General features: G+C 60.1%; 57 protein-coding genes (1 of these 57 only partly in view). 38 read left to right on the forward strand and 19 right to left on the reverse strand.

Translation table 11 applies throughout. The annotated features are described in order from the left end of the window. Together BLO97_RS26895 and BLO97_RS26900 are read left to right on the forward strand one after the other, a co-directional pair. Positions 1-273: group II intron maturase-specific domain-containing protein (locus BLO97_RS26895; protein ID WP_305882549.1), on the forward strand; the 273-nt coding region annotated here is incomplete at its 5' end. Positions 274-580: 307 nt separating this feature from the next. Next, the gene (locus BLO97_RS26900) at positions 581-1,213 is read left to right on the forward strand and encodes a LysE family translocator (protein ID WP_092224707.1); all 633 of its coding nucleotides are present in this window, start codon (positions 581-583) and stop codon (positions 1,211-1,213) included. Positions 1,214-1,280: 67 nt separating this feature from the next. On the opposite strand, the gene BLO97_RS26905 is transcribed toward BLO97_RS26900, so the two are convergent. The 4 genes from BLO97_RS26905 to BLO97_RS26920 form a co-directional block, all read right to left on the reverse strand. Then, positions 1,281-2,537, reverse strand: a complete 1,257-nt coding sequence (locus BLO97_RS26905; RefSeq protein WP_092349033.1) for an aminotransferase-like domain-containing protein — start codon at positions 2,535-2,537, stop codon at positions 1,281-1,283. Between the two features lie 62 nt (positions 2,538-2,599). Next, positions 2,600-3,745 (reverse strand): PLP-dependent transferase, encoded by a 1,146-nt coding sequence (locus BLO97_RS26910; protein ID WP_063324872.1) that lies wholly within the window; start codon positions 3,743-3,745, stop codon positions 2,600-2,602. Then, positions 3,742-5,226: an AmmeMemoRadiSam system radical SAM enzyme gene (gene amrS, locus BLO97_RS26915; protein WP_063324873.1), complete on the reverse strand. Its 1,485-nt coding sequence runs from the start codon at positions 5,224-5,226 to the stop codon at positions 3,742-3,744. The genes BLO97_RS26910 and amrS overlap by 4 nt, the downstream gene beginning before the upstream one ends. 103 nt (positions 5,227-5,329) lie before the next feature. Beyond that, positions 5,330-6,043 carry a YczE/YyaS/YitT family protein gene (locus tag BLO97_RS26920; protein ID WP_092150191.1) on the reverse strand — a complete coding sequence of 238 codons (714 nt, stop codon included), beginning with the start codon at positions 6,041-6,043 and terminating at the stop codon, positions 5,330-5,332. A 189-nt stretch (positions 6,044-6,232) separates the two neighbouring features. On the opposite strand from BLO97_RS26920, the gene BLO97_RS26925 reads away from it, so the two are divergent. Next, positions 6,233-6,664 carry an Lrp/AsnC family transcriptional regulator gene (locus BLO97_RS26925; RefSeq protein WP_063324875.1) on the forward strand — a complete coding sequence of 144 codons (432 nt, stop codon included), beginning with the start codon at positions 6,233-6,235 and terminating at the stop codon, positions 6,662-6,664. 73 nt (positions 6,665-6,737) lie between these two features. Here the strand turns inward: BLO97_RS26925 and BLO97_RS26930 are convergent, their stop codons facing one another. The 6 genes from BLO97_RS26930 to BLO97_RS26955 form a co-directional block, all read right to left on the reverse strand. Further along, on the reverse strand, positions 6,738-7,988 hold the full coding sequence (locus BLO97_RS26930; RefSeq protein ID WP_371914906.1) for an MFS transporter: 1,251 nt from the start codon (positions 7,986-7,988) through the stop codon (positions 6,738-6,740). Further along, positions 7,952-8,554: a DUF1349 domain-containing protein gene (locus BLO97_RS26935; RefSeq protein WP_063324877.1), complete on the reverse strand. Its 603-nt coding sequence runs from the start codon at positions 8,552-8,554 to the stop codon at positions 7,952-7,954. The genes BLO97_RS26930 and BLO97_RS26935 overlap by 37 nt, the downstream gene beginning before the upstream one ends. A 7-nt stretch (positions 8,555-8,561) precedes the next feature. After that, positions 8,562-9,212: an HAD family hydrolase gene (locus BLO97_RS26940; protein WP_092349036.1), complete on the reverse strand. Its 651-nt coding sequence runs from the start codon at positions 9,210-9,212 to the stop codon at positions 8,562-8,564. Beyond that, positions 9,212-9,886 carry a dihydrofolate reductase family protein gene (locus BLO97_RS26945; RefSeq protein ID WP_063324879.1) on the reverse strand — a complete coding sequence of 225 codons (675 nt, stop codon included), beginning with the start codon at positions 9,884-9,886 and terminating at the stop codon, positions 9,212-9,214. Before BLO97_RS26945 ends, BLO97_RS26940 begins: the two co-directional genes overlap by 1 nt. A 29-nt stretch (positions 9,887-9,915) precedes the next feature. Beyond that, positions 9,916-10,944 carry an alcohol dehydrogenase catalytic domain-containing protein gene (locus tag BLO97_RS26950; RefSeq protein ID WP_092150178.1) on the reverse strand — a complete coding sequence of 343 codons (1,029 nt, stop codon included), beginning with the start codon at positions 10,942-10,944 and terminating at the stop codon, positions 9,916-9,918. A gap of 323 nt (positions 10,945-11,267) precedes the next feature. Continuing rightward, on the reverse strand, positions 11,268-12,137 hold the full coding sequence (locus BLO97_RS26955) for a response regulator transcription factor (protein WP_092150175.1): 870 nt from the start codon (positions 12,135-12,137) through the stop codon (positions 11,268-11,270). 311 nt (positions 12,138-12,448) lie between these two features. On the opposite strand from BLO97_RS26955, the gene BLO97_RS26960 reads away from it, so the two are divergent. The 12 genes from BLO97_RS26960 (at position 12,449) to BLO97_RS27015 (ending at position 22,713) form a co-directional block, all read left to right on the forward strand. Further along, positions 12,449-12,646, forward strand: a complete 198-nt coding sequence (locus BLO97_RS26960) for a Flp family type IVb pilin (protein ID WP_024616550.1) — start codon at positions 12,449-12,451, stop codon at positions 12,644-12,646. 151 nt (positions 12,647-12,797) lie between these two features. Next, positions 12,798-12,992 (forward strand): Flp family type IVb pilin, encoded by a 195-nt coding sequence (locus BLO97_RS26965; RefSeq protein WP_063324882.1) that lies wholly within the window; start codon positions 12,798-12,800, stop codon positions 12,990-12,992. A gap of 26 nt (positions 12,993-13,018) precedes the next feature. Continuing rightward, the gene (locus BLO97_RS26970; protein ID WP_092349040.1) at positions 13,019-13,549 is read left to right on the forward strand and encodes an A24 family peptidase; all 531 of its coding nucleotides are present in this window, start codon (positions 13,019-13,021) and stop codon (positions 13,547-13,549) included. Positions 13,550-13,551: 2 nt separating this feature from the next. Beyond that, complete coding sequence (locus BLO97_RS26975; RefSeq protein WP_092150169.1) at positions 13,552-14,880, forward strand: P-loop NTPase family protein; 1,329 nt, start codon at positions 13,552-13,554, stop codon at positions 14,878-14,880. A gap of 15 nt (positions 14,881-14,895) precedes the next feature. Next, positions 14,896-15,708 carry a Flp pilus assembly protein CpaB gene (gene cpaB / locus BLO97_RS26980; protein ID WP_092150166.1) on the forward strand — a complete coding sequence of 271 codons (813 nt, stop codon included), beginning with the start codon at positions 14,896-14,898 and terminating at the stop codon, positions 15,706-15,708. Between the two features lie 70 nt (positions 15,709-15,778). Continuing rightward, positions 15,779-17,095 (forward strand): TadE/TadG family type IV pilus assembly protein, encoded by a 1,317-nt coding sequence (locus BLO97_RS26985; protein WP_063324886.1) that lies wholly within the window; start codon positions 15,779-15,781, stop codon positions 17,093-17,095. 8 nt (positions 17,096-17,103) lie between these two features. After that, positions 17,104-17,583 (forward strand): TadE/TadG family type IV pilus assembly protein, encoded by a 480-nt coding sequence (locus BLO97_RS26990; RefSeq protein WP_063324887.1) that lies wholly within the window; start codon positions 17,104-17,106, stop codon positions 17,581-17,583. Further along, complete coding sequence (locus BLO97_RS26995; protein WP_092349043.1) at positions 17,583-18,077, forward strand: TadE/TadG family type IV pilus assembly protein; 495 nt, start codon at positions 17,583-17,585, stop codon at positions 18,075-18,077. The genes BLO97_RS26990 and BLO97_RS26995 overlap by 1 nt, the downstream gene beginning before the upstream one ends. Next, positions 18,071-19,291 carry an AAA family ATPase gene (locus tag BLO97_RS27000; RefSeq protein WP_092224726.1) on the forward strand — a complete coding sequence of 407 codons (1,221 nt, stop codon included), beginning with the start codon at positions 18,071-18,073 and terminating at the stop codon, positions 19,289-19,291. Before BLO97_RS26995 ends, BLO97_RS27000 begins: the two co-directional genes overlap by 7 nt. A 3-nt stretch (positions 19,292-19,294) precedes the next feature. Next, the gene (locus tag BLO97_RS27005; RefSeq protein WP_092150160.1) at positions 19,295-20,737 is read left to right on the forward strand and encodes a TadA family conjugal transfer-associated ATPase; all 1,443 of its coding nucleotides are present in this window, start codon (positions 19,295-19,297) and stop codon (positions 20,735-20,737) included. Next, on the forward strand, positions 20,734-21,720 hold the full coding sequence (locus tag BLO97_RS27010; RefSeq protein WP_063324891.1) for a type II secretion system F family protein: 987 nt from the start codon (positions 20,734-20,736) through the stop codon (positions 21,718-21,720). The genes BLO97_RS27005 and BLO97_RS27010 overlap by 4 nt, the downstream gene beginning before the upstream one ends. Before the next feature lie 27 nt (positions 21,721-21,747). Further along, entirely contained in the window at positions 21,748-22,713 is a 966-nt protein-coding gene (locus tag BLO97_RS27015; protein WP_063324892.1) for a type II secretion system F family protein, read from the forward strand. Between the two features lie 568 nt (positions 22,714-23,281). Here BLO97_RS27015 and BLO97_RS27025 read toward each other — a convergent pair. From BLO97_RS27025 to BLO97_RS27040, 4 genes are all read right to left on the reverse strand, one after another. After that, positions 23,282-23,551, reverse strand: a complete 270-nt coding sequence (locus tag BLO97_RS27025; protein ID WP_092349049.1) for a DUF3613 domain-containing protein — start codon at positions 23,549-23,551, stop codon at positions 23,282-23,284. Positions 23,552-23,573: 22 nt separating this feature from the next. Then, positions 23,574-24,287 carry a tetratricopeptide repeat protein gene (locus BLO97_RS27030; protein WP_092349104.1) on the reverse strand — a complete coding sequence of 238 codons (714 nt, stop codon included), beginning with the start codon at positions 24,285-24,287 and terminating at the stop codon, positions 23,574-23,576. A gap of 56 nt (positions 24,288-24,343) precedes the next feature. Then, complete coding sequence (locus BLO97_RS27035) at positions 24,344-25,567, reverse strand: type II and III secretion system protein family protein (protein WP_063324894.1); 1,224 nt, start codon at positions 25,565-25,567, stop codon at positions 24,344-24,346. Positions 25,568-26,045: 478 nt separating this feature from the next. After that, positions 26,046-26,672: an alanyl-tRNA editing protein gene (locus BLO97_RS27040; protein WP_092349052.1), complete on the reverse strand. Its 627-nt coding sequence runs from the start codon at positions 26,670-26,672 to the stop codon at positions 26,046-26,048. Positions 26,673-26,762: 90 nt separating this feature from the next. Between BLO97_RS27040 and BLO97_RS27045 the strand changes: the two genes are divergently transcribed. Next, positions 26,763-27,761, forward strand: coding sequence for a LysR family transcriptional regulator (locus BLO97_RS27045; protein WP_092349055.1), 999 nt, complete (start codon positions 26,763-26,765; stop codon positions 27,759-27,761). Between the two features lie 101 nt (positions 27,762-27,862). Here the strand turns inward: BLO97_RS27045 and BLO97_RS27050 are convergent, their stop codons facing one another. Next, positions 27,863-28,270: a PA2817 family protein gene (locus BLO97_RS27050; protein WP_003204309.1), complete on the reverse strand. Its 408-nt coding sequence runs from the start codon at positions 28,268-28,270 to the stop codon at positions 27,863-27,865. 232 nt (positions 28,271-28,502) lie between these two features. Further along, positions 28,503-30,950, reverse strand: a complete 2,448-nt coding sequence (locus BLO97_RS27055) for an acyl-CoA dehydrogenase (protein WP_092349058.1) — start codon at positions 30,948-30,950, stop codon at positions 28,503-28,505. Between the two features lie 402 nt (positions 30,951-31,352). Here BLO97_RS27055 and BLO97_RS27060 point away from each other — a divergent pair, with 402 nt between their 5' ends. The 4 genes from BLO97_RS27060 to BLO97_RS27075 all read left to right on the forward strand — a co-directional run bounded on the left by BLO97_RS27060 (position 31,353) and on the right by BLO97_RS27075 (position 34,532). Continuing rightward, positions 31,353-32,012, forward strand: coding sequence for a transglutaminase-like domain-containing protein (locus BLO97_RS27060; protein WP_092349061.1), 660 nt, complete (start codon positions 31,353-31,355; stop codon positions 32,010-32,012). 45 nt (positions 32,013-32,057) lie between these two features. Continuing rightward, positions 32,058-32,681 carry a glutathione S-transferase family protein gene (locus tag BLO97_RS27065; RefSeq protein ID WP_092150139.1) on the forward strand — a complete coding sequence of 208 codons (624 nt, stop codon included), beginning with the start codon at positions 32,058-32,060 and terminating at the stop codon, positions 32,679-32,681. A gap of 136 nt (positions 32,682-32,817) precedes the next feature. Beyond that, positions 32,818-33,750 carry an ABC transporter ATP-binding protein gene (locus BLO97_RS27070; RefSeq protein WP_092349064.1) on the forward strand — a complete coding sequence of 311 codons (933 nt, stop codon included), beginning with the start codon at positions 32,818-32,820 and terminating at the stop codon, positions 33,748-33,750. A 2-nt stretch (positions 33,751-33,752) separates the two neighbouring features. Continuing rightward, positions 33,753-34,532 carry an ABC transporter permease gene (locus tag BLO97_RS27075; RefSeq protein WP_072347169.1) on the forward strand — a complete coding sequence of 260 codons (780 nt, stop codon included), beginning with the start codon at positions 33,753-33,755 and terminating at the stop codon, positions 34,530-34,532. Positions 34,533-34,826: 294 nt separating this feature from the next. On the opposite strand, the gene BLO97_RS27080 is transcribed toward BLO97_RS27075, so the two are convergent. Further along, complete coding sequence (locus BLO97_RS27080) at positions 34,827-35,342, reverse strand: DUF2062 domain-containing protein (RefSeq protein WP_092150130.1); 516 nt, start codon at positions 35,340-35,342, stop codon at positions 34,827-34,829. Positions 35,343-35,486: 144 nt separating this feature from the next. On the opposite strand from BLO97_RS27080, the gene BLO97_RS27085 reads away from it, so the two are divergent. The 12 genes from BLO97_RS27085 to BLO97_RS27140 all read left to right on the forward strand — a co-directional run bounded on the left by BLO97_RS27085 (position 35,487) and on the right by BLO97_RS27140 (position 46,980). Then, positions 35,487-37,733, forward strand: a complete 2,247-nt coding sequence (locus tag BLO97_RS27085) for a DNA internalization-related competence protein ComEC/Rec2 (protein WP_092349067.1) — start codon at positions 35,487-35,489, stop codon at positions 37,731-37,733. 95 nt (positions 37,734-37,828) lie between these two features. Then, a complete protein-coding gene (locus tag BLO97_RS27090) occupies positions 37,829-38,464 on the forward strand; it encodes a MotA/TolQ/ExbB proton channel family protein (protein ID WP_170862036.1) in 636 nt (211 codons plus the stop codon). Beyond that, positions 38,461-38,889, forward strand: coding sequence for an ExbD/TolR family protein (locus BLO97_RS27095; RefSeq protein ID WP_092349073.1), 429 nt, complete (start codon positions 38,461-38,463; stop codon positions 38,887-38,889). The genes BLO97_RS27090 and BLO97_RS27095 overlap by 4 nt, the downstream gene beginning before the upstream one ends. Beyond that, complete coding sequence (gene lpxK / locus BLO97_RS27100; protein ID WP_092349076.1) at positions 38,889-39,899, forward strand: tetraacyldisaccharide 4'-kinase; 1,011 nt, start codon at positions 38,889-38,891, stop codon at positions 39,897-39,899. Before BLO97_RS27095 ends, lpxK begins: the two co-directional genes overlap by 1 nt. A gap of 23 nt (positions 39,900-39,922) precedes the next feature. Beyond that, positions 39,923-40,108, forward strand: coding sequence for a Trm112 family protein (locus tag BLO97_RS27105; protein WP_003179363.1), 186 nt, complete (start codon positions 39,923-39,925; stop codon positions 40,106-40,108). Next, positions 40,105-40,869 (forward strand): 3-deoxy-manno-octulosonate cytidylyltransferase, encoded by a 765-nt coding sequence (gene kdsB / locus BLO97_RS27110; protein ID WP_053189634.1) that lies wholly within the window; start codon positions 40,105-40,107, stop codon positions 40,867-40,869. The genes BLO97_RS27105 and kdsB overlap by 4 nt, the downstream gene beginning before the upstream one ends. Further along, the gene (locus BLO97_RS27115; protein WP_072347151.1) at positions 40,869-41,333 is read left to right on the forward strand and encodes a low molecular weight protein-tyrosine-phosphatase; all 465 of its coding nucleotides are present in this window, start codon (positions 40,869-40,871) and stop codon (positions 41,331-41,333) included. The genes kdsB and BLO97_RS27115 overlap by 1 nt, the downstream gene beginning before the upstream one ends. Continuing rightward, complete coding sequence (gene murB / locus BLO97_RS27120; protein WP_092150121.1) at positions 41,330-42,349, forward strand: UDP-N-acetylmuramate dehydrogenase; 1,020 nt, start codon at positions 41,330-41,332, stop codon at positions 42,347-42,349. The genes BLO97_RS27115 and murB overlap by 4 nt, the downstream gene beginning before the upstream one ends. A gap of 266 nt (positions 42,350-42,615) precedes the next feature. After that, the gene (locus BLO97_RS27125; protein WP_092349079.1) at positions 42,616-43,086 is read left to right on the forward strand and encodes a (2Fe-2S)-binding protein; all 471 of its coding nucleotides are present in this window, start codon (positions 42,616-42,618) and stop codon (positions 43,084-43,086) included. Beyond that, positions 43,083-45,398: a xanthine dehydrogenase family protein molybdopterin-binding subunit gene (locus BLO97_RS27130; protein WP_092349082.1), complete on the forward strand. Its 2,316-nt coding sequence runs from the start codon at positions 43,083-43,085 to the stop codon at positions 45,396-45,398. The genes BLO97_RS27125 and BLO97_RS27130 overlap by 4 nt, the downstream gene beginning before the upstream one ends. Beyond that, entirely contained in the window at positions 45,398-46,369 is a 972-nt protein-coding gene (locus BLO97_RS27135) for an XdhC family protein (protein WP_092349085.1), read from the forward strand. Before BLO97_RS27130 ends, BLO97_RS27135 begins: the two co-directional genes overlap by 1 nt. Before the next feature lie 20 nt (positions 46,370-46,389). Continuing rightward, positions 46,390-46,980, forward strand: coding sequence for a nucleotidyltransferase family protein (locus tag BLO97_RS27140; RefSeq protein WP_092150115.1), 591 nt, complete (start codon positions 46,390-46,392; stop codon positions 46,978-46,980). Between the two features lie 224 nt (positions 46,981-47,204). Here the strand turns inward: BLO97_RS27140 and rne are convergent, their stop codons facing one another. Further along, positions 47,205-50,402: a ribonuclease E gene (gene rne / locus BLO97_RS27145; RefSeq protein WP_092349088.1), complete on the reverse strand. Its 3,198-nt coding sequence runs from the start codon at positions 50,400-50,402 to the stop codon at positions 47,205-47,207. Between the two features lie 699 nt (positions 50,403-51,101). On the opposite strand from rne, the gene rluC reads away from it, so the two are divergent. From rluC to BLO97_RS27160, 3 genes are read left to right on the forward strand one after another with little or no spacing between them, the layout of a single operon-like run. Then, entirely contained in the window at positions 51,102-52,058 is a 957-nt protein-coding gene (gene rluC / locus BLO97_RS27150) for a 23S rRNA pseudouridine(955/2504/2580) synthase RluC (protein ID WP_063325247.1), read from the forward strand. Continuing rightward, on the forward strand, positions 52,048-52,710 hold the full coding sequence (locus tag BLO97_RS27155) for an HAD-IA family hydrolase (RefSeq protein ID WP_092150109.1): 663 nt from the start codon (positions 52,048-52,050) through the stop codon (positions 52,708-52,710). Before rluC ends, BLO97_RS27155 begins: the two co-directional genes overlap by 11 nt. Positions 52,711-52,730: 20 nt before the next feature. After that, positions 52,731-53,720, forward strand: coding sequence for a S49 family peptidase (locus tag BLO97_RS27160; RefSeq protein WP_063324913.1), 990 nt, complete (start codon positions 52,731-52,733; stop codon positions 53,718-53,720). Between the two features lie 138 nt (positions 53,721-53,858). Here the strand turns inward: BLO97_RS27160 and BLO97_RS27165 are convergent, their stop codons facing one another. Next, complete coding sequence (locus BLO97_RS27165; protein ID WP_092349092.1) at positions 53,859-54,437, reverse strand: Maf family protein; 579 nt, start codon at positions 54,435-54,437, stop codon at positions 53,859-53,861. Between the two features lie 105 nt (positions 54,438-54,542). Here BLO97_RS27165 and BLO97_RS27170 point away from each other — a divergent pair, with 105 nt between their 5' ends. The 3 genes in view from BLO97_RS27170 to plsX are tightly spaced (at most 13 nt apart) and all read left to right on the forward strand, a layout consistent with a single transcriptional unit that may run on beyond the window. After that, positions 54,543-55,070, forward strand: coding sequence for a YceD family protein (locus BLO97_RS27170; protein ID WP_003204262.1), 528 nt, complete (start codon positions 54,543-54,545; stop codon positions 55,068-55,070). A 13-nt stretch (positions 55,071-55,083) separates the two neighbouring features. Next, entirely contained in the window at positions 55,084-55,266 is a 183-nt protein-coding gene (gene rpmF / locus BLO97_RS27175) for a 50S ribosomal protein L32 (RefSeq protein WP_003179396.1), read from the forward strand. A 4-nt stretch (positions 55,267-55,270) separates the two neighbouring features. Beyond that, positions 55,271-55,701, forward strand: the start of a protein-coding gene (gene plsX / locus BLO97_RS27180; RefSeq protein ID WP_092150103.1) for a phosphate acyltransferase PlsX. Its footprint extends 580 nt past the window's final position; 431 of the gene's 1,011 nt are visible here — the first part of the coding sequence; it begins with the start codon at positions 55,271-55,273; the stop codon falls past the right edge of the window.

Raw genomic sequence — 55,701 nt, forward strand, 5'->3', positions numbered from 1 at the left:
CAGAGCAAGAAGCCACTTGAGGAGTTGGACGGATGGGTACGACGTAAGCTTCGGTGTGCCATCTGGCGCCAATGGAAGCAGCCCTCGACGAGGGCGCGCAACTTAATGCGCTTGGGGCTTGGCGAAGCTCGTGCCTGCAAGTCAACGTCGAATGGCCGCGGCCCATGGTGGAACTCGGGGGCGTCGCATATGAATCAGGCGCTGCCGAAGAAACTGTGGAACCAACTCGGACTGGTCTCGATACTGGACACGATCAACGGCTTATCTGCATAACCTGAACCGCCGTATACGGAACCGTACGTACGGTGGTGTGAGAGGACGGCGGATGCAAATCCGCCTCCTACTCGATCGCGTAAAAAAGGCCATCTCAATGCCCAAGGTTATGTTTCCGGCGCTCAAGGGGCTTTGACCAGCGATTCGTCTTGTCTGAGGGGGCTGACGACGATTTTCCTTAATATTGAAGGGGAGTGGAGAATACTTCCTGCAAAATTCAAGGGAAAACGCCTAGGAAGATTAATAGTTCATTCCTAAAGAAATGCACTTCTCCTAACCTTCCAGTACCCATTCTGGAGATGCATTTATGCTGATTTTCGTTAAATCGATGGTCATTGGGCTGTGCATTGCAGCCCCTGTAGGACCCATTGGGCTGTTGTGCATACAGCGAAGTCTGATGCTTGGGTGGAGAGCCGGTTTCGCGACGGGATTGGGCGCGGCCACAGCCGATTCGATCTATGGATTCATCGGTGCCCTGGGGGTCACCGCCATCATTGCGACGCTCATCAGCTTTAAACCTTGGTTGTGTATTTTCGGTGGGCTGTTCCTCGCCTACATTGGCTATCAGACAATACGATCGAAGGGCGGCGCGACAGCCATGGCGGGTGAGCGTGCCAACCTGTTCAAAGCCTACTCGACCACGCTGTTCCTGACGCTTTCCAACCCCATGACCATCTTGTCGTTTATCGCGATATTTGCTGCGTTGAGTGATGGCATGGCCAGTGACCAAGGCGGCCAGCACGCCTTGCTGCCGATGGTGACCGGTATCTTCCTGGGCTCGGCTGCCTGGTGGCTGGGGTTGAGTGGGTTCTCCTCCATTTTCAAGGCGCGGATTGCCGAATCGAAACTAAGGCTGATCAACTACTTTTCAGGGGCAACCATCGCCCTCCTGGGGGCCTACCAGGTCGCCACTGGCGTCATGCTGGCCACGGCAATCTGACCCAAGCTTTTATGCCTCGCTGAGCGGGGCATAAGCCTTGGTGTCTCCCTACGTGCACGCAGGACGTTTATTGCAGCCTGAACTCGACGTACGCCCTGAAACGGCCTATCGCCTGGGTGATTTGCGAGGTGGTTGCATTGCTGAATGACAGCCTGACCTGGGTGGTGGCCTCATTCATCAGTGAAAACAACGTGGTGGGAAATACAATCACCTTGAACAGCCTGGCGCATTCGCGCATTTCAAAATATCCAAAGACGAAAGGCAGTTGCACATTGATGAAGAAGCCGCCTGCCGGATGATTCCAACTGACCGCTCTTTGAGCGCCGGCTTTGAGTGGAAATTCGCGCTCAAGGCATTCAAGCATGTGATTCCTTTTATGTGTATAAGACAGCACCCTGGGTTGGCTCAGCTCTCTCAGCGAGTAGTGGTGCTCGATCAGCAAGCCTGCGACAACCGCTTGGCACAGGGCGGGGGTGTTCACCGTGATCAGGCTTTTGGCTTTGCACAATCGACCGCTGAAGGACATGACCCCAGTGCCCTCTGGGGCGACCACATAGCCCATGCGCAAGCCCGGGAAAATCGATTTGGCAAAGGAGCCCAGCAAGAACACCCGACGGCTGTCGATGGACTTCATCGACGCAATGGCATCGCCTTCGTACCTGAAGTAACGGTAGGCAGTGTCTTCGAGAATGAAAAAGTTCTTTTCATCGGCCAGAGAGAGCATGGCTCTCCTGTCGTCATGGGAAAGGCTGTCGGCAGTAGGATTGCTAAAGTCCGGAATCGCATAAAGCGCCTTGATCCTTTCACCTCTGGATTCCAGTGCTTCGATGAACCTGCGCAGGGCGATCGGATCAAGAAAGGCGGCCATGGGGACGGGGACTACTTTTATACCCAGCAGTTTTGCGATACCCGTGATCCCGGAAAACACCGGATCAGGTACCAATAAAACCCCTCCGCCTTCAAAAATGGACAGGAGCGTCAAGATGCAGGCTTCTTGAAAGCCCATGCACACCACAATGCTTTCAGGGTTGGCAACGTTGATCGCTTCATCCACCTGCAGATGGCTGGCGATTATTTCATTGATGATTCCAGCGGTTTTTCCATATTGGCAAAGCAGCGTCGCAAGTGACTGCTCGGTGCCGGCAACGTGATCTTTGTATTGGCTCAGGCCCCTGTCGATGAGCGAAGGGTCGCACTGCTCATCATCGGGTCGACCGGAGGCCAGTGAAATGGCCTCCGGGTTTTCTTGGGCAATCGAGTTTAGTAGGTGAATGACGTTCAGGATGGGGGCGTCGAATATCGTGCTTTCGAATGCGCTGGACACTTTCGCTTCTCCATAAAAAAGCAACGAGCCATTGAAGGCCCGTTGCTCATGATCAACACCCGCTACGCAGGATCGAGTGAGCTTTCTTGATCGACCATGCGCTCCATGGCTTCGAATGCCTGCAGCAGGTCTTCCTTGAGGTCATCCAGGTCCTCCAGGCCAAAGCACAATCGAACCAGGCCTTTCTCGATGCCCATGTCCGCTTTTTCCTGATCCGTCATCGAGGCATGGCTGCCACTGAAGGGCTGGGCAACCATCGACGTCACGCAGGCCATTCCCGTGCCCGTGCCAAACCATTTGAGCGTGCTGGTGAACGTTTTGTAGAAGGGAACCAGGTCGGGTCGAATATCGACAAACACGATGCCGCCGTAACCGGTCAGTTGTTTGCCATCGACGCGTGGGTAATAGACATGCTCGATAAAAGGCAGCTCGCGCAGATAGTTGAGCATGCTGGCTGTCGTCTGGCTGTGCTTTTCCATGCGCAGGTTGAACGTCTGCATGCTTCTGCGAAGCAACCATGCGCTATTGGGCGTTAATATCGTGCCTGAATAAAAGCGACCCTCAAGCAGGCGGTTGTAAATCATTTCACTGTTGACCAGAACCAGGCCGCCCATGACGTCGCTATGCCCGGAGAAGTATTTGGTGGCGCTGTACAGTGAAATGTCGGCGCCAAAGTTCAACGGCTTCTGAAATATCGGCGTGGCCCAAGTATTGTCAACTACCACCAGCGCTTGCGGGTTGTTTTGCTTGACGGCCCGGCTGACCGCATGAATATCAATGTCTTTCAGGAACGGGTTGGTCGGTGTTTCGAAAATGACCATGTCGACGTTCGCCGGCAAGGCATTCAACCCGTCTTGCGTGGTGAGATCCAGAATCGTCAGGTGTGCGCCGATGCGTGCTGCATACCGCTGGAACAATTTATAAGAGCAGCCATAGATGTATTTGTTGATGACCAGTGAAGCACCCGGCTTCAACAGTTCCAACACCATGTAGATGGCGCTCATCCCGGTGCTGTACGCCAGGGCATATTCGCTGCCCTCCAGGGACGCGACAACCTGTTCCAATTCACTCACGTTGGGATTGGCCTTCCTTGAGTAGAAGAAGGCCGAGTCAGCGCTGAAGGCGCTGCACTGATAAATAGGCGTGACCGAAGGTCGGGCGTCCCGGTCATCGACCTTGATATGAAGTATTTCAGTAGACACTTTCATGCTTGGCTGACCAGTTTGATGACCTGTTCATACATGTTCTGCTTGCCCTCGTAACCAATGGTCGGGGTAATGTCGTTTTGCGAAATACCAATTTCTTCAATCGATTCGGTGGGGAAGTGAGCCCTGTCGAATACTTCATGAAGGTTCGAGTTCACCCCGTTGGGGAGCCAGACCTCAGGACCGGTCTCGTCGATGCGTGCCTTGGCAATAATGAATCGATAGCTTTCATGGGGCCGCAGCGTCAGTGATTTCCAATCGCTGTTGTGCCCGTCCGTATAGTTGCGCCGCAGGTAGACGGTCTGTTCGAAATCTTCGGTATTCAGCACTTGAGCGTGCAGCGACACGATATCCCCATGCCACTCGAACTTGCGTTTCTCGTAAGCGCTCAGCGCCTCCTCGCGCAGCTCGACAGGAACGTTCGCCTGGTGTTCGCCCAGCAGTTTGAAATGCGCATCGTGCCCGCATTGAGAGCAGCAACCCTTGCTGTCCAGCCCGATGATTTCAGCGTTCAAACCATAGCGGGTGACGAGCAGGGCGTTACAGTTGTTGCAACTGGTGTTGGTGCCCTCAACGTCATTCACGTTGCCCAGATAGACATGCTCTACGCCCATGCTCCGAGCAACGTCCCGAGCCTTCAGCAACCGGTCCACGGGGGTACGGATGCTGTTGCTCATTTTGTAATCGGGATGGAACCTGACGAAGTGCAACGGCACATTCGGGCCCAGCTCATCCAATACCCACTGGCTGATTTTCCGGGCCGTTTCCTCGTCGTCGCTGATGTCGGTCACCATCAAGGTGCTGACCTCGACATATTTGCCGGCGTCGTAGACCTTCTTGATTCCCGCCAGGACTGGCTCTACCCAGCCGGTGGTGACCTTGCGGTAGTATTCCGGGGAAATGGATTTCAGCGAAATCGAGAAAATATCGATGACCGGCAGTAATTCATCAATGGCTTCTTCACTGATAAAGAACGCCGATTTATATAGGTTGATCAGGCCCGCTTCCTTGGCCAGCCTTGCCGTGTCGAGGATGAACTCATGCCAGACAACGGGATCGTTATACGTCCAGGAAATGACGCGTATGCCGTGCTTGAGTGCGGTTTCCACAACTTGTTCAGGGGTGTAGTAGTAAACGTCTTTGTCGGTGACGTACTTGGCCTGCGAGGTCTTCCAGTTGTGGCAATAACCGCAGTTGAGCATGCAGCCGATATTGCCCAGGGACAGGATCCGCTCTCCAGGGGCAAAGTGGAAAACGGCTTCGGTCTCAATCGTTTCTTCCGTGCTGTGAACACCTTTGCCGTAGTTCAATGTAACGAGTCTGCCGCCTCGGTTCCCGCGCACTTTGCAAAAACCTACCTTGCCCTCCTGTATGACACAGTTTCGCGGGGAAAGATGACACTTGACGACGCCCCCCGGGAGTATTTCTTCCAGTTTTGCCGGGCTGCTTTCCAAGGTCCAGTTTTTATTTTTTGTAGTGTCCATCTTTCTCACTCCTCATCACGGAAGTTGTTATCAATATCATCGGTTGAAAAAAATCGAGGCGAAACAATCCCGCTGCCATGGATGGCAACTATCTTTATGGGTGTTAGTAGGCGGATGAAGCGCGAATCAATCCATAGTTCTTGAGAGAAAAGCGCTTGGCATTCATGTTCATGAAGGGTTGAATAAGCGGGCCGATCACCAGCAGGAATGCGATCGTTCCCACGCCGAACGGGCCGCCTAAAAGCCATCCGCTCGAAAAGATGCCGATTTCAATGATCATTTTGGCTTTGGTGAATGACCAGCCCCACTTGGAAACCATGGTCAGGACCACGAGGTCCATGATTCTGATTCCAATACCGCTCATGATGATCAGCGCGGAGGAGTAGGCACATAACACCAGTCCCGTCGCCAATAACATGTACTCATTCATTCTCGCGATCAAATACTCTCCGAGCCCCAACCCTGACCAGAGATCAATCAACAGGCCGGTCAGCGTTGTTGTAATAAAGGGACTTATCGGCGGGTATTTTTTGTTCCAGAGCATCCACCATGTCAGGAAGAAGAGCGACACGATAGCCGAACAAATGCCCATGCCGAGCATAAGTATTTTATCGATGGAAATGATCAAGACGTCTAATGGGTCGGTACCCAGTTGACTGATGATGAAGCACTTGGCGCCCAGTGAAAAGAAACCGACACCCGTCAAGTACATCAGGAGCTGGTCCTTCTTGAAGTGGCGAAAACTTAGTACTTGCGTGCCAATGTACTGAGCGAATGAGTATGACTTTTTTCCACACTTTATCTTCTCATCTTCCATGCGAGCACCATCCCTGGAGAGAATATTTTTATTATGAGTGCGTCACGCTAAAGAGCAGGGCTATTGATTGCCCTCAGGCTTTCAGGCTGGAAATAGACTAGCGCTCTGCTTTATTTTGGTGCATGCTTTTTTTAATGAAAAACGCGGGCTTTTCATTAAAATTTATACTTTTAACCGGGGAAAACGCACATGGATCGTATAGACGTCAAAATCCTGGGTAAGGTACAGGACTGTGGTCGCATTTCCATCACAGAGCTTTCCAAGCACGCAGGTCTTTCTATTCCTGCCACCAATGACAGGTTGCGCAAACTTGAAGACTCAGGGGTCATCAAGGGCTATCACGCTCAGTTAGATCCAACCAAACTGGGGTACGGCATATCAGCTGTCGTCGGCATCACCACCCTCAAGCCGGCGAAATCCAAATTAATAGCAACGCTCACCGACATACCTGAAGTCGTTGAATGCCTGCACATCACGGGAAACGATTCCTATCTGATCCGGATCTACGCCAGATCCATGGCTGAAATCGAGGACATCATTGCGAAAATCAACGCATACGGAGAGACGCGTACCAGCATTGTCCTGTCCATTCCCATCGAGAGAAGAAAGCTCGCCCCGTGAGTCAGGGCGCCTGTCAGGCAGGGGCGGGGAGTGCTCGATCGACGAGGTCGCTCCCCGGCCATGGGCGTCCGGTCTAGCTCTGGCACGGGTGGGGATGCTTCTGTGGCCAGCGAGACATCCACACGAGTAATAGCATCATGGCGGCGGGGCAGAGGGTGACCGCCAGTAAACCGATGTGCAAATCCGAATGCGCTGAAATAATTCCCACAAGCCATGGAATCAGACTGCATCCGGCATTACCCGAGGCTGTCAGTACAGAGAACATGGTTGCTCCACCTTGAGGGTAGGCATCTGCGGTAATGGCGAGCATCGTGGGCCATAGGCAACTGCCTGAGAACCCTGCGGCGATGGCAGCGGTTAACGCCAATGCGGGGCTGGGGGTGAAGCTGATCACGAAAAACAGGACGACGGTCACGGCGCAGCAGCCTAGCATCAGTGAAACGGCGGGTATCCGTTCTTGCAGCAGAGCGGCAGCCATGCGCCCGAGGGCCATGCCCACTGAAAAACCGGCGAGCGCAAACCCCCCCACTTCTTTCGAGTAGCCCAATCCTTGTTCAGCGAAGGCGGGCAGCCATTGAGACAGTCCCGTTTCCGTAGCTCCTCCTAGAAAGATGGCGATCATGCAGGCGATGAAATAGGGTTGTCTGATAAGCGCGGGCATGGATTCGCGTTGCACGTGCTCCTGTATCAGCGGTGGCAGGGGCAATCGCAGGAACAATAGAAAGGTTGCAAGCGGGGCAACGATCAAGCCCAAGGCGACCATGCGCCAGGAAATGTCCCATCTCAGGGCGATGCTTGCGATCAGCACGGCACTTACCGCGCCAATGCAGAAATACGAATGCAGCCAGTTCATGGCGGCGCTTCGGCGCTCGGGTTGCAGGGCTGCGACAATAGGGCTGAGGATCATATCCAGCACACCCGCACCGAAACCCATGATGGCAACCGCGAAGAGCAGGAAGGTATAGGAAGGGGCAAAAGCCACAAGGGCCAGACCTGCTGAAGTGGTCATCAGCCCAAAGAGAATGATCCGCCTGGCGTCCCCTCGGTCTGCCAATGGCCCGGTGACCAGAATGGCCACTATAAAGCTGAGGAACATGACCGCCGGAATCCGTCCCAGTTGCTCCGTGGTCAGCCCTGACGAGGGGCCAAAGGCATCACTGAACGTCGTCAGGTACACCGGCAGGAAGTTGAGTGCCATGGCCAGGCACAGCATGGCTGCATAACAAGCGTAAAGCGCGTGTCGATGGGGATTGGGCGCAGACAGCATCAGGTATAAAACTCTTGAAATTAGAAACGTGGGGCGCCGTGCGCTTTCCAACAGCATTCAGTCCATTCAATCTCTGAAAAATGAGCTGCGAAAGATGAATCGCCCGGGCTACTGGCAAAGAACCCGAACCGGACGAGTTCTTCTGCATGGAGCAGGTGGAACATACGCATCATGCAGAACTGTGTCCCGTCAACCGAGTTTTCCAGAAGGAAGTCGCTGCCTCTTCGGCTCAGGCGGTAATACATGGTCTGGGTGACGCGATCGAAATCAGCCATGGACCAGTCTGAAAAACCATTGTTGGTCACGACAGAGAACAGCTGCTGGAAACCATTGTTCTGGTATTCGATGCCGCTTTTCATCCAGTGGTTTTTATCTTGGTAGATAAACAGGCCGCATTGGTCAAAGTAGGTACTTGAGGCAAAAGATACCTTGGCCTTCAATGTCCAGTATTGTTCCTCGCTGGCCACCACAATGGCCGGAGCATTGTCATACTCCAGGCCGTAATAGGTGCCTCGCCAGAAATCGGTGTCGGGTGTGGTGTGGATAATGATTTCCTGATCGTTGATGGACGATCGCTCGGGGACGTTAATCCAGGTCCAGTCTGAAATACTCAGTTTTTTCATGCTTTTATTACCCGAAAAACCAGTGGTTTATTTCCCAGTGCTGGTGGACACGTAAATCCGCCGCGCTCAGGTCCTGCTGCCCTGAATTGGGGTTGAGCAAACCCGCGCAAAACATGCTGGCGGCTTTTGCTGCCGCCACACCATGAGCGGAGTCTTCAATCACCACACAGGATGACGGTGGGAGACCCAGGCGTTTGGCGGCCATGAGAAAGATCTCGGGATCTGGCTTGCTGTGCGTAACGTCATCGCCACACACGATCTCACTGAAAAAAAGCTGCAGCCCAGCGTTACGTAAAATCAGCTCAACGAGTGCTCGCGGTGAAGAAGAGGCGACTGCACAAGGTATTCCCGCTCTCTGTAATGCGCCGAGAAGTTCTGTCACGCCTGGCATGGGAGGCAGGGGGGCGGAACTCAATACTTCCATCAACTGCCGGTGATGCTCCGCCATGAGGCAGTCCAGATCTTCTGCAAGCCCGTATTCGGTTTTGATGGCGCTCCACATATGACGCTGCGTGGTGCCTACAAAACGAGACAGTTCTGCCTCATCAAGCACCACGCCATGGCGTGCATAGGAATGTCTTTCCTGTTTCATATAGACCGGCTCACTGTCCACCAGCACACCGTCCATATCGAAAATGAACCCCTGGAAAGCCAGCATCAATGCGCACGCCGCTGTTGAGGGTCACGCTTGAAGTGCAGGAAGTTATAGTGTGAGCGTGCTTCAAACTCATGCAGCTTGAAGGCTTTGGTCATTTCAATGTCTTGGAATCCTTCGCCATCTATTAGCGTGGTAGTGTCTGAGCCGCCAATGATGATAGGCAATTGCATGAGCATGATTTCGTCGACTAGATCAAGATTGAATACCTGCCAGTTCAGGTGGCCACCCCCTTCAACCATGATGTGATTTATTCCGCGAGCTTCAAGCATCGGGAAGAGCTGTTTGAAGTCGACTCGTGCGGTTCCTGCAAAAAGAACCTCTTTACCATGCGCGCGGATGTGCTCGACCATCTTGTGGTCACGTGCTTCTTCTGTCGTTGCGATGATAGTGTGTTCGGGAGAACTAAAGATTTTCGCAGAAGCTGGGAAGTTGAGCGATGTCGTAGGAATGATACGCACAGGATTACGACCGGACTCATAGCGATTGGTCAATTGAGGATCGTCGGTGATAATCGTATTGCGACCGACCATGATGGCATCGACTTCACCGCGGAATTTATGAATGAAGCGCATGTCTTCATCGTCGAAATGCTGAAACAGCGGTTTGCTGGAGGCTTCATTGCCGAGCGTCAGTTTGCCATCGATGGAAATCTGGCTGAATACAGTAACTTTCATAAGGGGTCTACTTGAAGGGCTGGTTAGCTTTAGCGTGACAAGTGCTTGGGATTGGGGGTGAAGACGCTTTTTATCGTGGGTGCGCAAGGATCATTCAACAAACTGTCAAATGCTGTTGAATAAGCTTCAAGGGGATAACGGTGGGTGACTAGCTTTCCAAGTTCAGGAAGCCTGTGGGCAATGCGCAGCGCCCGGGGGAAGTGCTGGTTGTACTCGCCTGCGGCAATGATACTGATGGCATTGACCAGGAAGTGTTTTGCAGGGAGTGAATATTCATAATTCCCGTTGAATCCGAACAGGACAATCCTGCCACCTCGGGCAACCCGGCTGGCGGCTGTCTCGAGCTGATTACCCACGGTATCGATGACAACATCGTATTTTTCCTGGTTTTGCCCAAGGCACTCAAGTTCCTCAGGGCGCACGATGTTCAAACCCAGGGAGTGTCCGAATTCGATTCGAAAGGTATTCAAATCGGTAGCACATGTATGGACGCCCATCGCGCGCAAAAGTAGTTGTGCGACCAGGCTCATGGGGCCCGATCCTAGAAGCAGCACACGTTCCCCCGCTTTGATGGAGGCTTGTTCAATGTTGTTCAAAATACAGGCTACGGGTTCAACCAAGACGGCTGTTTCCCAACTCATGTCGTCTGGGATGCAGTGTACAAAGCGCTCGCGTGTTATGAATCGCTCCGCAAATGTACCGTGCTTGTTGACGCCGGCGATGTCCAGGCCCGCATTTGAACCGCCATTGCATAGATGGGTTCTAGCGGCGTTGCAATGTTCGCAGTTACCGCAGTATTCGTTGGGGTCTATCACCACACGCATCCCTTTACGCGTGCGTTTGACGCCTGCCCCTACATTGACAACGACGCCGACCGCTTCGTGACCACGGACGATGCCCACCTGTCCCTCTTCACGCCCGGACAATACCGCCAGGTCTGTTCCGCAAATACCGGAGAGTACAATGTCTATTTCTATACCATCGGCGGGTAGCGTTTCGGACACTTCGTGACTCACCAAGCTCAACGTTCGTGTGCTCGCTAAACTGATTGCTTTCATATACCCATCAGCGCTCTATTCGATTTTTTTGGATGAAGCATGCCAACTAGAGAACCCGCTCTGCTGTATCTGGAGCGGCCTACGGACGTGAAGCACGGTTCATCCATTTGGAAACGGCTGGCATTATGCAAGGCTGACAGAGTTGGTTTCAGTCGAAAAAGAATTACCGATAACGACACGATGATTCATGTTGTTTCAGCTTGGCCCGCCAGGCGCCGTAAAGACAGGCCACGCATGGTCGTTTCTAAGTTGGCAGGGGGGTGAATATTATTATTTGGACACAACTTGCGATGTGCAATTAATCAATAACGGTAAAAAACCTTTTACCCTTCAAGGCTATGCACCAGGTTTTCAATCGCTTCCAGGGCGGCCTCATCCGGTGGCTCCGGTGTCGGATGTGCGTTGCGCATCTGGTATGCAAGACGGTATTCACTGGGTGTGCAACTGGCATATTGCTTGAAGGCGCGAGCGAAGTACGACGGGTCCTTGAAGCCGGCCTCGTAGCCGATGCTGGTGATGGGCATCTGGCTGTTATCGAGCAGTTCCTTGGCGAAGCTCATGCGTTTGTTCAGTACGTAGTCAGTGAAACCGAGGCCATTGGCTTCCTTGAACACCCGGCTGAAACGAAACGTCGTCATGCCGCAACGCTTGGCCAGGTCGCGCTGATCGATGCTGTCGCGAAAATGCTGGTCGATGTACAGCATGATGTGGCTGAGGGCCTGGTGCTTCTGGTGCCCGGCGGTCAGGCGAATGCTGTCCGGCAGGGTCGGGGAGTGGTCGATCTGCGAGGTCTTTCCTCGGCCATTGGTATTGCGACGCAACTCGCACAGTTGCACCACGGCCGTGAGGTAGCGCTTTTTCTCGGCGGCGGACAAGGGCAGCACCATGTATTCCCAGACGCTGGAGCGCATGGCCCACACCGCCAACTCTTCGGAGTGCTGCACGGTGAACATGGTGATGGGCGTGCCAGGTACGGTTCGTTTGATCTCCAACAGGCGTCGCAGGCCCGGCGTGTCCGGGCGGTCGAAATGGATGCAGATCATGTCGACCTGTTCCGCGCTGGGCAGCATGGCGTTTTTTGCCAGCGTGCAGTCGCACGTGTCCTGGAATTGGGAGACGAGTTCCTTGGTGGACCGATCGTGAGTCAGATCGAACCATAACAGCTTTGGTTTTTCAGTCAGACTTGGCGTCATAGGACGACTACCCAGAGGTTCTTCCTGCCCTTTAGCTAGCAGTATTGTCACAGTGCTATCACTTCGCCGAATAAATTTTTATAAAAAACCGATCTTTTAGCGCCGTCCCGCCACGAGACGCTCGCGAGCGCCCGTCTGCGCTGCGGTACGGATGGATTTTCCGACCCAGCAGGCCCTTTCCCACCTGCCGCAAAAAAATCCTAGCGAAGTGCAAAATCCTCCTAACGGCTATGACCACCTGCTGACTAGGGTTGCATCAGGCAGTTCGCAATGTACTGCCCTTGAAAAACAACCCCGATGAGGTGTGCGAAATGACTCTTCAAACAATCAAGGCTTCGGTACTGAAGTTCGCCAAAGATGAAGATGGCCTGACCATTGTGGAATACGCCGTGGCCGGTGGGTTGATCACCGTCTTGGTGGCCGCTGCGTTTGTTCTTCTGGGCGGTGCCGTGAATACCAAGATCCGTGCGCTGTGCCAGGCGGTCAACGGCAACGTTGCCTGCGCATAAGCGATCACTTGCTTGGGGACACGGTAACTATCAAGGAAAACCGCTTGCGACTCTTTTGCAGTGAGTACAACGAATCAATCAAATGGACTTCGCGCTGTCCCCTCCAACCAAGTTCGTAGCATAACTTCTTAACGCGCGTGAGGTTCATGAAATGACTTTCCAGACAATAAGAACTTCGATCAGCAAGTTCGCCAAAGATGAAGACGGCCTGACCATTGTTGAATACGCGGTGGCGGGTGGCTTGATCACGGTGTTGGTGGCAGCGGCATTCGTCCTTCTGGGCGGCGCAGTGGACACCAAGATCCGTGCGTTGTGCCAAGCCGCCAATGGCAACGTCGCCTGCTAACGATAATCACACTAGGGAGACGCATCATGTCCATGGAATTGCTGGTGTCGACGGTGCTGCTGCTGGGACTGCTGGGTGTGGCGGTGGTGAGCGATCTGCTTCGCCACCGCATCCCCAACACGCTGGTCCTGTTGGGCCTTGCCCTGGGGTTGGCCGGCCAGGTTTATACCGGTGGGCTCGGCGGCCTGGGCGACAGCCTATTGGGCATGCTGATCTGTTTCGGGTTGTTCCTGCCCATGTACGCGGTGGGTGGCATGGCCGCCGGTGACGTCAAGCTGATGACCATGGTCGGCAGCTTCCTGCCTTTTCATTACGCACTGTGGGCGGCGCTGTTCAGCCTGATCGCCGGCGGTGTGTGCGGTTTCCTGATCGTCCTGGCCCGTGGCCAACTGCTCCAGACCTTGGGGCGCTATTGGTTGATGGTGCGAGCCCAGGCCTATCTGGCGCCGACTTCCGATGAAGTGGCCGGTAAACCCTTTCCTTATTCGATTGCGATCCTGATCGGTACTTTGAACAGCGTTTACTGGCAACTGGTTGCCGGCGGCTGGGGAGTCTAGTCATGCACGTCATCAACGATAGCGATGCCTACCCCAGCGAACGGGAAGCGGTCCAACGCCTGGCGCCACAACCTTGCACCATTCGCGACACCGGCCTGAGCGACAGTTTCCTGGGTGAGCTGGTGTGCAAGCATCTGCACGACGCCGGTGTGCTGGACATGTCGCGGCTGGTGGAGCGCCTGGCCCTGACCGGCGCGGTGCTGGAAGAAGTCCTGGCGTTCCTGCGCAAGGACGGTCGTGTCGAAGTGCTGGGCCAGCTGGGGCAAACGGGTGTACAGACGCTGCGCTATGGCCTGACCGAACGCGGTCGCAGTTCGGCGCGTGACGCCCTGGCCCGTAGCGGCTACATCGGCGCGGCCCCGTTCCCGGTCAGCACCTATCGCTCGCTGATCAAGATCCAGACCATTCACCATGGCCGCATCACCGCCAAGGACATGCACCAGGCCTTGGCCGGCCTGGTGTTGAGCCAAGGCATGCTCGACCAGTTGGGCGTCGCCCTGAATTCCGGGCGGGCGATCATGATCTACGGTCCGGCGGGCACGGGCAAAACCTATGTCAGCAGCCGATTGATCCGGCTGTTCGCCGAGGCGATCTGGGTGCCCCATGCCATCGTCATCAACGAGTCGGTCATCGAGATCTACGACCCGCAGGTGCACCAGCGCCTGGATGACCACGGCCAATCGAACAACCTGATGCTCAACGAAGGCATCGACCGCCGGCTGCTGTGCTGCAAACGCCCGATCGTCATTACCGGCGGCGAGCTGAACATGGAACAGCTGGACGTGCGCTACGACCCGTTCACCCGGCAATACCAGGCGGCTTTGCAGCTCAAGGCCAGCAACGGCCTGTTCATCATCGATGACATGGGCCGCCAGCGCATGGCCCCAGCCGAGTTGCTCAATCGCTGGATCGTGCCCATGGAGGAGAAGCGCGACTTCATCAACCTGGGCGGCGGCCGGCATTGCGAGCTGCCATTCGACCTGGTGCTGGTGTTTTCCACCAACCTCAATCCCCTCGAATTGGCCGACGAGGCCTTCCTGCGGCGCATTGGCTACAAGGTGCAGTTCGGCTACCTCAAGCCCGAGGAGTACGAACAGATCTGGCGCCAGGAATGCGAACGCCTGGGCATCCCGTATGACCCCCTGTTGGTGCGCTATGTCCTGCAGCGGCTTTACGCAGGCGAAGGCATGCCGCTGGTGCCTTGCCATCCCCGTGACCTGTTGAACATGGCGCTTGACCGCCAGCGCTACCTGGGCGGTTCCGGGCCCCTGTCACCGCAAGAGTTGGAATGGGCCTGGCACAACTATTTCGTTCAGCTCGACTTCCTTTGATCTGGAGATACCGACATGAGCTCTCGTACGCTTCCCCTGATAGGCGTTTCCCTGGTAATGGGCCTTGGTGCCGCATGGATGGCCGACTCCTGGCTGAGCGCACGACTCAATGCGACCCCCGATGACCACTTGCGAAGCGTGGTGGTCGCCACGGTGGAAATCCCCTTCGGGCAAATGGTCGAGGCCCAGCAGGTCACCACCGTGCGCATGCCCATGGACACGATCCCGGACGACGCCTTCGATTCCAGCGAGCAGGCCGTAGGCAAGATTGCCACCTTCGACATTCTGCGTGGCGACATCGTGCGGGGCGCGCGGTTGAGTGAGCACCTGGGTGGCAGCACCCTGGCTTCGCTGATCGCACCGGACAAACGCGCCATTTCGGTAAGGGTGGATGATGTGGTCGGCGTGGGTGGCTTCCTCCTGCCGGGCAACCGGGTCGATGTCTTGGCGACCAAGACCACCAGTGCCGGCAGCAACAGTGCGACGTCCCGGACCCTCCTGGAAAACCTGCGGGTACTGGCCGTGGACCAGACCGCAGGCACGGACAAGACCCAACCCGTAGTGGTGCGTGCTGTGACGTTGGAAATGTCGGCCACCGAAGCGGAATTGCTGGTCACTGCGCAGACCGAGGGCAAGTTGCAATTGGCCTTGCGCAACCCGTTGAACCTGGAGAAAAAGGCCGTGGCCGTTGCACCGCCAGCCCCGGCGCCAGTCATGGCGATGGCCGCTCCACTGCCAAAACCTGTGGTACAGCGCAGTGCCAAGCCGCAAGGCGGGGCGATCACGCTGATCCGCGGAACAGAAAGCAGTGTGATCAATGTCCGCTGAGTAACACCCTCCATGCCAGGCCCTTGTGGACCGTGGCGATGCCGATCCTCAAACGTTGTATGAGGGCTCGATGATGAATGCCAATATCCGGCGCCAGGGAGGGGCGGTGAGTGTACTGATGGTGATCGCGTTGGTAGCGATTTCCATGATGGCGGCGTTGGCCCTGGATGGCGGGCACATGCTGCTGAACAAGACGCGTCTGCAAAATGCGGTGGATGCCGCCGCCCTGGGCGGGGCCAAGACCCTGAGCCAGGTGAGTGGCAGCATCAACATGGCCAGCACCACTCGCGCGGCGGCCCTGGACACGCTCAACAGAAACGCCAACGCCGCCGGCAACACCGAACTGGCAACCGCCGTTGCTGGCAACCCGGGGGCGTTTGCCGTGGTGGAACTGTCCAGCAGCGTCTACGGCCCGTTCTCCTATCCAGGGCCTACCGATGCCAAATACGTACGGGTGTCGGTGGCCAGTTATCAATTGAACGGTTTTTTCTGGAGCTTCGTGCAAACGATGGGCAGCGCCGGCTTGGGCAACAAGCGCGTGGCGGCGATTGCCACCGCGGGGCCCAGCCCCACCTCTCCGTGTGATCTGGCGCCGTTGATGGTCTGTGGCGATCCCACTCAATACGACCCGGCCGCCGGCAACTTCTGGGGGTATCAGTTTGGCGATCTGGAAGTCTTGAAAACGGCGGCGGGGAACACATCACCCATCGGCCCGGGCAACTTCCAATTGCTGGATTTCGGCTCAGGCGGCAGCGCAGTCCGCGAGGATCTGGCCGGTGGTGGCTCGGTTTGCCGCAGTGTCGGCGACAACGTCCAGACTGCGCCAGGTAATAAAGCCGGTCCTACTTCCCAAGGCTTGAATACGCGCTTCGGTATCTACAACGGCCCCGTCAGTTCTTCGGACTACCCGCCGGACCTGGTCACGTCCTCAGGCACCCCGGCGATCACCTACAACGATGCGCTCTCCCAGGCGCAATACAAAGGCCAATCCATCAATTCGAGCAACGGCGATCTTTCGGCGGGCGGCGAGGCGATACAGGACTACAACGACTGGCGGGCCCAGGTCGCCGCCTGTGTGGCGGGGGGCGGCAGCGGTTGTGAAAGCAACGGGGTTTTCGAGCGCCGGATGTTGAAAATCGTGATCGGTGATTGCGCCGGGAAGCTGAGCGGCTCGACGTCGATTCCAGTCTTGGGGTTCGGCTGCTATTTCGTCGTGCAGCCGGTGGACGGCGGTGGTTCGGAGTCCATTATCTTCGGCCAGTTCGTCCAGGAGTGCGAAGGCGACAACGTGCCCGGTCCTACGCCCTCCACCGATTCCGGCCCGCAGATCATCCAGCTCTACAAAACCTATCTCAACGGCAGCGGCACGCCGAGCACCGACTCGTAGGAGGCGTCATGGGACTTTCTCATTTCAAACCCGCACAAGCCCAGCAAGGCGTAGCGCTGGTGGAGTTCACCCTGGTGCTGCCGTTGCTGCTGTTGTTGCTGCTGGCCTTCGGCGAGTTCGGCCGCATGCTCTACCAATACAACGTGCTATTGCAGGCCAGTCGCGATGCCGACCGTTTCGTCGCCAGCCAGGCGTGGAATACCACCCTGGGCGGCATCACGCTGAACAACACGTTGCTGACCCAGACAAAAAACGTCGCGGTGTATGGCGTGCCCAGTGCTACCGGCACCGCCGTGGTGTCAGGGTTGACCACGGCTCACGTTCAGGTCGCCGCCGAGGGCATCGATCATGTGCGCGTCACCATTACCTACCCCTTCTGTCCGGTGATTGGTGCGGGTAACTGCACCGGTTCGATTCCAGGATTTTTCGGCAATGCCATTCCCTTGGGCATCCAGTTGGTCGCAACCACCGTGATGAGGGCGCTGTGATGAATCACAAACACATGCGCGGCACTTACATCGTGGAGTTTTCCTTCGTGGGCTTGCTGGTGTTCATCCTGCTGTTCGGCGTGGTGGAAATGGGCCGGTTGTACTTCACGGTCAACGCGCTGGATGAAGCGGCGCGCCGTGGAGTCCGGCTGGCGGCGGTGTGCAATATCAGCGACCCGGTGGTGTTGCGTCGGGCCATCTTCAACGCCGCGACGGACGCCGGCACCAGTCAACTGATCACCAGCCTGGCGACCTCGAACCTGGCGCTGACCTACCTGGATGTCAACGGAGCCGTCGTGGCGAACCCAGCCGACACCTCCGGCGCCAACGGTTTCCGTGCCATTCGCTACGTTCGCTTGAGCGTGGAGAACTTCGTTTTCAACCTGTTCATTCCCGGCTTAGGCGTGCCCATTACCTTGCCCGCGTTCAGGGCAACCTTGCCACGCGAAAGCCTTGGGCGTCATTCCGATTCCGGGGAGATCACACCATGCTGAATACCAGGGAAACTCCGCTTTCGACCGCGACTGGCAGAGCCGGGCTGCGGATACTGATCAGCAGCCGCGATGCCACGGCCCTGCGTGACCTGCAATGCGTCTGCCAGCGTATGCCTGGCCTTGAGGTGAGTACGCGCCTGGTCAGCAACGGGCATGTCGACCCGCTCTACGGCCTGGACCGCATGCCCGACCTGTTGCTGCTACGCGTCAGCCACCTGTGGCGCGAAGAATTGTCAGCCTTGCTGCAACGTCCGGCCCATGAACGTCCGCCGATGCTGGTGTGTGGTCCCTTGGGTGAGCAGGAGGGCATGCGCCTGGCGATGCAGGCCGGCGCCCGGGACGTGCTGCCCGAACCCATCGCCGATACAGAGTTGGTGGCGGCCCTGAATCGCCTGGTGACGGAAGTCCGCCTCGGCAACGGCAATGAAGGGAAGCTGATCGCGGTGATCAGCGCCAAGGGCGGTTCCGGCGGAACCCTGGTGGCGTGCAACCTGGCCCAACAACTCAGCGCCCGGGCCGGCAATACGCTGTTGCTGGACATGGACCTGCAATTTGGCAGCGTGACCCATTACCTGGACGTAGCGCAGTCCCACAGCCATCTGGAAGTGCTGCAGCAGATCGATGACATGGACAGCGTCGCGCTGCGGGGTTTTTGCAGCCACTTCAGCCCGACCCTGCATGTGCTCGGTGGCCGGGCCGGCGAGTTGTGCCTGCCCCAGGACGCCCAACCCGAACAGCTCGATGCCCTATTGCAACTGGCCCGTACCAGCTATGACTGGGTGGTGGTGGACCTGCCGCGGCAGATAGACCACCTCACCGGTTCGGTGCTGGAGCAGGTGGACCGGGTGTACGTGGTGGTGCAACAGAGCGTCAGCCACCTGCGCGATGCCAGCGCCCTGGTGCGGATCCTGCGTGAAGACCTGGGCGTGCGCGGGGATCAGTTGCAGATCGTGATCAATCGCTATGACAAAAACGCCGCCGTCAGCCTCAAGGACATCGGCGAGGCCCTGCGTTGCACGAACCTGTCGAAATTGCCCAATGACTTCAACCTGGTCAGCCAGAGTCAGAACACTGGCGTGCCGTTGGGGCTGCATGCGCCGAAGGCGGCCATCACCGCCGCCCTGCGCGATTTGACCGAAGACCTGGTCGGTCACCAGATGTCCACGGACAAGGGCTTGCTTAAACGTGCCTTCAACCGTTTTTTCGGGGGATGACCCATGATCAGCGACTTTCGTAACCGCTTGCGCAAACAACCTTCCAAATCCGGCGCCTCAGCGGGCACCCAGCCCGAGGACGGCTTGCCGGACCCGACGGACGCCTTGATGGCCTGGGAACAGGCCATCCCCGACGTGCTGTATGAAACCCGCAGCCAGGTGACCCCGGTGGAGGCCGAATGGCGGGAAAAGATCTACCAGCAACTGCTCAAGGTCATGGACCTGTCGTTGCTCGATACCCTTGAGCAAGCCGAGGCCGCGCGGCAGATACGCGAAATTTGCCAGCGTCTGCTCGAGGAACATTCGGCGCCGGTGAGTACCGTCAGCCGGCAACTGATCATCAAGCAGATCACCGATGAAGTGCTCGGTCTCGGGCCGCTGGAACCGCTGTTGGCCGACCATAGCGTGTCCGACATCCTGGTCAACGGGTTTGCCTCGGTCTACGTCGAGCGCTTCGGCAAGCTGCAACGCACCGACGTGCGTTTTCGCGACGACCAGCATCTGCTGAACATCATCGACCGTATCGTCTCCAGCCTGGGGCGGCGCATCGACGAGTCCTCGCCGTTGGTGGACGCCCGGCTCAAGGACGGTTCGCGGGTCAACGCGATCATTCCACCGCTGGCCATCGACGGTCCAAGCATGTCGATCCGGCGCTTCGCGGTGGACCTGCTCAACACCGACAGCCTGATCCAGGTCGGCACCATGACCCCGGCCATTGCCTTGCTGCTCAAGGCCATTGTTCGCGGGCGCCTGAATGTGCTGATCTCCGGCGGGACCGGCAGCGGCAAGACCACCATGCTCAACGTGCTGTCGAGTTTCATTCCCCATAACGAACGCATCGTCACCATCGAGGATTCGGCCGAGTTGCAACTGCAGCAACCTCACGTGGTACGCCTGGAAACCCGGCCGTCGAACATCGAGGGACGTGGCGAGGTGAGCCAGCGGGAATTGGTGCGCAATAGCTTGCGGATGCGTCCGGACCGCATTGTCATCGGCGAGGTGCGTGGCGCCGAGGCGATGGACATGCTCACGGCGATGAATACCGGCCACGACGGTTCGCTGACCACCATTCACGCCAACACTGCACGGGACGCATTAGGTCGAATCGAGAACATGGTGTCGATGACCGGGGCGACGTTTCCGATCAAGGCCATGCGTCAACAAATTGCCTCGGCCATCGATGTGGTGATCCAACTGGAGCGTCAAGAAGACGGCAAGCGACGCGTGGTGAGCATGCAAGAGATCAATGGGATGGAAGGAGAGATCATCACCATGACCGAAATTTTCTCCTTCGTGCGCCAGGGCATCGGTGAGCACGGCGAGGTGCTTGGGGAGTATCGGCCCAGTGGCATGATCCCGGCGTTCCGCGATGTGCTGGCCAAGCGCGGCATCGAACTGCCACTGACCCTGTTTCGCCCTGAGTGGATGGAGAGCCGGACGTCATGAGCAATATCCCCAGTGAGTTCATTCTGATTTTCCTCGGCATGGTGTTCATCGCCGTATTCCTGCTGTCCCAGGGTGTGGTGGTGCCGGTGTTCGGTGAAGCCGGCAAGATGCGCAAGCGTATTCGCGGGCGCTTGCATGTGCTGGAGAAGGCCAACCACTTGCCCAACATGCAGACCGTGTTGCGGCAGAAATACCTGACGCGCCTGTCACCCTTGGAAGCCCGCCTGGAACAGCTGCCATTCATGGCCAACCTGACCCAACTGATCGAGCAGTCCGGTCATGAATACCGGGCCTATCGGGTCATGCTGCTGGGTCTGGTCCTGGGGGCGGCGGCCGGTGCCTTGGTACTGATGGTCTCGCCCGTCTGGTGGCTGGCGCTGCTGGCGGCATTTGCGTTGACCTGGGTGCCGGTGTTGAAAATCCTGCGTGACCGCAACAAGCGTTTCGCCGCGTTCGAGGAAGGTTTGCCGGATGCGCTGGACGCCATGTGCCGGGCCTTGCGCGCCGGGCATCCGTTCAACGAAACCCTGCGTCTGGTCGCCGAGGAGCACAAAGGGCCGGTCGCCCAGGAATTCGGCATGACCTTTTCCGATATCAACTACGGCAACGACGTGCGCCGGGCCATGCTCGGCCTGCTGGAGCGGATGCCGAGCATGACGGTGATGATGCTGGTGACTTCGATCCTCATCCACCGCGAGACCGGCGGCAACCTGACCGAAGTGCTGGAGCGCTTGAGCCGCCTGATTCGCGGGCGTTTCCGGTTCCAGCGCAAGATCAAGACGTTGTCGGCGGAAGGGCGCATGTCGGCCTGGGTGCTGGTGGCGATCCCGTTCGTGCTGGCGATCGCCATCGTGCTCACCAGCCCCAGCTACATGCCGGTGCTGATCAATGACCCCATAGGGCACAAGCTGATCATCGGCGCATTCTGCGCCATGTTGATCGGGATTTTCTGGATAAAGAAGATCATCCGGATCCAGGTTTAAGCGCTGTTGCGCCAAGAGGTTTCAGTCATGGACTTTTTGCTCGGATTGTTGAGTCGGTTTACCGGTAACGAAGAACTGGCGCGCCTGTTGTTCATCGCCGCGATTGGCCTCAGCACGGTGCTGGCGGCCGTCGCGCTCCTGCTATTGATGCTGGGCTTGCAGGATCCGGTGCAGCGGCGCCTGGCGTTGATCAAGCGCGGTTACGCTGGAAGCACGACGGGGCAGGAGGCGCCGGGTAACCTACAGCTCTTGCTGGAACGGATCGGCCAACGCTTTGCTTCCACCGACCAGGCCCACACGTCCGCCACCCAGACTTTGCTGACCCATGCCGGTTACCGCTCTGCCTCGGCGGTGCAGATGTATTGGGCGGTGCGCCTGATGTTGCCGTTGTTGCTGGTCGGCATTGCGTTGTTGCTGCTGCCGATGGTCAAGGTTTCAGTGGCCATTGGTCTGCTGGCGGTCACCCTCATCGCGGGTATCGGTTGGTTGCTGCCGGCGATCTACGTCGGTAAACGCAAGCAGGCACGGCAAGGCCGGCTGCGCGCCGCGTTCCCGGACGCCTTGGACCTGATGGTGGTTTGCGTCGAGTCGGGCCTGGCCCTGCCCACGACGATCGAGCGGGTGGCCGAAGAGATGTCAGTCAGCCAGGTCGAACTGGCCGAGGAACTGGCGCTGGTTAATGCGCAGATCCGGGCGGGCATCACCAGCACCGAGGCGCTCAAGCAACTGGCCGTGCGCACCGGCCTGGAGGATATCCAGGGTTTGGTCAGCCTGCTGGCGCAGAGCATTCGTTTCGGCACCAGCGTGGCCGATACCCTGCGGATCTACGCCGATGAGTTTCGCGACCGGCGCACCCAGGCCGCGGAAGAGATGGGGGCCAAGATTGGCACCAAGCTGATCTTCCCGCTGATCTTCTGCCTGTGGCCGAGCTTCTTCCTGGTTGCCATCGGCCCGGCCATGATCGGCGTGTTCAGGGCCTTCGGGAATATGTAGATCGGTGAGTGTCCATGAGCCTTGTGTTCACCACAGGCCCATTGTGGGAGCGAGCTTGCTCGCGATAATGGCTTGACAGTCAATGACGGTGTTGAATGTCGGTCCGCTATCGCGAGCAAGCTCGCTCCCACAGATCTTTCTGACAGTCACCTATCTGTCGTCACTCGATCCTTCCAGCCAATACCCCGCCCCTGTGGCCGCGAGATTTAGCTAAACGTCGAACCGCGCTGTTGGGGCACGCGGTACATGGAGTGTCAGGCCGAAGCCGGTAACCGTGGCGAGGGAGCTTGCTCCCGCTCGGCTGCGCAGCAGACGCCCAAAAGCCAGGGGCCGCTGCGCGACCCAGCGGGAGCAAGCTCCCTCGCCACAAGGGTTATGGCCTGAATGCTGATACCCGCTCGAACACCCAAAAAGCCAAAAGTCACGCCCGGCCAGATAAAGCCATAGCCTCTGCCAAGCGCGTTCGGTTCATGCAGGAAAGACCAAAAGACCGCAGCCCTCGGCAGTTCCTACATCGGATCAATGTAGGCGCTGTCGAGGGCTGCGATCTTTTCGTTTCCTGCGTGGTTCATTTGCTACTGGTGATTTCTCCTGCCGAGTCCTGGTCAAAGAATTCCGGGATCGGGTAGTTGAAGCTGTTGAGCCAACGCTGCATGGCCATCTCGCGTTCGGCGGCCGAGGCGGTTTGCAGGTTGGTGGAGGCCACCACGCCACGAATCTGCAGTTGCATCCAGTTCTCGGTGCCTTGCTGTGCGGCCGAAGAGGGGCCTGGGTCAATGGCCCAGGCGCTGCTGGAAAGGGTCACCATGCACACGATCATCAATTGTTTGGTCATCATTTCTTGGACTCCTCGTAACGCTCTACTTGACCGCGCCGGTTGAGGCATCGACGATCTCGGTGGGGCGGTTGGCGGGTGACGTCATTGTGTTTGTGGCCGAACCCCTGATTTTTTCCGCACGGGCTTGGGCATCTGCCACTTGCTGGGGGCTCAGCTTGGCCATGTTCGCGAGCTCGGCGGCCTGCTTCCAGTTGTCCTGGTAGATCAGCAGGGTCACCATGTTGAGCGCAGCCAGCGTGTCGGACTGCTGGAGCTCCATGGCGGTCATGAACTCGAAGCGGGCTTCTGAAATGCGTCGTTGGTTGAGGTAGACGACACCCAGGTCGTTGCGGATCTTGCCTTCGGTCGGGGCCATTTTCGCTGCGCGTTCGAGGTATTGCGTAGCGGCTGCATTGTCATTTTTGGCGACTGCCAATTGACCAAGGCCATGTTCACCGTCTGCGGCCAGGCATGTCCCGAGCAGGCTTTTGTACAACGGTTCGGCCTCGTTGCGGCCCATCAGGCGCAGCACCCGAGCCTTGCGCAGGCGGACCTGGACCAAGTCCTCGGGCAAGCGTTCGAGGTTCGCCAGGCTGGCGTACAAACGACCTTCGTTGGCCATGTCTTCGGCCATGTTCAAGGCCAGTTCCTGGTCGGCTCCGGGCTTGGGGCAATCGGTCGCGCGTGAAGCCACCACGCCGCTGCTGGCACAACCGGCAAGCATCAAGGACGCCGCTAATGCGATCACTGTTTTCATGGAATACCCCTTGGCGAACCGTTGGACGTCGTACGCGTTGCACACCAGGCGCCGGCTCATTGGGAAAGCCCGCTGCGGTTGTCGAACTCGCCATGTTCGAGGAAGTACATACGGTAGAAATTCGGGTCGTAATTGCGCAGTTGTTCGCCCGGCAATGTTGGCAGTTGCGCGTCGGCGGCCAACGGTTGGACCAGGTGCGGCGTGACGATCATCAGCAGTTCGCGCTCTTCGCGGTTGATGGCGTTGTCACGAAAGAACGCGCCGAGAATCGGCACATCGCCCAGCCCTGGAAACTTGTTCACCTGGGAGCTGTTGCGGGTGCTGATCAGGCCGCTGATGACGAAGCTTTCGCCATCGGCCAAGGCGATGCTGGTGTCGGTACGACGTACCGTGAGTGCTGGCACCAGGGTCCCGGCGATGTTCACCGCGTTGGTGAAGTCCAGCTCACTGACTTCCGGAGCCACCTTCAGTGCGATGCGATTCTTGCCGATGACGGTGGGGGTCAGGGTCAGGCGAATGCCGAATTCCTTGTACTCGATGGACACGTTGTCGCTACCGGCACTGGGCACCGGGATCGGCACTTCGCCGCCGGCCAGGAAGCTCGCACTCTGCCCGCTGAGGGCCACCAGGCTCGGCCGCGCCAGGGTATAGGCGAAACCGCTGCCTTCCAGTGCGTTGATCATCAACAGGGTCTTACCGGTGGCAAAGGACAGGTTGAACATGTCGTTATTGACCGGCAATGAAGGCCGGACAATACCGCCGACAGTGGGCAAGGTTCTCGGCGAGCCGAACAGGAAGTTGCCACGGCTGCCAAAAATCGATGTCGAGGCTTCCTTGAGTTTGGTCCGGCTGACTTCAACGAAACGAATGTCGGTCTGCACCTGGGCGAGCAGCATCGGATCTTCGGACGGTATGCTCGCAGCGCCGGTCAGCGCCTCGGTGGCCCGGCCTTTGACAAAGATCATGCTCTGGCGCGGTATCTTCGAACAGTCGGTCCAGACCATCAGGCTGGTGGCGCCGGGTGCCAGGCCCGTGAGAATAAAGGCATCGCTGCCACTGGGCTGCACATCGGCAATTTTCGGGTCGCCGACTGCCAACTTCGTCACGGGGGCGAGAATGCGCAGTTCGCTCTGGAGCCCTTGGCCGACCTCGAAGGTTGCCGGCAAATTGTCCAGTTGCGAACAATTTGCCGCTGCGGCCTGGGCCGCATCCAAGCCAAGACCCATCCAGAACAGGCCATGAAGGAAATGTTTTAGAACGGGAGCAGTACGATGGGTCATGAAGTGATCCTCGATGAAGAGGCCATCCCTAGGCTTGTCTATTTGCCTCGGATCACTTAAGAGGCCCGGGCTACCCCTTTCCATCTAACCTGACTGTTCATTGATTCCGGTTTCAGGCCTCGTCGCTTACCAACAAACGGGCGCATTTCACCGGCCTGACTGAACGACAGGCTGCTTGCAAACGACTTTTCGGTACCCGGGAGCTCCGGGATTTTCGAAGGCGATGACGGTGTCGATCAGTTCGCTTCAGGGAGCGTTTTGCCGACCCTGTCATCGCTTCTGTTTGACGGTAGTTCAAGCATGGCAAAGCGCCACGCCTTAAATAAAAAAATGACTAAAAAGTGACGGAAGGGAAAAAATCGCACAAATGGGCGTCAATAATCTGTCTTTTTGTGCTGTGAAAGGGATTTGCAGGAGCCAGGTCTGACGGGGGAGGCGAGACCTGCGAGCCATTGCTGGTCGCAGGGGCTGGCGGATATCAGGCCACGTGGTAATGCACTGACAGGATTCCTTTCTTTTGCGAAAGCGAGGCGATGGTGACTGTTCCCAGTTCCTGCAGGTGCTGCACGTGAGTGCCGCCGCAACCGTAGGCGGGCAGTTCACCGAAACCGACTTCGCGCAGGCCTTCGCGTAACGTGATCAGGCGCGGCAGGTCGTTGGCAATCCATTCGTCGATGCCTTGCTGGATCATCGAGATGTCCAGTTCCTGGGGATTTACCCTTGGCTGGAACTGTACGCGGCTTTCACCGGGCCAGTGATGGGCCTTGATCGGCGTCCAGCCGCGGGTCTCGGCGAAATGGCCGATCAGATGCCCAGCCGAGTGCAGGCGCGCATTCAACTGTCGACGCTGCGCATCCACGCGGATCGCGGCGGTGCCCAAGGCCACCGGACTGTCGACGTAATGGACGATCTGTGGCCCTTCCTGGACCACGCGTAGCACCTGGCTTTCGCCGATCCATCCGGTGTCGCAGGGCTGACCGCCACCCTGGGGATGGAACAGCGTGGCGTGCAGCACCACGGCAAACTCATGTTCCCGGGGGCTGCAATCCAGGACTTCCACGTTGGCCTTGAGGTCATCGCTATGGAAAAAGAGGCGAAGCGTCATGTGCCATATCCACATCAGAAATTGTGACGGGATTATAGGTAGGGCGTAAAAGGGTGATAATCCGTTCAAATTTCAAAGGACTGTTGCGCCATGAGCACAAATCTACCGTTGCCGTTGCTGGCCGAAATGGCCATCTTCGTCAAGGTCGTGGAGACCGGCAGTTTCTCCGAGGCGGCCCGCCAGTCAGGTTCATCACCGTCGGCCATCAGCCGCAGTATTTCTCGCTTGGAGAAAGCCCTGGCGACCCGTTTGTTGCAACGCACCACCCGCAAGTTGCGTTTGAGCGATGGTGGGGAAGAGGTGTTCAAGCGCTGTCAGGAAATGGTCGCCGCCGCTCGGTCGGTGATGGAAATCAGCGGGCAGTTCACTCAGGAGGCTGAAGGTCGCATCCGCATCAGCGTACCCAAGGCGGTGGGGCGTTTCGTGATTCATCCGCACATGCCCGAATTCTTGCGTCGTTATCCGAAGGTCGATGTGGAGCTGTTCCTGGAGGATCGGCAGGTCGACCTGATCGATGATCACGTCGACCTGGCCATCCGGATTACCGATCAACCTCCGGTCGGGCTGGTGGGGCGTCAGTTGCTGACCATTGATCACCTGCTCTGCGCCACGCCGCAGTACCTGGCTGAACACGGTACGCCCACGCATCCTCATGACCTGTTGGAGCACAGCTGCATTTACCTGGGGGCAACCCCGAACGATGCGCGCTGGAAATTCAAGAAAGGCAGCAAGTCCGTTACCGTCAGCGTGCGCGGACGCTACGCGGCCAATCACACGGGCGTGCGGTTGGGGGCCGTCTTGCAGCACATCGGCATTGGCAGCCTGCCGTACTTCACCGCCCGTCATGCCTTGGAGCAAGGCTTGATCGTACAGGTATTGGCCGACTGGACGTTCCTGGCTTCCTACCACGGTGGCTTGTGGTTGCTGCATTCACCGACCCGCTACCTGCCGCCCAAGTTGCGGGTGTTCATTGATTATCTGGTGGCGTGTCTGGAGAAGGAACCGACTTTGAGCACGGTGGGCGGCGGGAGTGGTTCCAGCAAGGTCGCGACGGGTTATGAGTTGCCTGAGAGTGATGGATTGTTTTGACCGGCCCCATCGCGAGCCTGCTCGCGATGGCGACCGCCTGGTCGATACTATAAAAAAGGCCCGCAGGGTTAACCGTGCGGGCCTTTCATGACGGATCGCAATCAGTGCTTGCTGTCCTGGTCCGACATCGCCAGCAATTGCTTTTCCTGGTTCCAGTCGAAAGGCTCGTCGTTTTGCTCGGCTTCGAAACGACGCTCCTCCAGGGCCTGGTACAGGGCGATTTCTTCGTCGGGCATGTAGTGCAGGCAGTCGCCGGCGAAGTACCAGAGCAGGTCGCGAGGCACCAGGTGGGCGATTTGTGGATAACGGACGATCACTTGGCACAGGAGGTCCTGGCCCAGGTACTGGCTTTCGATCGGGTCGACGGGCAGTTGCGCGCGCAACTCGTCGAAGCGCTCCAGAAACAGGGCGTGGCTTTCTTCGGGCACCTGTTCGGCCTCACCCACGGCGACCAGAATGCTGCGCAAGTGGTCAAGCAAGACAAGGTGATCGGCAACGACATTGGACACGAGATAAGTCCTCAAGAGCAAAACGGGCGCAGGAGTATAAAGGGCCTGCGCGCAGTTTCATACGCTTGAGCGGATCGGGCTGATGAGAGTCAGCCTTCGTGGCGAGGGAGCTTGCTCCCGCTGGGCTGCGTAGCGGCTCCCGGCTTTTGCGGTTGCTGCGCAACCGAGCGGGAGCAAGCTCCCTCGCCACGAAGGTACAACCCCTTGGCACTGGGGTTGAAACGCTGTCCGCTCAGCGCACTTTGGCTTCGGCGAGTGTCAATTGCTCCTTGTCGAAATCATCCACGTCGATGACTTTGCGCCGCGCCGCCTCGGCCGCGCGCAAGGTCTGCGCTTCACCGGCTTGCAGCACACCCGCTTCCAGGGCTGCGTCGATGAGGGGTTCGCCCGGCGCTGGGTTGAGCTGACCCTGCTTGAGCGCGACGTGCAGTTTCTTGTGCAGCGGATGAGCGGCGGCCAGCAGGTCGGCAGCGTGTTGCAGGGCGCCCACCGGGTCGTCGATCGATTGCGGGCGATAGCAGCCCTGCAGCAGCTCTTCGAGGGTCGGATCACCCTTGGGCCGGCCGATGACCGCCGCCACCTCGGCGTCGAGCCTGTCGCTCGGGCCCTTGTGACGCCGACCGAAGGGGAACACCACCAGGCGCAACAGGCAACCCAGCACCCGGTTCGGGAAGTTGCTCAGCAGTTCATCCAGCGCACGCTCCGACTGGCCCAGGCTTTCCTCCATGGCCCAGGTGAACAGCGGTGTCATGTGGTCCGGCGAGTCCAGGTCGTGATAGCGCTTGAGCGCTGCGGAGGCCAGGTACAGGTTGCTCAATACGTCGCCCAGGCGGGCCGACAAGCGTTCCCGGCGTTTGAGTTCACCCCCCAGCAGCATCATGCTCAGGTCCGCCAGCAGGGCGAACGCCGCCGCCTGCCGGTTGAGGGCGCGAAAATAACCCTGGCTCAAGGCATTGCCGGGGGCCTTCTCGAAATGCCCCAGGCCGAGGTTGAGCACCAGGGTGCTGGCGGCGTTACTCACGGCAAAACCAATGTGCTTGAGCAATAAGGCGTCGAACTCGACCAGCGCCTGGTCCTTGTCCTCACGGCTTGCCAGGGCCATTTCCTTGAGCACGAACGGATGGCAGCGAATGGCGCCCTGGCCAAAGATCATCAGGTTGCGCGACAGGATGTTCGCGCCTTCGACCGTGATGAAGATCGGCGCACCTTGCCAACTGCGACCCAGGTAATTGTTCGGGCCCATGATGATGCCCTTGCCGCCATGCACGTCCATGGCGTGGCTGATGCACTCGCGACCGCGTTCGGTCAGGTGGTACTTGAGAATGGCCGACAGCACCGAAGGCTTTTCCCCCAGGTCCACGGCGTTGGCGGTCAGCATGCGTGCGGCATCCATCATCCAGGCGTTGCCACCGATGCGCGCCATGGCTTCCTGGATACCTTCGAACGCCGACAACGGTACGTTGAATTGCTCGCGCACCTGGGCGTACTGGCCCGTTACCAGGCTGGTGAACTTCGCAGCACCGGTGCCCACCGCCGGCAGGGAAATCGAGCGTCCGACCGACAGACAGTTCATCAGCATCATCCAGCCCTTGCCGAGCATGTCCTGGCCACCAATGAGGAAGTCCAGCGGGATGAACACGTCCTTGCCCCAGTTCGGCCCGTTCATGAACGCGGCGCCAAGGGGCAGGTGACGGCGGCCGATATGCACGCCAGGGGTGTCGGTGGGAATCAAGGCGAGGCTGATGCCCAGGTCTTCTTGCTCACCCAGCAGGTGGTCGGGGTCATACGCCTTGAAGGCCAGGCCCAGGAGGGTGGCTACCGGACCGAGGGTGATGTAGCGCTTTTCCCAGTTCAGGCGCAGGCCCAATGTTTCCTGGCCCTCCCATTCACCCTTGCAGATGACGCCAGTGTCGGGCATCGCCCCGGCGTCGGAGCCGGCCAGCGGCCCGGTCAGGGCGAAGCAGGGAATGTCGTCGCCACGGGCCAGTCGCGGCAGGTAATGGTCGCGTTGCTCATCAGTGCCGTAGTGCAGGAGCAGTTCCGCCGGGCCGAGGGAATTGGGGACCATCACGGTGGAGGCCAGGTCGCCGCTGCGCGTGGCCAGTTTCATTGCCACCTGGGAGTGGGCATAGGCGGAGAAGCCCTTGCCGCCGTATTCCTTGGGAATGATCAACGCGAAGAACCCGTGCTCCTTGATATGGGCCCAGGCTTCAGGCGGCAGGTCCATGGCCTGGCCGATCTGCCAGTCGCTGACCATTGCGCAGAGGGCTTCGGTGGGGCCGTCGAGGAACGCCTGCTCCTCCTCGGTGAGTTGCACCTTGGGGTAGGCCAGCAGCAAGTCCCAGTCCGGGCGGCCGCTGAACAGTTCGCCGTCCCACCACACCGTGCCGGCGTCGATGGCGTCGCGCTCGGTCTCGGACATGGGCGGCAGGGTTTTCTGGAACCAGTCGAACATCGGCGCACTGAAGTACCGGCGGCGCAGGTCCGGTAGCAGCAGCGGGGCCGCGACGGCTGCGAGTGCCACCCAGAGGATCAGCAGCAGCCAGCCGGGCGCATGGCTGAAAATGCCCATGGCCAACAGATAGACCGCGACGATACCCAGCGCGGGCAGCGGGTCGGTGCGCCGATGCGCCAGCCAGGCGATCCCGACGACCAGGACCAGTATCCACAACAACAGCATATGTAATCCTCCGTGAACCAAGGCAAAACCGACCTTCAGAGCTTAGACGGCATCTGCAAAACCGGCGGTCAGCGCGATGTGATTGATTTCGTGGGAAACCCTGGGTGCATTGCGCCAGTCTGGTTGGCAACAGCCGTGGGAAATCGTTCGTTAACAAGGTGAGAAAACGCCATTGTTTGGCCGGAATGCCGTTATCGCTGGGCCGGGGCGGTGGATAAACTCGTGGTTCCCGATGCCAGTTCGCCAACCACTGTTGTGGCGAGGGAACTTGCTCCCGCTGGGCTGCGTAGCGGCCCCCAACTTTTACGGTTGCTGCGCAACCGAGCGGGAGCAAGCTCCCTCGCCACAAGGACCTGGTTCGGCATTACCTGCGGTGATGTTTCCCGAGAGGTCTTTCCTTATATGCAGCAATACCTGAACCCCGGCCCCTTCATCGACAGCGATCACCCCGCGGTCATCGACTTTACCGAAACCCACCGCGGCGCCGAGCGCGACCCGCAGGCCCAGGCGGTCAGCCTGTATTACGCCGTGCGCGAGGCGGTGCGCTACAACCCCTACACCTTCAGTCGCGACCCGGCGACCCTGCGTGGCAGTTACGCGCTGGCTGCAGGCGAAAGCTATTGCGTGCCCAAGGCCACCTTGCTGGCCGGTTGCGCCCGGCATTGCGGCATCCCGGCGCGCATCGGCCTGGCGGATGTGCGCAATCACCTGTCTACGCCGCGCTTGCTGGAATTGCTCAGGAGCGACGTGTTCGCCATGCACGGTTATACCGAGCTGTACCTGAATGACCGCTGGGTCAAGGCCACGCCGGCATTCAACCAGGGGCTGTGCGAGTTGTTCGACGTGGCCCCGCTGGAGTTCGACGGTCGCCATGACAGCGTGTTCCACCCGTTCAATCGGCAAGGGGCAAAGCTGATGGAGTACATCACCGACCACGGCCAGTTCGCCGATGTGCCCGAAGCGTTCTTCTTCGAGCACCTGGAAAAATGCTACCCGCACCTGTTCGGCGCGCAGGTGCCGCGCTTGCTCGGCGACATGCAGGGTGATTTGAGTCGTGTCTGATCCGGCGTATGCTGCTGCGGCATTTATCCATCGAGGGACGCCGTGATGCTGAAGATATGGGGCCGGAAAAATTCATCGAATGTGCGCAAGGCGTTGTGGTGCGCAGAAGAGTTGGGGCTGGCCTACGAGGCCATTGATGCGGGCGGGGCATTCGGTGTGGTGGATACGCCCGAGTACCGTGCGAAAAACCCCAATGGTCGGGTGCCGATGATCGAGGACGACGGCTTCGTGCTTTGGGAGTCCAACACGATTGTGCGTTACCTGGCTGCTCGCCATGCGTCGGGTTCGGCCTGGTATCCCGCTGACGTACAGGCACGGGCCCAGGCTGAAAAATGGATGGATTGGACCACCTCCAGTTTTGCCGCACCGTTTCGCACGGTGTTCTGGGGCGTCTTGCGCACCCCGGCCGAGCAACAGGATTGGACGGCCATCAATGCGGCGATCAAGGAGTGCGACGATTTGCTGGCCATGGTCGAGCGCACCTTGAGTGAGCAGCCCTACCTGTCGGGTGATGAAATCGGCATGGGCGACATTCCCCTGGGCAGTTTCATTTATGCCTGGTTCGAGATGCCCATCCAGCGCGCCGAGCTACCTGCCGTGCAGGCCTGGTACGCGCGATTGCAGCAGCGTCCGGCCTACCGCAAAGCTGTCATGACCGCGTTGACTTAATACTTACTATCGACACACTTGACTGTACTTGTGCGGCGACGCCAAGCACCATTGCGTTCGTGCGCCGTGGTTGCATTGCTCGCCGCCCGCCCTTATCTAGTCTTTTCTTCCCTCCCTTCTTGGTGCGTAATCCGATATGAGTTCCGCTCTGTCCATCCGGCAGCTAACCAAAACTTACGGCAACGGTTTCCAGGCCTTGAGTGGTATCGATCTGGATGTCGCCGAAGGTGACTTTTTCGCCTTGCTCGGCCCGAACGGTGCCGGCAAATCCACCACCATCGGCATTCTTTCCACCTTGGTGAACAAGACCAGCGGCACGGTGAACGTGTTCGGTCATGACCTGGACCGCGAGCCTGCCGCCCTCAAGCGCTGCATTGGCGTGGTGCCCCAGGAATTCAACTTCAACCAGTTCGAAAAGACCTTCGACATCGTCGTGACCCAGGCCGGTTACTACGGCATTCCGCCGAAGATCGCCAACGAGCGCGCCGAGCAGTACCTGACCCAACTGGGCCTGTGGGATAAACGCGACGTGCCGTCCCGTTCATTGTCCGGCGGCATGAAGCGTCGCCTGATGATTGCCCGCGCACTGGTGCATGAGCCGCGCCTGCTGATCCTCGACGAACCGACTGCCGGCGTGGACATCGAACTGCGTCGTTCGATGTGGACCTTCCTCACCGAGCTGAACCAGAAAGGCATCACCATCATCCTCACCACCCATTACCTGGAAGAGGCTGAGCAGTTGTGCCGCAACATCGGCATCATCGACCACGGCACCATCGTCGAGAACACCAGCATGCGCCAGTTGCTCAGCCAACTGCATGTGGAAACCTTCCTGCTGGACCTGAAAAACGACCTGACGACGGCGCCCCAGCTCATGGGTTATCCGGCCCGCCTGGTAGACAGCCACACCCTGGAAGTCCAGGTCGACAAAGCCGTGGGTATCACCGGGCTGTTCGCCCAACTGGCCCTGCAGAACATTGAAGTGCAGAGCCTGCGCAATAAAACCAATCGCCTCGAGGAGTTGTTCGTGTCCCTGGTGGAGAAAAATCTGGCGAAGGTGGCGGTATGAGCATGAGTTCCGAACTGCGCCCCAACCTCATCGCCCTCAATACCATCGTTTACCGTGAAGTCCGGCGTTTCATGCGGATCTGGCCGCAGACGCTGCTGCCACCGGCCATCACCATGGTCTTGTACTTCGTGATCTTCGGTAATCTGATCGGCCGGCAGATCGGCGACATGGGTGGCTTCACGTACATGGACTACATCGTGCCGGGGCTGATCATGATGTCGGTGATCACCAACTCCTACGGCAACGTGGTGTCGAGTTTCTTCGGCAGCAAGTTCCAGCGTTCGATCGAAGAACTGATGGTCTCGCCGGTGTCGCCCCATACGATCCTCATCGGCTACACCTTGGGCGGTGTCCTGCGCGGCCTGGCGGTGGGCCTGATCGTGACCCTGCTGTCGTTGTTCTTCACCCATTTGCAGGTGCATCACCTGGGCGTGACGGTATTGGTGGTGGTGCTCACGGCCACGATCTTTTCGCTGCTGGGGTTCATCAATGCCGTGTTTGCGCGCAACTTCGATGACATCTCCATCATCCCGACGTTCGTGCTCACGCCGCTGACTTACCTGGGCGGGGTGTTCTACTCGATCTCCCTGCTGCCGCCGTTCTGGCAGACCGTGTCCCTGGCCAACCCGGTGCTGCACATGGTCAACGCCTTTCGCTATGGCATTCTCGGGGTGTCGGACATCAAGATCAGCATCGCGATCACCTTCATGCTGGTGGCGACCGTGGTGCTTTACATCGGTTGCGCACGGTTGTTGGTCAGCGGCCGCGGGATGCGTACCTAACATTCCTTGTGGGGGGCGAGCCTGCTCGCGATAGCACCAGTACGAACACCCCAAAAAAGGCCTCCATTCCCAGGCAAGCGGTTCAGTCAAGAAAATGATGGACCTGTGGCGAGGGAGCTTGCTCCCGCTCGGCTGCGAAGCAGTCGTAAATCGGCGGGTGCGGTGTGTCTGATACTCCACATTCGGCAGGTTTGGGGCCGCTCCGCGGCCCAGCGGGAGCAAGCTCCCTCGCCACGGGGTTGTCGATTGCCTTAAGTGAACAGCATGACCCTTCCCGGGAGGCCTTTTTGCGTCTCACATCCGGCTTTTCTTGCGCCGCCGCCACTGTCGGGCCACCCACCAGCGCCAGTAACTCATGGTGACGAAGTAGGCGAGGGCGCCGAGTACCAGGCCGGTCACCACCGAGCCCAGCAGGAACGGCTGCCACAAGGTGGACAACTGGCCACTGATCCATTCCCAGGTCAGCTCATCGGGCAGCGTCCGGGCGGGCACGTCCATCAGCCAGGCGCCGGTCTGATAGGTGCAGAAAAACACCGCCGGCATGGTGATCGGATTGGTCAGCCACACCAGGCTCACCGCAATCGGCATATTGCCGCGCACCGTGACGGCCAATGCGGCGGCCAGCAACATCTGCAGCGGGATTGGCAAGAACGCGGCAAACAGGCCAACAGCCATCGCCCGGGCGACAGAGTGCCGATTGAGGTGCCAAAGGTTGGGATCGTGCAGCAGCGTGCCGAGAAAACGTAAGGACTTATGTTCCCGAATGCTCTCTGGGTCTGGCATGTAACGTTTGAATAGGCGCCGGGGCATAAGGCTTCTCGGTCGGTTCAACGCAGTAAGGCCGCAAGTATGTCTGGATTCTACGGCTGGCAGATTCAGACTTTGTGACAATTGATAACGCCAGCGGTGCCGTGGACCGTCTATGCCTGAAGAGGGCACTCTCAAGGACGGGTTATGCGCACAGGGTTAGTCGCGCTTGCACTGGGGTTGTTGGCCCCGATTTTTTTGCCGGCACTGCCGCCGTTATGGCTGATTGCAGCCATGCCGGTGCTGGCGCTGATGGCGTTGCCGTTTCGAACCTATCCTCTGGGTTTTTTCCTGTTCGGGCTGGCCTGGGCCTGCCTGTCGGCGCAGTTTGCGCTGGACGATCGGTTGCCCATCGCGCTCGACGGCGAAACCCGCTGGGTCGAGGGACGAGTGGTCGGCTTGCCGCAACAGGGCGAAGGCGTGGTGCGCTTCGAACTGGCCGATGTGCATTCGCGCCATACCCGTCTACCGACGGCGATGCGCCTCGCCTGGTTCGGGGGGCCGCCTGTAAACAGCGGCGAACGATGGCGATTGGCAGTAAAGCTCAAGCGGCCCGCCGGGTTGTTGAACCCGCACGGCTTCGACTATGCCGCCTGGTTGTTGAGCCGCGGCGTTGGTGCGACCGGTTCCGTCAAGGACGGGCATCTCCTGCACGCGGCCCGGGGTGCCTGGCGTGACGAGGTGCGCCAGGCGTTGGCACAGGTTGACGCCCATGGCCGCTCCGGCGCGCTGGCGGCCTTGGTCCTGGGCGACGGCGGCGGGCTGAGTCGCGAGGATTGGCAGGTGCTGCAAGACACCGGCACCGTCCACTTGCTGGTGATCTCCGGGCAGCACATCGGCCTGCTTGCCGGCCTGGTGTACCTGTTGGTGGCCGGAGCGGCGCGTTATGGCCTGTGGCCGGCGGGGCTGGCGTGGTTGCCTTGGGCCTGTGCGCTGGCCTTTTGCGCCGCCCTGGGCTACGGCTTGCTCGCCGGCTTCGAGGTGCCGGTGCGGCGGGCCTGCGCGATGATTGGCCTGGTGTTGCTGTGGCGCTTGCGTTTCAAGCAGCCAGATCCGTGGTGGGCATGGCTGCTGGCCTTCGTCGGGGTGCTGGTGTTCGACCCGCTTGCCAGCTTGCGGCCAGGGTTCTGGTTGTCGTTTGCAGCCGTGGCCATATTGATGTTCACCTTTGGCGCCCGCCTGGGGCCCTGGCGCTGGTGGCAAACCTGGACCCGTGCCCAGTGGCTGGTTGCGCTTGGCCTGTGTCCGTTGTTGTTGATCGTGGGCTTGCCGGTCAGCCTCAGCGGGCCGTTGGTGAACTTGCTCGCGGTGCCCTGGATCAGCCTGTTGGTATTGCCCCCAGCGCTGCTTGGCACTGCATTGTTGCCGGTGCCGTTCATGGGCGAAGGCCTGCTGTGGATCGCCGGCGGACTGTTGGATCTGCTGTTCAAGGGGCTGACGCTGGTTGCCGGACGGATGCCGGCCTGGGTCCCTGCTGCGGTCCCGCCCTGGGCCTTGGCTATCGCCGTCCTCGGTGCTTTTTTGCTGCTGTTGCCCAAAGGTGTGCCGCAACGTGTACTGGGCTGGCCGATGGTGTTGCTGATGGTCTTTCCACCGCAAGAACACCTGCCGCAAGGGCACGCCGAGATCTGGCAACTGGACGTGGGCCAAGGGCTGGCGGTGCTGGTGCGGACCCGGCGGCACACCCTGCTTTACGACGCCGGACCGCGCTTTGGCGAGGCTGACGCGGGCGAGCGGGTCGTACTGCCGACCTTGCGCAAACTGGGTGTGCGCAGCTTGGACCTGATGTTGCTCAGCCACGCCGACGCCGATCACGCTGGCGGTGCCCGCGCCGTGCGCAAGGGGCTGCCGACGCTGGAGGTGATCAGCGGCGATCCCGACGCGCTTCCCGCCGAGCTGCTGGCCGGGCCTTGCGACAGTGGCAGGCGCTGGGAATGGGACGGGGTCGGGTTCGAACTGTGGCGGTGGGCCTCTGCTGTCGAGAGCAACCAGAAGTCCTGCGTCTTGCTGGTGGAGGCCGGTGGTGAACGCCTGCTGCTGACCGGCGATATCGACACGCATGCCGAGCGCGCCTTGCTCGACGAAGCCCTGGCGGCGCCGATCCAGTGGCTGGCCGCGCCGCACCACGGTAGCCGCAGTTCGTCGTCGATGGCGTTGCTGTCGCGCCTCAAGCCGCATTCGGTATTGATCTCCCGAGGGCAGGGCAACGCGTTCGGCCACCCTCATCCCCAGGTGATGGCCCGGTATCGGCGCTCGGGCCTGACGATATACGACAGTGCCGAGCAGGGCGCCATTCGTCTGCAACTGGGCGCTTTCGAGCGGCCGCGTACCGAGGCCGGGCATCGCCGATACTGGCGTGATCCGCCAGCAGTCGGGGCACCGGGGCAATATTGATCCAGCGCAATCGGCTGATGCGCTTATCGGTGGGGCGGGTCTGCAAGGCGAGTCGGTGTGATAAAGTGGCGCACTTTTTCGAGGGGGCAGTCACTGTGTGGGAATTGGTCAAATCCGGCGGCTGGATGATGTTGCCGATCATTCTGAGTTCCATCGTGGCACTGGGTATCGTTGCCGAACGCCTGTGGACCCTGCGGGCCAGCCGCGTGACCCCGGAGCATCTGCTCGGGCAGGTCTGGGTCTGGATCAAGGACAAGCAACTGAACAAGGACAAGCTCAAGGAGCTGCGGGCCAGTTCCCCCTTGGGGGAAGTCCTCGCCGCCGGCCTGGCGAACTCCAAGCATGGTCGCGAGATCATGAAGGAGTGCATCGAGGAAGCTGCCGCCCGGGTCATCCACGAACTGGAGCGCTATATCAGTACCCTGGGCACCATCGCCGCCATGTCCCCGCTGCTGGGCCTGCTGGGTACGGTGCTGGGCATGATCGACATCTTCAGTGCGTTTACCGGCTCCGGCATGACCGCTAACGCCGCAGTACTGGCGGGGGGCATTTCCAAGGCTTTGATCACCACCGCCGCCGGCCTGATGGTGGGTATTCCGGCCGTGTTCTTCCATCGGTTCCTGCAACGCCGTGTCGACGAGTTGGTGGTCGGTATGGAGCAGGAAGCGATCAAGCTGGTCGAGGTGGTGCAAGGTGACCGTGACGTGGACCTGGCTGGGGGCAAGAAGTGAAATTCCGCCGCAAGCCACGGGAAAACATCGAGATCAACCTTGCATCGCTGATCGACGTGGTGTTCATCCTGCTGCTGTTTTTCGTCGTGACCACCACGTTCACCCGGGAAACCCAGCTCAAGGTTGAATTGCCACAGGCCGTCAGCGGCTCGCCGGCCGAAGACCAGCAACTGAAGAATCTGGAAATCACCATCAGCGCCGAAGGGACGTTCTCGGTGAACAACCAGTTGCTGCCCAAGAGCGACCTGGCGAGCCTGATCGAGGCCCTGCAGAAAGAATCCGGCGGCGACACCAACCTGCCGCTGTCCATCAGCGCCGACGGCAAGACCCCTCATCAATCGGTGATCACCGCCATGGACGCGGCCGGCAAGCTCGGTTTCAGCCATCTGCGCATGACCACGGTCGAGGCGGCCCCCGCACCCTGATGGCCATGTCCGATCGATTGCTTGCCGCGTGGTACGAAGGTCACCCGGCCCTGACGTTGTTGCGGCCGCTGGAGTGGTTGTACCGACGGGTGGTGGTGGGCAAGCGCGAGCGTTTCCTGGCGGGCGAAGGCCACATCTACCAGCCCCCCGTGCCGTTGGTGGTGGTGGGCAATATCACCGTGGGTGGCACTGGCAAGACACCGTTGATCCTGTGGCTGATCCAGCACTGCCAGCGCAGTGGCCTGCGGGTCGGCGTGGTCAGCCGGGGTTACGGCGCCAAGCCGCCGCAGCTGCCGTGGCGGGTCGCGGCCGAGCAGGGCGCCGACATCGCGGGTGATGAGCCACTGTTGATCGTCCAGCGCACAGGTGTGCCGTTGATGATCGACCCTGATCGCAGTCGCGCGATCCAGGCGCTGCTGGAGGCCGAACCACTGGACCTGATCCTGTCCGACGACGGCATGCAGCATTATCGGATGGCCCGGGACCTCGAGCTGGTGTTGATAGACAACGCCCGCGGCTTGGGCAATCGCCGTTGTCTGCCTGCAGGGCCGTTGCGCGAGCCGGTCGAGCGCCTGCAATCGGTCGACGCGGTGCTGTACAACGGCGCCAGTGCCGACCGTGAAGACGGTTTCGCCTTCCAATTGCGCCCCACCGCGCTGGTGAACCTGGCCAGCGGCGAGCGGCGTTCCCTCGACCATTTTCCACCCGGCCAGGCCCTGCATGCCGTGGCCGGCATCGGCAATCCCCAGCGTTTCTTCAAGACCCTCGAAACGCTACACTGGCGGCCAATACCGCATGGGTTTGCCGACCACGCCGAATACAGCGCCCAGGCCTTGAGTTTCACGCCATCGCTGCCGGTGGTCATGACGGAAAAGGACGCCGTCAAATGCCGTGCCTTCGCCGCACCCGACTGGTGGTACCTGGCGGTAGACGCCGCGCCGTCACCGGCTTTCGCGGCCTGGTTCGATACGCAGTTGATACGCCTGTTGCCGGATCGGCTTTTGCCTTAAAACCTTTTATCCAGGGGAATTCCATGGACACCAAATTGCTCGATATTCTGGCCTGCCCGGTCTGCAAAGGCCCGCTCAAGCTCAGCGCCGACAAGACCGAACTGATCAGCAAGGGGGCCGGCCTGGCCTACCCGATTCGCGATGGCATCCCGGTGATGCTCGAAAGCGAAGCCCGCACCCTGACCACCGACGAGCGCCTGGATAAATGACCGCAGCCTTTACCGTTGTCATTCCGTCGCGTTTCGCTTCGACGCGCCTGCCCGGCAAGCCGTTGCTGTCGATTGCCGGCAAGCCGATGATTCAGCATGTCTGGGAGCAGGCCTGCAAAAGCAGCGCCCAGCGTGTGGTGGTGGCGACTGACGATGCGCGCATCGTCGAGGCCTGCAAAGGCTTTGGCGCCGAAGTCGTCCTGACGCGTGAAGACCATAATTCCGGCACTGACCGCCTGGCGGAGGTCGCGGCGAAGCTCGGTCTTGCCGCCGACGCTATCGTGGTCAATGTGCAAGGCGACGAGCCGTTGATCCCGCCGAGCGTTATCGATCAGGTCGCCGCCAACCTCGCGGCCCACACCGAGGCGCGCATGGCCACCCTGGCCGAGCCGATCGAGGATGTGCAGACCTTGTTCAATCCCAACGTGGTCAAGGTGGTCAGTGACCTCAATGGCCTGGCGTTGACCTTCAGCCGCGCGACGTTGCCCTGGGCGCGGGACGCATTTGCCCAAAGCCGTGACGTGATGCCGGAAGGCGTGCCATACCGCCGCCACATCGGCATCTATGCCTACCGCGCCGGCTTCCTCCAGGACTTCGTCGCCTGGGGCCCGTGCTGGCTGGAAAACACTGAAGCCCTGGAACAGCTGCGTGCCCTGTGGCACGGCGTGCGGATCCACGTCGCCGATGCGCTGATCGCCCCGCCGACCGGCGTGGACACCGCCGAAGACCTCGAGCGCGTTCGTCGCCTGCTGGAGGCTTGATGCGGGTCCTGTTTGTCTGCCTCGGCAATATCTGCCGCTCGCCCACCGCCGAAGGCATCCTGCGCCACAAGTTGCGTGAGGCCGGGTTGGCCGGGCAGGTGGAAGTCGCTTCCGCCGGCACCGGTGACTGGCACGTCGGCAAGGCTCCGGACAAGCGCAGCCAGGCGGCGGCCCTGAAGCGTGGCTACGACTTGTCGGCCCAGCGTGCGCAACAGGTGACCCGCGCTGATTTCGCCGCCTATGACCTGATCCTGGCGATGGACAGCAGCAACCTGCGCCACCTCAAGGCCTTGCAACCGGCCAATGGCAAGGCCGAGCTGGACCTGTTCCTGCGGCGCTACGAAGCTGAACTCGACGATGTGCCGGACCCGTACTACGACGGCGAACAAGGCTTCGAACAAGTGCTGGACCTGATCGAGCGCGCTACCGATCGCCTGGTGATCGAATTGAAGGGGCGGTTATGACCTTGCAGGTGCGGGCGGGCGTCAGCCTCAAGCCCTTCAACAGTTTCGGGGTGGACGTCACTGCCCGGTTGTTCGCCGAAGCCCATAGCGATGGTGATGTTCGCGAGGCGTTGGCTTATGCCGCCGAACATGCCGTGCCATTGTTGGTAATAGGGGGCGGCAGCAACCTGTTGCTGACCGGCGACATCGACGCGCTGGTGCTGCGCATGGCCAGCCACGGTATTCGCCTGCTCAGCGATGACGGCGAACGCGTAGTGGTCGAAGCCGAAGCAGGGGAGCCCTGGCACCCGTTCGTCCAGCACACGTTGGCGCAGGGCTGGTCCGGATTGGAGAACCTCAGTCTGATCCCCGGCACTGTGGGCGCGGCACCGATGCAAAACATCGGCGCCTACGGTGTGGAGATCAAGGACGTCTTCGCCGGCCTCACCGCGCTGGATCGCCAGACCGGCGAGCTGCGCGATTTCAGCCTTGAAGACTGTCGGTTCGCTTATCGCGACAGCCTGTTCAAACAGCAAGCGGGTCGCTGGTTGATCCTGCGGGTGCGCTTCGCCCTCAGTCGCGCCGCACACTTGCATCTGGAGTACGGTCCGGTTCGCCAGCGATTGACCGAGCAGGGCATCGAGCAGGCGACACCCACCGACGTGAGCCGGGCCATTTGCAGCATCCGCAGCGAAAAACTCCCGGACCCGGCCGTGCTGGGCAATGCCGGCAGCTTCTTCAAGAACCCGCTGGTGCCGGCTACGCACGTAGCGCACCTCAAACTGCAATACCCTGACCTGGTGGCTTATCCGCAGCCTGAAGGACAGATGAAAATCGCCGCCGGCTGGTTGATCGAACGGGCCGGCTGGAAGGGCTTTCGCGAAGGTGATGCCGGGGTGCACAAGTTGCAGGCGTTGGTGTTGGTCAACTACGGCAACGCCACGGGCCCGCAACTTCTGGACTTGGCCCTGCGCATCCAGAAAGACATTGCCGAGCGTTTCCAGGTCGAGCTGGAAATGGAACCCAATCGGTACTGAACCGCGCTTGCCCGATCACCTGGAAAAACGCCCTGCACACCTTGCGCACGATCATTTGTGCAGGATTGTGCAGGGCGTTTTGCGTGATCCTGGGTTAATTTAGCCTCCTAACGATGCGACCATCGCATCCTAAAGGCCCGATGCAGACGCCTGCGTGCGCATGCATAAGAGAGCCCGATCAGCCTGAGTCAGTCTGCGACAACCGAACCGTCAACCCAGCGGCAGATTGCTCGACCCCATAACTCGATAACTATGCGGGCGTGCCCATGATTACCCTGAAACTCAATGGAAAAGACCATCAACTGGATGTGACCGAGGACATGCCGCTGCTGTGGGCTATCCGGGATGTGGCCGGTTACAACGGCACCAAATTCGGCTGCGGCATGGGCTTGTGCGGTGCGTGCACCATCCATATCGACGGCGCCCCGGCGCGCAGTTGCATTACGCCAATCGGTTCTGTGAATGGGCAAAATGTCAGCACCATAGACGAACTTCATGTCGATCCGGTTGGGCAAATCGTCCAGAAGGCCTGGCTCGACACGGCAGTGGCCCAGTGCGGTTACTGCCAGGGCGGGCAGATCATGTCGGCGACCGCCTTGCTCAAGACCAACCCCAACCCGAGTGATGAGCAGATCGAAGAAGCCATGGTCGGCAACATCTGCCGTTGCGGCACCTACAACCGGATCAAGACCGCGATCCGCCAGGCCTCCACTCACCTGAAGGAGGTCAAGGCATGAGCCGCTTGCCCGATGATTTTGTCCTGAGCAACCTCAGCCGTCGCGGCTTCCTCAAAGGCGCGAGTGCCGCCGGTGTGCTGGTACTGGCGGCCACGTGGGGGCTGCCGGAGGCCTTTGCCGAGGAAAAGAAATTCGGCGCCGAGGGCATGCCCCATGGCGCGGTTGACGACCCGAAGGTGTACGTCAGCATTGCCACCGATGGCAGCGTGACCGTGATCTGCAACCGTTCGGAAATGGGGCAGGGTGTGCGTACCAGCCTGAGCATGGTCGTGGCCGATGAGCTGGAGGCCGACTGGGCGCGAGTGAAGGTGCAACAGGCGCCGGCCGATGAGGCGCGTTTCGGCAACCAGGACACCGACGGTTCACGCAGCATGCGTCATTGGTACGAGCCGATGCGCCGTTGCGGTGCTGCCGCCCGGACCATGTTGGAACTGGCCGCCGCCGCGCAGTGGAAGGTGCCGGTGGATGAATGCCATGCCCAGCTGCACAAGGTGCTGCACCAGCCTTCGGGGCGTGAACTGGGTTATGGCGAATTGGCCGCCGCCGCCAGTGCCCTGGCGGTGCCGAGCCGTGGCAGCCTGCGCCTCAAGCAGCCATCGGAATTCCGCTACATCGGCAAGGAGGCGAGCCGGGCCATCGATGGCGCAGACATCGTCAACGGTCGTGCCGTGTTTGGTGCCGATGTGCATTTCGACGGCATGCTCTATGCCGTCATCGCGCGTCCGCCGGTCTATGGTGGCAAGGTCAAGAGCGTGGACAGCAGCGCCGCGCTGAAAGTACCGGGCGTGGTCAAGGTGGTGCAGATCGAAGGGCGCCCGCTGCCCTCGGAATTCCAACCGTTGGGCGGCGTGGCGGTGGTGGCGAAGAACACCTGGGCGGCGATCAAGGGCCGCGAAGCGTTGAAAATCCAATGGGACGACGGCCCGAATGCCGGTTATGACTCCATTGCCTATCGCAAGGAGCTGGAAGCGGCGGCCCTCAAGCCCGGAAAAGTCGTGCGCAGCAGCGGCGATCTCGACGATGCACTGGCCAAGGCTGATTCGACGTTGGAAGCATCGTATTACTTGCCGCACCTGTCCCAATCACCGATGGAACCGATGGTTGCCGTCGCCCGGTTCAAGGACGGCCAATGCGAGGCCTGGGCACCGAGCCAGGCCCCGCAGGTGACCCGTGAACGTGTCGCTGAACGCCTGGGCATTCCTTTCGAGAAGGTCACGGTGAACATCACGTTGTTGGGCGGCGGTTTCGGACGCAAGTCCAAACCCGACTTTGTCGTCGAAGCGGCCGTGCTCGCCAAGGAATTTCCCGGCCAGGCAATACGGGTGCAATGGACCCGTGAAGACGACATCCATCACTCGTATTTCCACACGGTATCGGCCGAATACCTCAAGGCCGGCCTGAACCAGGACGGTATGCCGTCCGGCTGGTTGCACCGCACCGTGGCCCCGAGCATCACCGCACTGTTTGCGCCGGGCATGACCCACGAGGCGCCGTTCGAAATAGGCATGGGCGTGACCAACATGGCTTATGCCATCCCGAACCTGCGCCTGGAGAATCCCGAAGCGGTGGCCCATGCCCGGGTGGGTTGGTATCGCTCGGTGTCGAACATCCCCCATGGTTTCGCGATCCAGAGTTTCATCGACGAATTGGCCCACAAGGCCGGCCAGGATCCGCTGAAGTACCAGGTCAAATTGCTCGGGCCGGACCGTAAGATCGATCCGCGTAGCTTGAGCGAAGAGTGGAACTATGGCGAATCCCCCGAGCGCTATCCGATTGATACCGCGCGGATCCGCACGGTGCTGGAAACCGCTGCCAAGGCCGCCGGTTGGGGCCGGGAACTGCCCAAGGGCCGTGGCCTGGGCTTGGCCGTGCACTACAGCTTCGTCACTTACGTGGCGGCGGTGATCGAAGTAGAGGTCAAGGACGACGGCACGGTGATCGTGCACAAGGCGGACATCGCCGTGGATTGCGGTCCGCAGATCAACCCCGAGCGCATCCGTTCCCAGTTCGAGGGCGCCTGCGTCATGGGGCTAGGCAATGCCATGGTGGGGGAAATCAGTTTCAAGGATGGAAAGGTGCAGCAGGACAATTTCCACATGTACGAGGTGGCGCGCATGTCCCTGGCGCCCAAGGAAGTGGCCGTGCACTTGGTCACGCCGCCGGGTGAGGTGCCGTTGGGCGGTGTCGGCGAGCCGGGTGTGCCACCGATTGCGCCTGCGCTGTGCAACGCGATTTTCGCCGCCACTGGCAAGCGTATTCGTAGCCTGCCTGTGCGCTATCAGCTGCAAGGCTGGCAGCAGGCGAAGGCCTGATGGACAGCGTTGATCTGAACGTCCTGCGCAGTGTGCTCGAGTGGCGCCGTGCCGGGCAGCGGGTGGTGCTGTTCACTGTGGTCCAGACCTGGGGCACAGCGCCAAGGCCGCCGGGGGCGATGCTGGCCCTGCGCGAAGATGGCGTGGTGATTGGTTCGGTGTCGGGTGGTTGTGTCGAGGATGACCTGATCGCCCGGCTGCACGACGGTCGGATTCCGGCGGACGGTCCGCCGGTGCAACTGATCACCTATGGCGTCACCCGCGAAGAAGCGGCGCGCTTCGGCCTGCCGTGCGGCGGCACCCTGCGCCTGACCGAAGAGCGGGTGGGCGATCCACACTGGGTCGCGCAATTGCTGGAACGTTGCGAAGCCCATGAGATTGTCGCCCGGGAGCTGACAGTCGCCAGCGGCAACGTGGTCCTGACCCCGGCCAGCAAAACCGACGCCCTGGTGTTCGATGGACAGGTCCTGCGGGCCATATACGGCCCACGTTGGCGGCTGTTGCTGATCGGCGCCGGGCAACTGTCGCGCTACGTGGCGGAAATGGCCCGGTTGCTGGACTTCGAAGTGCTGATTTGCGATCCGCGCAAGGAGTTTGTCTATGGTTGGGAAGAGCAGCATGGCCGCTTCGTCTCGGGGATGCCCGACGAAGCCGTGTTGAGCATCCAGACCGACGAGCGCACCGCCATTGTGGCGCTGACCCATGATCCACGCCTGGATGACATGGCGCTGCTCACGGCCCTGGACTCCAAGGCCTTTTATGTCGGCGCCCTGGGCTCGCGAGTCAACAGCCAGAAGCGCCGGGAGAACCTGGCTCAGCTAGGCTTGTCAGCACAGGCCATTGAACGCTTGCATGGACCCATCGGCCTGCACATCGGCAGCCACACCCCGGCGGAAATCGCCTTGTCGTTGCTGGCCGAGATCGTGGCCATCAAGAATGGCGTTGAACTGCGGCAGAAAAAGCCGTTGTAAGCCGCGGGGGAGGAGGGCGTATGAGCGAGTCGATAGGCGTGATCATTCTCGCGGCCGGATCGGGCAGTCGTTTCCGTCAGGTGGCCGGCCCCGACAAGGATAAGTTGCTGGCCGATTGCACCGGGCGGGACGGTGCCGTCCGTTCGGTGATCGAGCAGGTGCTGGTGAACTTGCCTGCCTCCCTGCAAAAGCGCGTCCTGGTGACGAGCCAGGATCGTCCGCAAGCCATCCGCATGGCCCAAGCCTATGGCTGCGATTTCGTGGCGCTGGACTCTCCCGGTCTGGGGGACAGCATCGCGGCCGGTGTCCAGGCTTGCCCGGACCTTGCTGGCTGGTTGATGGTACTGGGTGATATGCCTTTCATCCTGCCGTCGACTATCGAGCAGGTGGCGGCGAGGATTCGCGAGGATGGCATCAGTGTGCCGGTCCTCTCCGGCGAATACGGGCATCCGGTGGGATTCGGCCGTGCGTTTGGCCCAAGACTGATGGCACTGACTGGAGATCGCGGTGCCAAGGCATTGTTTGCCGGGGCGCAAGTGGTCGAGGTGCCGGTGGATGACCCTGGCGTGACGTGGGATGTCGATGTGCCAGAGGCATTGGCCTTCAAATAACAAACGACGCAGAACCCTGTGGGAGCGAGCTTGCTCGCGAAAGCGGTCCGATATTCAGCATTGATGCAAGCTGACCCGGCGCCATCGCGAGCAAGCTCGCTCCCACAGTGGATCTTCAGTGGGCATAAGTCTTGTCTGGTCCCAGTCCCGCTGTGGATAAGTATGAAGGCATAAAAAAGCCCCGCCAGGCATCACCAGGCGGGGCTTTTTACTGGGCGGTGGAATCAGGCGTGAGGTTTAGGCTCGTGCTCTTTTTCCAGGGCTTCAGTGTGACGCGGCACGACTTCTTCAGCGCTGTGCTGAGGTTCGTCGAATGTCGGAGCTGATTCAACCGGGGTTTCGGCGACCGGGGCAGGGGCTGCCTCGGCGACTTCTTCCACGGCTGGAGCTGGCTCGGCAGCAGGCGCTTGAGCGGCAGCAGCGGCAGCTTGTTCGGCTTCCTTCTGCAGACGCTCGGCTTCACGCTTGCGACGGCGCACTTCGCGCGGATCGTTCGGCGCACGGCCGTTCGCGGTCAGGGCGCTGGCGGGTGCAGGCACTTCCACTGGGGCAGGGGCTTCGGCAACCACGGGTGCTTCGACCACTGGAGCAGATTCAACCACTTCTGGCTCGACCGCTTTCACGGGCTCTGGTGTCGGTTCTGGCTCGACAACAGGTGCCGGTGCGGCTGGCTCGGCGGTCCAGTTGAACGCAGTCTGTTCCTCGCGGGCAGGCTCTGGGGCCTTTTCCTCGGCCGGTGTTTCAACGGCCGGCTCAGCGGCTACCACTGGCTGCTCGACAACCGGTGCAGGCTCGGCGACCACTTCAGTTTCAGCAACCTGGGCTTCATGGGCCGGGGCGACTTCCACTTCTGGCGAAGCGGTGACTTCTACTGGGGTAGTGGCTTCGACCACCGGAGCTTCGGCAACTGGCGCGCTTTCCACCGCAGCGGTCGCGCGTTCGGCTTGTTCGTGAGCCTGGGCTTCGGCCGGGGCGCTGATTGCGCTGCTGGCAACGGCCGCAGTCACGGCCAGGCCGGCAGCCAGATCGGCAGCGCTTGGCGCTTCAGTGTTCTCGGTGGACTCGGACTCTTCCGAACCTTCGATCACGTTGCCGTTGGCGTCGCGCTGACGCTCACGACGGTTGCTGCGACGACGCTGGCCACGGGAGCGGCGACGTGGACGATCGCCTTCGGCGGTGTCCTGGCCGTCTTCCTGCAACTGCTCTTCGGTGTTCAGCACTTCTTCTTCGCTGGCAGCGGCGGCTGCCTGCTCGGCGCGTGGCTGGCGCTCTTCACGTGGCGGACGCGGTGCACGTTCTTCACGAGGCTGGCGGGCCGGACGCTCTTCAGCGGTGGCGGCGGCAGCAGCCGGGGCGGCATCCAGTGGCTCGCGCAGTTCGCGAACACGTTCTTCACGCTCGCCACGTGGCTTGCGATCTTCACGCGGTGCGCGCGGCTGACGTTCTTCACGCGGCGGACGCGGTGCACGCTCTTCGCGGGCTACGGCTGGCGCTTCCTCACGGGCTTCGCGTGGCTGACGCTCTTCACGCGGCTCGCGTGGCGCACGTTCTTCACGCGGTGCACGTTCTTCGCGAGGTTTGCGTTCTTCGTCGCGACGACCGTTGCGGTTGCGGGTCTGTTGGCGACCGTTACGGCGTTCTTCGTTGCGGGCAGGACGCTCGGTCGTGGCAGGCTTGGCGACAACGGCCGGGGCAGCAGGTTCTTCCTTGGTGGCGAACAGGCTGACCAGCGACTTCACCAGGCCTTTGAACAGGCTTGGCTCTGGTGCGGCGGCCGGGGCGGCAACCGGAGCGGCCACTTCGGTCGGAACCGGAGCATTGGCGCGGGCCGGAGCGGTCTTGACCGCAGCTTCCTGGCGAACCAGGGTGCGAGTGGCGGCGGCCGGCTGGACTTCTTCCACTTCGGCGGCAGCGGCAGCGATTTCGTAGCTGGACTGGTTGGTGTGGGCTTCCGGGCTGTCATCGCGCAGGCGCTGCACTTCGAAGTGCGGCGTCTCGAGGTGATCGTTCGGCAGGATGACGATGCGGGCACGGGTCCGCAGTTCGATCTTGGTGATCGAGTTGCGTTTTTCGTTGAGCAGGAACGCGGCCACCGGGATCGGCACTTGGGCGCGAACTTCGGCGGTGCGGTCTTTCAGGGCTTCTTCTTCGATCAGGCGCAGGATCGCCAGGGACAGCGACTCGACGTCACGGATGATGCCGGTGCCGTTGCAGCGAGGGCAGACGATGCCGCTGCTTTCGCCCAGGGACGGACGCAGGCGCTGACGGGACATTTCCAGCAGGCCGAAGCGCGAGATGCGACCGACCTGTACGCGGGCGCGGTCGGCTTCCAGGCATTCACGGACCTTTTCTTCCACGGCGCGCTGGTTCTTGGCCGGGGTCATGTCGATGAAGTCGATGACGATCAGGCCGCCGATGTCGCGCAGGCGCAACTGACGAGCGATTTCCTCGGCCGCTTCAAGGTTGGTCTGCAGGGCGGTCTCTTCGATGTCGCTGCCTTTGGTGGCGCGCGCCGAGTTGATGTCGATGGACACCAGGGCTTCGGTCGGGTCGATGACGATGGAGCCGCCGGACGGCAGTTCGACGACGCGCTGGAAGGCGGTCTCGATCTGGCTTTCGATCTGGAAACGGTTGAACAGCGGAACGCTGTCTTCGTAGAGCTTGATCTTGCTGGCGTACTGCGGCATCACCTGGCGAATGAAGGTCAGGGCTTCGTCCTGGGCTTCGACGCTGTCGATCAGCACTTCGCCGATGTCCTGGCGCAGGTAATCGCGGATGGCGCGGATGATCACGTTGCTTTCCTGGTAGATCAGGAACGGCGCGGAGCGATCCAGCGAGGCTTCTTTGATGGCGGTCCACAGTTGCAGCAGGTAGTCGAGGTCCCACTGCATTTCTTCGCTGCTGCGGCCCAGGCCGGCAGTGCGAACGATCAGGCCCATGTCAGCCGGGGCAACCAGGCCGTTCAGGGCTTCACGCAGTTCGTTGCGCTCTTCGCCTTCGATGCGGCGGGAGATGCCGCCGGCGCGAGGGTTGTTCGGCATCAGGACCAGGTAACGGCCGGCCAGGCTGATGAAGGTGGTCAGGGCGGCGCCCTTGTTGCCACGTTCTTCTTTTTCGACCTGGACGATGACTTCCTGGCCTTCGCTCAGGACGTCCTTGATGTTGACGCGGCCTTCGGGGGCCTTCTTGAAGTATTCGCGGGAGATTTCTTTGAGGGGCAGGAAGCCGTGGCGCTCGGAGCCGAAATCGACAAAGGCAGCCTCAAGGCTTGGTTCGATGCGAGTAATCCGGCCTTTATAAATGTTGGCCTTCTTCTGCTCGCGTGCACCGGATTCGATATCCAGGTCGTAGAGGCGCTGGCCGTCTACCAGTGCAACACGCAACTCTTCGGGTTGAGTTGCGTTAATCAGCATTCTTTTCATGTAGTACCGTCGGTTTCCGGGCTGCCGGAAACGGCGTTCGGCACACACGACTTCTCACGGTCGGTGTCAGGTGCGTCCTGGAGATGGCAAGGCCACTCCAGTGTCCAGCGAGTTCGACCCAATGATGGCGAAGTCGCGACGGACGCGTCCTGCTTGCTGGTACTCAAGCACTCAGTCAGGAGGAGGAATCAACCGGCGCCTGTGGACGAGATGAAGCGTCTAAATATAAGCCTAGTGCTACACAGTCCGACGGTTGTACATCTCCACCCTACACGTATCCCTGATAATTCGGGTGCTGCCGCGCGCAGAATCCGCAGCGGGTTGGCATTTACCGTGAGCTCCGAAAGGGGAGGTCACGCATCATGGCTAATTTAGGCGTTGTTTCCGAAGCATTCGCTCGGGGTCGTCCGCAGCTGACTGCACTTTGTGAACTGGCCGTGAATGTGGCGCGCAAGGCGAGTCAAAACTCTGCTTTGCGGCGTATTTCAGGCCTCATGTCACCTGCGCTCGTTACACCTGAAAACTCTACCGTTACGTAGCGAAAGCCCCGTAGGACGGCCTCTCGTCCTCGTGAATTGCGTTGGTCAGGGCCGGTTTTTGACCGCTGGTCCACTGTCCAGCCACTTTTGGCGGCGTTCGCGACTATAGCAGCAATGATTAAGTGCTTCAATTCCATAAAAAATTGTTATGATCGCCGCCATGACAACTACTGCCCCTTCGACCCCTGGCGTTCAACTGCTCGAGGTCTCGCCGGAATATGCCGGCCAACGAATCGATAACTTCCTGCTGGCCCGGCTCAAAGGCGTGCCCAAGACCTTGATCTACCGCATTTTGCGCAAAGGCGAAGTGCGAGTGAACAAAGGTCGGATCAAGCCCGAGTACAAGCTCCAGGCCGGTGACATCGTGCGCGTGCCGCCGGTTCGCGTGCCCGAGCGCGATGAGCCGGTGCCCCTGGCCCAGGGGCTGCTGCAACGCCTTGAAGCCTCGATTATCTATGAAGACAAAGCCCTGATCGTGATCAACAAGCCCGCAGGCATTGCGGTTCACGGCGGCAGCGGCCTGAATTTCGGTGTGATCGAAGCCTTTCGTCAGTTGCGTCCGGACGCCAAGGAGCTGGAACTGGTCCACCGCCTCGATCGCGACACCTCCGGCCTGCTGATGATCGCCAAGAAACGCAGCATGTTGCGCCACCTGCACGAGCAATTGCGCGGCGACGGCGTCGACAAGCGCTACATGGCGCTGGTGCGTGGTCGCTGGGAAACCTCCATCAAGCAAGTCCGTGCGCCGTTGCTCAAGAGCAACCTGCGTTCGGGCGAGCGCATGGTCGAAGTCAACGAGGAGGGCAAGGAGGCGCTGACGGTATTCAAGGTGCTGCGCCGTTTCGATGACTTCGCCACCCTGGTCGAAGCCAAGCCGGTGACCGGGCGCACCCACCAGATCCGTGTCCATACCTTGCATGCCGGGCATTGCATTGCCGGCGACAGCAAGTACGGCGATGACGATTTCACCAAGGAAATCCGCGATCTGGGCGGCAAACGCCTGTTTCTCCATGCTTACATGCTGACCGTGCCGCTGCCCGATGGTGGCGAGCTGAAATTGCAGGCCCCGGTGGATGACATGTGGGCCAAGACCGTGGAGCGGTTGAGTGCATCCTGACTACAAACTGTTGATCTTCGATTGGGATGGCACTCTGGCCAACTCCATTGGCCGGATCGTGGAGGCGATGCATGTCGCCTCGGACCGCATGGCGTATGCCCGGTGCGACGACTTAGCGGTAAAAGGCATTATTGGCCTCGGATTGCCAGAAGCTATTCGCAGCCTGTACCCGGAAATCGACGACAACGAGCTGGTGGTTTTTCGCCAGCATTATGCCGATCACTATATCGCGCTGGACGCCGAGCCTTCACCGTTGTTCGAGGGTGTGGCGGGTACGCTGGAGGTTCTGCGGACCGAGGGCTATCACCTGGCTGTCGCGACCGGCAAGGCTCGTCGCGGGTTGGATCGAGTGCTCAAGTCCCATGGCTGGGAGGATTATTTCGATATCACCCGTGCCGCGGACGAAACCGCCAGCAAGCCGCATCCGTTGATGCTTGAGCAGATCCTGGCACACTGCGATGTGCGGCCGGAGCAGGCGCTGATGGTGGGGGATTCGTCATTCGACCTGCAGATGGCGCGCAACGCCGGCATGGGGTCGGTGGCGGTCAGCTACGGCGCTCAAACGATCGAGGCGCTACGGGCATTCGAGCCGCGACTGGCCATTGATCATTTTCCTGAGTTGCACGCCTGGCTGAGCCAGCGGGCTCTTTAAGTTTTGCTGGGGATTCACGCATGACCGATGAATGGAAAGCACCTGTCAAGGCGAGCGCCGAGAGCGGGGATGACAAAAGCTGGAAGCTGTTGGAGAAAACCTTGCTCGCCAGCGTGCAGGAACAGCGTCGCTCCCGCCGCTGGGGTATTTTCTTCAAGTTGCTGACCTTTATTTATCTTTTTGGTGCACTGGCGCTGTTCACGCCGCTGATGAACATGGAGAAAAGCGCTGTCGCCGGCTCGGCGTACACCGCCTTGATCAATATCGAGGGCATGATCGCCGACAAAGAGCCTGCCAGTGCCGACAATATCGTCGGTAGCCTGCGGGCCGCCTTCGAGGACCCGAAGGTCAAGGGCGTGGTGCTGCGTATCAACAGTCCAGGCGGTAGTCCGGTGCAATCGGGGTACGTTTACGACGAGATCGTGCGGCTGCGCGCATTGCACCCGGATACCAAGGTGTATGCGGTCATTTCAGATCTCGGTGCCTCCGGTGCTTATTACATTGCCAGCGCGGCGGATCAGATCTATGCCGACAAGGCCAGTCTGGTGGGCTCCATTGGTGTGACTGCGACCGGCTATGGCTTTGTCGGGACCATGGATAAGTTGGGGGTGGAGCGTCGCGTGTATACCTCCGGCGAGCATAAATCCTTCCTTGATCCTTTCCAGCCGCAAAAGCCTGAAGAAACCGCTTTTTGGCAGGGCGTGCTCGATACCACTCACAAGCAATTCATTGCCAGCGTCAAGAAGGGTCGGGGCGAGCGCCTGAAGGACAAGGAGCATCCGGAGTTGTTCTCCGGGCTGGTCTGGTCGGGTGAGCAGGCGTTGCCGCTGGGCCTGATCGACGGCTTGGGCAGTGCCAGTTCGGTGGCGCGGGATGTGATCGGCCAGAAAGACCTGGTGGACTTCACCATCGAAGAGTCGCCGTTCGATCGTTTCTCGAAAAAGCTGGGGGCTAGCATTGCCGAGCATTTGGCGATGTGGATGGGGTTCCAGGGCCCGGCGTTGCGCTGATTGCCAGTGCTGTTCTCGATCCCTGTGGCGAGGGAGCTTGCTCCCGCTGGGCTGCGCAGCAGCCCCGTTTGTTGCGGTCGCTGCGCAACCGAGCGGGAGCAAGCTCCCTCGCCACACAGGTTTGCAGGCCGGGCTGCTTCAGGGGATCTGCACACCCTCGGCCAGCAACATATCCACAAGACGAATCAACGGCAGGCCAACCAGGCTGGTGGCGTCTGGCCCTTCGGTGCTCTGGAACAGGCTCACGCCCAGTCCTTCGGCCTTGAAGCTGCCGGCGCAGTCGTAAGGCTGCTCGGCCCGCAAGTAGCGTTCGACGCGCCCTGGGTCCAGTGCGCGCATGTTCACGGTAAATGGAACGCAATCGACCTGGCAGTGGCCGGTCTGGCTGTTGAGCAGCGCCAGGCCTGTCAGGAACGTGACCCTCGCGCCGCTGGCGGCCAACAATTGCTCGCGAGCGTTCTCGAAGGTGTGAGGCTTGCCCAGGATGCGTTCGCCGAGCACGGCGACCTGGTCTGAGCCGATGATCAGGTGCGCCGGGTGGCTGTCGGCCAGTGCCAGGGCTTTTTCCCGGGCCAGGCGCTTGACCAGTTCAAGGGCGGGCTCGCCGGGACGACGGCTTTCATTGATGTCGGGTGAGCAGCAGACGAACGGCAGTCCCAGGCGGGCAAGCAATTCCCGGCGGTAGACCGAGCTTGAGGCAAGTAATAAAGGCAGCATGGGCGGCTCCAAAAGGCAGGGGCGAATTCTAGCGAGGCGCGCAAGTGACGGACAGGGCTGAATTTCCTTTGACATGGCCGGGGGCATCCCTATAATGCTGCGCCTATGTTGAATGACCCGATTCCACCTCACGTTGACCCGCGCAAATTGGCTGACCGTGGCACCACCCTTCAAGGTGAACTGCTGCTGGCCGATTTGAAGAGACTCTGCGACCCGCTTTCCGACGATGTCGGTACGGTCCAGGCCAAATTCGTTTTTGAACGAGATGAACGTAAATCTGTGGTAATCCACAGCTTTATCGACACTGAAGTCAAAATGGTTTGCCAGCGTTGTCTTGAGCTGGTCACCCTGCCGATCCACAGCGAATGCAGTTACGCCGTGGTGAAGGAGGGTGCGAATACCCAGTCGTTGCCGAAAGGTTATGACGTGCTGGAACTGGGCGAAGATCCATTGGATCTGCAGTCACTGATCGAGGAGGAGCTTCTGCTCGCCTTGCCCATTGTGCCTGCTCATCATCCGGAAGAATGCCAGCAGCCGGCGGGAGCAGATGAGCCCGAACCGAGCGAGGACGAGGTAACGCGGTCCAACCCGTTCAGTGTATTGGCGCAGTTAAAGCGTGACCCAAACGTTTAGGAGTTAATCAATTATGGCTGTTCAGCAGAACAAAAAATCCCGCTCTGCCCGTGACATGCGCCGTTCGCACGACGCTCTCGAGGCTAGCACCCTGTCCGTAGAAAAAACCACTGGTGAAGTTCACCTGCGTCACCACGTATCGCCAGAAGGCGTATACCGTGGTCGTAAAGTGATCGACAAGGGCGCCGACGAGTAATCACTTGTCCGCTCAAGTCATCGCGATTGACGCAATGGGCGGGGACTTCGGTCCCCGCAGCATTGTTCAGGCCAGCCTTGCTTGTCTGAATGCTACGCCCTCGCTGCACCTGACCCTCGTCGGTCAACCCTCCCTCCTGGAAGAAATGCTCAGCGGCCAATCGGCTGTCGACCGCGCGCGCCTGACGATTGCCCCAGCGTCCGAAATCATCACCATGGACGAAAAGCCGGCCCAGGTCCTGCGCGGCAAGCCTGACGCCTCGATGCGGGTAGCCCTTGAGCTGCTGCGCGATGGCAAGGTCCAGGCATGCGTCAGCGCAGGCAATACCGGTGCGCTGATGGCGCTGTCGCGCTACGTGCTCAAGACCTTGCCGGGTATCGACCGGCCTGCAATGGTGGCGGCGATTCCGACCCAGCGTGGGTTTTGTCAGTTGCT

Origin of the sequence: Pseudomonas sp. NFACC05-1 (genome assembly GCF_900100135.1) — a bacterium.
Classification (GTDB): Bacteria; Pseudomonadota; Gammaproteobacteria; order Pseudomonadales; family Pseudomonadaceae; genus Aquipseudomonas; species Aquipseudomonas fluorescens_Q.

Excerpts from the sequence above, each read along its gene's own strand:
- BLO97_RS26900 (WP_092224707.1), top strand. The coding sequence starts at position 581 with ATGCTGATTTTCGTTAAATCGATGGTCATTGGGCTGTGCATTGCAGCC.
- BLO97_RS26910 (WP_063324872.1), bottom strand. The coding sequence starts at position 3,745 with ATGAAAGTGTCTACTGAAATACTTCATATCAAGGTCGATGACCGGGAC.
- amrS (WP_063324873.1), bottom strand. The coding sequence starts at position 5,226 with ATGGACACTACAAAAAATAAAAACTGGACCTTGGAAAGCAGCCCGGCA.
- BLO97_RS26920 (WP_092150191.1), bottom strand. The coding sequence starts at position 6,043 with ATGGAAGATGAGAAGATAAAGTGTGGAAAAAAGTCATACTCATTCGCT.
- BLO97_RS26925 (WP_063324875.1), top strand. The coding sequence starts at position 6,233 with ATGGATCGTATAGACGTCAAAATCCTGGGTAAGGTACAGGACTGTGGT.
- BLO97_RS26930 (WP_371914906.1), bottom strand. The coding sequence starts at position 7,988 with ATGCTGTTGGAAAGCGCACGGCGCCCCACGTTTCTAATTTCAAGAGTT.
- BLO97_RS26935 (WP_063324877.1), bottom strand. The coding sequence starts at position 8,554 with ATGAAAAAACTGAGTATTTCAGACTGGACCTGGATTAACGTCCCCGAG.
- BLO97_RS26940 (WP_092349036.1), bottom strand. The coding sequence starts at position 9,212 with ATGCTGGCTTTCCAGGGGTTCATTTTCGATATGGACGGTGTGCTGGTG.
- BLO97_RS26945 (WP_063324879.1), bottom strand. The coding sequence starts at position 9,886 with ATGAAAGTTACTGTATTCAGCCAGATTTCCATCGATGGCAAACTGACG.
- BLO97_RS26950 (WP_092150178.1), bottom strand. The coding sequence starts at position 10,944 with ATGAAAGCAATCAGTTTAGCGAGCACACGAACGTTGAGCTTGGTGAGT.
- BLO97_RS26955 (WP_092150175.1), bottom strand. The coding sequence starts at position 12,137 with ATGACGCCAAGTCTGACTGAAAAACCAAAGCTGTTATGGTTCGATCTG.
- BLO97_RS26960 (WP_024616550.1), top strand. The coding sequence starts at position 12,449 with ATGACTCTTCAAACAATCAAGGCTTCGGTACTGAAGTTCGCCAAAGAT.
- BLO97_RS26965 (WP_063324882.1), top strand. The coding sequence starts at position 12,798 with ATGACTTTCCAGACAATAAGAACTTCGATCAGCAAGTTCGCCAAAGAT.
- BLO97_RS26970 (WP_092349040.1), top strand. The coding sequence starts at position 13,019 with ATGTCCATGGAATTGCTGGTGTCGACGGTGCTGCTGCTGGGACTGCTG.
- BLO97_RS26975 (WP_092150169.1), top strand. The coding sequence starts at position 13,552 with ATGCACGTCATCAACGATAGCGATGCCTACCCCAGCGAACGGGAAGCG.
- cpaB (WP_092150166.1), top strand. The coding sequence starts at position 14,896 with ATGAGCTCTCGTACGCTTCCCCTGATAGGCGTTTCCCTGGTAATGGGC.
- BLO97_RS26985 (WP_063324886.1), top strand. The coding sequence starts at position 15,779 with ATGATGAATGCCAATATCCGGCGCCAGGGAGGGGCGGTGAGTGTACTG.
- BLO97_RS26990 (WP_063324887.1), top strand. The coding sequence starts at position 17,104 with ATGGGACTTTCTCATTTCAAACCCGCACAAGCCCAGCAAGGCGTAGCG.
- BLO97_RS26995 (WP_092349043.1), top strand. The coding sequence starts at position 17,583 with ATGAATCACAAACACATGCGCGGCACTTACATCGTGGAGTTTTCCTTC.
- BLO97_RS27000 (WP_092224726.1), top strand. The coding sequence starts at position 18,071 with ATGCTGAATACCAGGGAAACTCCGCTTTCGACCGCGACTGGCAGAGCC.
- BLO97_RS27005 (WP_092150160.1), top strand. The coding sequence starts at position 19,295 with ATGATCAGCGACTTTCGTAACCGCTTGCGCAAACAACCTTCCAAATCC.
- BLO97_RS27010 (WP_063324891.1), top strand. The coding sequence starts at position 20,734 with ATGAGCAATATCCCCAGTGAGTTCATTCTGATTTTCCTCGGCATGGTG.
- BLO97_RS27015 (WP_063324892.1), top strand. The coding sequence starts at position 21,748 with ATGGACTTTTTGCTCGGATTGTTGAGTCGGTTTACCGGTAACGAAGAA.
- BLO97_RS27025 (WP_092349049.1), bottom strand. The coding sequence starts at position 23,551 with ATGATGACCAAACAATTGATGATCGTGTGCATGGTGACCCTTTCCAGC.
- BLO97_RS27030 (WP_092349104.1), bottom strand. The coding sequence starts at position 24,287 with ATGAAAACAGTGATCGCATTAGCGGCGTCCTTGATGCTTGCCGGTTGT.
- BLO97_RS27035 (WP_063324894.1), bottom strand. The coding sequence starts at position 25,567 with ATGACCCATCGTACTGCTCCCGTTCTAAAACATTTCCTTCATGGCCTG.
- BLO97_RS27040 (WP_092349052.1), bottom strand. The coding sequence starts at position 26,672 with ATGACGCTTCGCCTCTTTTTCCATAGCGATGACCTCAAGGCCAACGTG.
- BLO97_RS27045 (WP_092349055.1), top strand. The coding sequence starts at position 26,763 with ATGAGCACAAATCTACCGTTGCCGTTGCTGGCCGAAATGGCCATCTTC.
- BLO97_RS27055 (WP_092349058.1), bottom strand. The coding sequence starts at position 30,950 with ATGCTGTTGTTGTGGATACTGGTCCTGGTCGTCGGGATCGCCTGGCTG.
- BLO97_RS27060 (WP_092349061.1), top strand. The coding sequence starts at position 31,353 with ATGCAGCAATACCTGAACCCCGGCCCCTTCATCGACAGCGATCACCCC.
- BLO97_RS27065 (WP_092150139.1), top strand. The coding sequence starts at position 32,058 with ATGCTGAAGATATGGGGCCGGAAAAATTCATCGAATGTGCGCAAGGCG.
- BLO97_RS27070 (WP_092349064.1), top strand. The coding sequence starts at position 32,818 with ATGAGTTCCGCTCTGTCCATCCGGCAGCTAACCAAAACTTACGGCAAC.
- BLO97_RS27075 (WP_072347169.1), top strand. The coding sequence starts at position 33,753 with ATGAGTTCCGAACTGCGCCCCAACCTCATCGCCCTCAATACCATCGTT.
- BLO97_RS27080 (WP_092150130.1), bottom strand. The coding sequence starts at position 35,342 with ATGCCCCGGCGCCTATTCAAACGTTACATGCCAGACCCAGAGAGCATT.
- BLO97_RS27085 (WP_092349067.1), top strand. The coding sequence starts at position 35,487 with ATGCGCACAGGGTTAGTCGCGCTTGCACTGGGGTTGTTGGCCCCGATT.
- lpxK (WP_092349076.1), top strand. The coding sequence starts at position 38,889 with ATGGCCATGTCCGATCGATTGCTTGCCGCGTGGTACGAAGGTCACCCG.
- BLO97_RS27105 (WP_003179363.1), top strand. The coding sequence starts at position 39,923 with ATGGACACCAAATTGCTCGATATTCTGGCCTGCCCGGTCTGCAAAGGC.
- kdsB (WP_053189634.1), top strand. The coding sequence starts at position 40,105 with ATGACCGCAGCCTTTACCGTTGTCATTCCGTCGCGTTTCGCTTCGACG.
- BLO97_RS27115 (WP_072347151.1), top strand. The coding sequence starts at position 40,869 with ATGCGGGTCCTGTTTGTCTGCCTCGGCAATATCTGCCGCTCGCCCACC.
- murB (WP_092150121.1), top strand. The coding sequence starts at position 41,330 with ATGACCTTGCAGGTGCGGGCGGGCGTCAGCCTCAAGCCCTTCAACAGT.
- BLO97_RS27125 (WP_092349079.1), top strand. The coding sequence starts at position 42,616 with ATGATTACCCTGAAACTCAATGGAAAAGACCATCAACTGGATGTGACC.
- BLO97_RS27130 (WP_092349082.1), top strand. The coding sequence starts at position 43,083 with ATGAGCCGCTTGCCCGATGATTTTGTCCTGAGCAACCTCAGCCGTCGC.
- BLO97_RS27135 (WP_092349085.1), top strand. The coding sequence starts at position 45,398 with ATGGACAGCGTTGATCTGAACGTCCTGCGCAGTGTGCTCGAGTGGCGC.
- BLO97_RS27140 (WP_092150115.1), top strand. The coding sequence starts at position 46,390 with ATGAGCGAGTCGATAGGCGTGATCATTCTCGCGGCCGGATCGGGCAGT.
- rne (WP_092349088.1), bottom strand. The coding sequence starts at position 50,402 with ATGAAAAGAATGCTGATTAACGCAACTCAACCCGAAGAGTTGCGTGTT.
- rluC (WP_063325247.1), top strand. The coding sequence starts at position 51,102 with ATGACAACTACTGCCCCTTCGACCCCTGGCGTTCAACTGCTCGAGGTC.
- BLO97_RS27160 (WP_063324913.1), top strand. The coding sequence starts at position 52,731 with ATGACCGATGAATGGAAAGCACCTGTCAAGGCGAGCGCCGAGAGCGGG.
- BLO97_RS27165 (WP_092349092.1), bottom strand. The coding sequence starts at position 54,437 with ATGCTGCCTTTATTACTTGCCTCAAGCTCGGTCTACCGCCGGGAATTG.
- BLO97_RS27170 (WP_003204262.1), top strand. The coding sequence starts at position 54,543 with ATGTTGAATGACCCGATTCCACCTCACGTTGACCCGCGCAAATTGGCT.
- rpmF (WP_003179396.1), top strand. The coding sequence starts at position 55,084 with ATGGCTGTTCAGCAGAACAAAAAATCCCGCTCTGCCCGTGACATGCGC.